The 44,653-nt window shown below is 73.1% G+C and carries 42 protein-coding genes; 10 read left to right on the forward strand and 32 right to left on the reverse strand.

The features are described 5' to 3' along the window. Window positions 1-96: 96 nt before the first annotated feature. The 6 genes from AWQ70_RS34940 to AWQ70_RS34965 form a co-directional block, all read right to left on the reverse strand. Window positions 97-834 (reverse strand): ABC transporter ATP-binding protein, encoded by a 738-nt coding sequence (locus AWQ70_RS34940; protein ID WP_218004766.1) that lies wholly within the window; start codon window positions 832-834, stop codon window positions 97-99. Further along, entirely contained in the window at window positions 831-2,717 is a 1,887-nt protein-coding gene (locus tag AWQ70_RS34945) for a branched-chain amino acid ABC transporter ATP-binding protein/permease (protein ID WP_157530837.1), read from the reverse strand. The genes AWQ70_RS34940 and AWQ70_RS34945 overlap by 4 nt, the downstream gene beginning before the upstream one ends. Further along, complete coding sequence (locus tag AWQ70_RS34950; RefSeq protein WP_067186106.1) at window positions 2,717-3,586, reverse strand: branched-chain amino acid ABC transporter permease; 870 nt, start codon at window positions 3,584-3,586, stop codon at window positions 2,717-2,719. Before AWQ70_RS34950 ends, AWQ70_RS34945 begins: the two co-directional genes overlap by 1 nt. A gap of 608 nt (window positions 3,587-4,194) precedes the next feature. Then, window positions 4,195-5,634, reverse strand: coding sequence for a dihydroorotase (locus AWQ70_RS34955; protein ID WP_067186108.1), 1,440 nt, complete (start codon window positions 5,632-5,634; stop codon window positions 4,195-4,197). A 28-nt stretch (window positions 5,635-5,662) separates the two neighbouring features. Further along, complete coding sequence (locus tag AWQ70_RS34960; protein WP_067186110.1) at window positions 5,663-6,490, reverse strand: IclR family transcriptional regulator; 828 nt, start codon at window positions 6,488-6,490, stop codon at window positions 5,663-5,665. A 29-nt stretch (window positions 6,491-6,519) separates the two neighbouring features. Then, the gene (locus tag AWQ70_RS34965; RefSeq protein ID WP_067186112.1) at window positions 6,520-6,870 is read right to left on the reverse strand and encodes a hypothetical protein; all 351 of its coding nucleotides are present in this window, start codon (window positions 6,868-6,870) and stop codon (window positions 6,520-6,522) included. Window positions 6,871-7,053: 183 nt separating this feature from the next. Between AWQ70_RS34965 and AWQ70_RS34970 the strand changes: the two genes are divergently transcribed. The 3 genes from AWQ70_RS34970 to AWQ70_RS34980 are packed head-to-tail and all read left to right on the forward strand — an operon-like array spanning window position 7,054 to window position 10,585. Then, entirely contained in the window at window positions 7,054-8,310 is a 1,257-nt protein-coding gene (locus AWQ70_RS34970) for a CaiB/BaiF CoA transferase family protein (RefSeq protein ID WP_245647302.1), read from the forward strand. Continuing rightward, window positions 8,310-9,113 (forward strand): cyclase family protein, encoded by an 804-nt coding sequence (locus tag AWQ70_RS34975; RefSeq protein ID WP_067186114.1) that lies wholly within the window; start codon window positions 8,310-8,312, stop codon window positions 9,111-9,113. Before AWQ70_RS34970 ends, AWQ70_RS34975 begins: the two co-directional genes overlap by 1 nt. Continuing rightward, entirely contained in the window at window positions 9,110-10,585 is a 1,476-nt protein-coding gene (locus tag AWQ70_RS34980) for an MmgE/PrpD family protein (protein ID WP_084518149.1), read from the forward strand. Before AWQ70_RS34975 ends, AWQ70_RS34980 begins: the two co-directional genes overlap by 4 nt. Window positions 10,586-10,832: 247 nt before the next feature. Here the strand turns inward: AWQ70_RS34980 and AWQ70_RS34985 are convergent, their stop codons facing one another. The 15 genes from AWQ70_RS34985 to AWQ70_RS35055 form a co-directional block, all read right to left on the reverse strand. Beyond that, the gene (locus AWQ70_RS34985) at window positions 10,833-12,407 is read right to left on the reverse strand and encodes an alpha/beta fold hydrolase (protein ID WP_067186118.1); all 1,575 of its coding nucleotides are present in this window, start codon (window positions 12,405-12,407) and stop codon (window positions 10,833-10,835) included. A gap of 29 nt (window positions 12,408-12,436) precedes the next feature. Continuing rightward, window positions 12,437-13,117, reverse strand: coding sequence for a cupin domain-containing protein (locus AWQ70_RS40235; protein WP_067186121.1), 681 nt, complete (start codon window positions 13,115-13,117; stop codon window positions 12,437-12,439). Next, window positions 13,117-13,575, reverse strand: coding sequence for a DUF3598 family protein (locus AWQ70_RS34995; protein ID WP_067186124.1), 459 nt, complete (start codon window positions 13,573-13,575; stop codon window positions 13,117-13,119). Before AWQ70_RS34995 ends, AWQ70_RS40235 begins: the two co-directional genes overlap by 1 nt. Continuing rightward, window positions 13,572-14,399, reverse strand: coding sequence for an HpcH/HpaI aldolase/citrate lyase family protein (locus AWQ70_RS35000; RefSeq protein WP_067186180.1), 828 nt, complete (start codon window positions 14,397-14,399; stop codon window positions 13,572-13,574). Before AWQ70_RS35000 ends, AWQ70_RS34995 begins: the two co-directional genes overlap by 4 nt. After that, complete coding sequence (locus tag AWQ70_RS35005; RefSeq protein WP_067186126.1) at window positions 14,399-15,565, reverse strand: acyl-CoA dehydrogenase family protein; 1,167 nt, start codon at window positions 15,563-15,565, stop codon at window positions 14,399-14,401. Before AWQ70_RS35005 ends, AWQ70_RS35000 begins: the two co-directional genes overlap by 1 nt. Window positions 15,566-15,568: 3 nt before the next feature. Beyond that, complete coding sequence (locus AWQ70_RS35010) at window positions 15,569-15,967, reverse strand: Zn-ribbon domain-containing OB-fold protein (RefSeq protein ID WP_067186128.1); 399 nt, start codon at window positions 15,965-15,967, stop codon at window positions 15,569-15,571. Further along, window positions 15,964-17,124 (reverse strand): acetyl-CoA acetyltransferase, encoded by a 1,161-nt coding sequence (locus tag AWQ70_RS35015; protein ID WP_067186130.1) that lies wholly within the window; start codon window positions 17,122-17,124, stop codon window positions 15,964-15,966. The genes AWQ70_RS35010 and AWQ70_RS35015 overlap by 4 nt, the downstream gene beginning before the upstream one ends. Window positions 17,125-17,150: 26 nt before the next feature. Further along, on the reverse strand, window positions 17,151-17,579 hold the full coding sequence (locus AWQ70_RS35020; protein WP_245647303.1) for a MaoC/PaaZ C-terminal domain-containing protein: 429 nt from the start codon (window positions 17,577-17,579) through the stop codon (window positions 17,151-17,153). Further along, the gene (locus tag AWQ70_RS35025; RefSeq protein ID WP_084518150.1) at window positions 17,576-18,130 is read right to left on the reverse strand and encodes an FAS1-like dehydratase domain-containing protein; all 555 of its coding nucleotides are present in this window, start codon (window positions 18,128-18,130) and stop codon (window positions 17,576-17,578) included. Before AWQ70_RS35025 ends, AWQ70_RS35020 begins: the two co-directional genes overlap by 4 nt. Then, complete coding sequence (locus tag AWQ70_RS35030) at window positions 18,127-19,290, reverse strand: RidA family protein (RefSeq protein WP_084518151.1); 1,164 nt, start codon at window positions 19,288-19,290, stop codon at window positions 18,127-18,129. The genes AWQ70_RS35025 and AWQ70_RS35030 overlap by 4 nt, the downstream gene beginning before the upstream one ends. Then, a complete protein-coding gene (locus tag AWQ70_RS35035) occupies window positions 19,287-20,699 on the reverse strand; it encodes an MmgE/PrpD family protein (RefSeq protein WP_067186132.1) in 1,413 nt (470 codons plus the stop codon). Before AWQ70_RS35035 ends, AWQ70_RS35030 begins: the two co-directional genes overlap by 4 nt. Beyond that, window positions 20,696-21,898: a CaiB/BaiF CoA transferase family protein gene (locus AWQ70_RS35040; protein ID WP_067186134.1), complete on the reverse strand. Its 1,203-nt coding sequence runs from the start codon at window positions 21,896-21,898 to the stop codon at window positions 20,696-20,698. The genes AWQ70_RS35035 and AWQ70_RS35040 overlap by 4 nt, the downstream gene beginning before the upstream one ends. Further along, the gene (locus tag AWQ70_RS35045; protein ID WP_067186136.1) at window positions 21,895-22,929 is read right to left on the reverse strand and encodes an LLM class flavin-dependent oxidoreductase; all 1,035 of its coding nucleotides are present in this window, start codon (window positions 22,927-22,929) and stop codon (window positions 21,895-21,897) included. The genes AWQ70_RS35040 and AWQ70_RS35045 overlap by 4 nt, the downstream gene beginning before the upstream one ends. After that, window positions 22,929-23,450: a MaoC family dehydratase gene (locus tag AWQ70_RS35050; protein ID WP_067186139.1), complete on the reverse strand. Its 522-nt coding sequence runs from the start codon at window positions 23,448-23,450 to the stop codon at window positions 22,929-22,931. Before AWQ70_RS35050 ends, AWQ70_RS35045 begins: the two co-directional genes overlap by 1 nt. Window positions 23,451-23,565: 115 nt before the next feature. Continuing rightward, window positions 23,566-24,276, reverse strand: coding sequence for a FadR/GntR family transcriptional regulator (locus AWQ70_RS35055; protein WP_174552454.1), 711 nt, complete (start codon window positions 24,274-24,276; stop codon window positions 23,566-23,568). Between the two features lie 153 nt (window positions 24,277-24,429). Here AWQ70_RS35055 and AWQ70_RS35060 point away from each other — a divergent pair, with 153 nt between their 5' ends. The 4 genes from AWQ70_RS35060 to AWQ70_RS35075 all read left to right on the forward strand — a co-directional run bounded on the left by AWQ70_RS35060 (window position 24,430) and on the right by AWQ70_RS35075 (window position 27,460). Further along, window positions 24,430-24,885: a DUF3598 family protein gene (locus AWQ70_RS35060; RefSeq protein ID WP_218004767.1), complete on the forward strand. Its 456-nt coding sequence runs from the start codon at window positions 24,430-24,432 to the stop codon at window positions 24,883-24,885. Next, the gene (locus tag AWQ70_RS35065) at window positions 24,882-25,901 is read left to right on the forward strand and encodes an MDR family NADP-dependent oxidoreductase (protein ID WP_169808790.1); all 1,020 of its coding nucleotides are present in this window, start codon (window positions 24,882-24,884) and stop codon (window positions 25,899-25,901) included. The genes AWQ70_RS35060 and AWQ70_RS35065 overlap by 4 nt, the downstream gene beginning before the upstream one ends. 174 nt (window positions 25,902-26,075) lie before the next feature. Beyond that, window positions 26,076-26,513 carry a YybH family protein gene (locus AWQ70_RS35070; RefSeq protein ID WP_067186144.1) on the forward strand — a complete coding sequence of 146 codons (438 nt, stop codon included), beginning with the start codon at window positions 26,076-26,078 and terminating at the stop codon, window positions 26,511-26,513. A 14-nt stretch (window positions 26,514-26,527) separates the two neighbouring features. Continuing rightward, entirely contained in the window at window positions 26,528-27,460 is a 933-nt protein-coding gene (locus AWQ70_RS35075; RefSeq protein WP_067186145.1) for a VOC family protein, read from the forward strand. 87 nt (window positions 27,461-27,547) lie between these two features. On the opposite strand, the gene AWQ70_RS35080 is transcribed toward AWQ70_RS35075, so the two are convergent. The 4 genes from AWQ70_RS35080 to AWQ70_RS35095 form a co-directional block, all read right to left on the reverse strand. After that, a complete protein-coding gene (locus AWQ70_RS35080) occupies window positions 27,548-28,777 on the reverse strand; it encodes an ABC transporter substrate-binding protein (protein WP_067186147.1) in 1,230 nt (409 codons plus the stop codon). Window positions 28,778-28,836: 59 nt separating this feature from the next. Further along, the gene (locus AWQ70_RS35085) at window positions 28,837-30,069 is read right to left on the reverse strand and encodes an ABC transporter substrate-binding protein (protein WP_067186149.1); all 1,233 of its coding nucleotides are present in this window, start codon (window positions 30,067-30,069) and stop codon (window positions 28,837-28,839) included. Between the two features lie 112 nt (window positions 30,070-30,181). Continuing rightward, window positions 30,182-31,693 (reverse strand): FAD-dependent oxidoreductase, encoded by a 1,512-nt coding sequence (locus AWQ70_RS35090; RefSeq protein WP_067186151.1) that lies wholly within the window; start codon window positions 31,691-31,693, stop codon window positions 30,182-30,184. Beyond that, on the reverse strand, window positions 31,690-32,529 hold the full coding sequence (locus AWQ70_RS35095; protein ID WP_169808791.1) for a VOC family protein: 840 nt from the start codon (window positions 32,527-32,529) through the stop codon (window positions 31,690-31,692). The genes AWQ70_RS35090 and AWQ70_RS35095 overlap by 4 nt, the downstream gene beginning before the upstream one ends. Before the next feature lie 176 nt (window positions 32,530-32,705). Here AWQ70_RS35095 and AWQ70_RS35100 point away from each other — a divergent pair, with 176 nt between their 5' ends. Genes AWQ70_RS35100 through AWQ70_RS35110 form a run of 3 tightly spaced genes read left to right on the forward strand, consistent with a single transcriptional unit; the run spans window position 32,706 to window position 36,678 of the window. Continuing rightward, window positions 32,706-33,752, forward strand: coding sequence for a nitrilase-related carbon-nitrogen hydrolase (locus tag AWQ70_RS35100; protein ID WP_067186155.1), 1,047 nt, complete (start codon window positions 32,706-32,708; stop codon window positions 33,750-33,752). Window positions 33,753-33,763: 11 nt separating this feature from the next. Then, a complete protein-coding gene (locus AWQ70_RS35105; protein WP_067186157.1) occupies window positions 33,764-35,200 on the forward strand; it encodes an aldehyde dehydrogenase family protein in 1,437 nt (478 codons plus the stop codon). Between the two features lie 50 nt (window positions 35,201-35,250). Then, window positions 35,251-36,678, forward strand: a complete 1,428-nt coding sequence (locus tag AWQ70_RS35110) for an FAD-dependent oxidoreductase (RefSeq protein ID WP_084518153.1) — start codon at window positions 35,251-35,253, stop codon at window positions 36,676-36,678. Between the two features lie 131 nt (window positions 36,679-36,809). On the opposite strand, the gene AWQ70_RS35115 is transcribed toward AWQ70_RS35110, so the two are convergent. The 7 genes from AWQ70_RS35115 to selB form a co-directional block, all read right to left on the reverse strand. Further along, window positions 36,810-37,703 carry a GlxA family transcriptional regulator gene (locus AWQ70_RS35115; protein WP_067186161.1) on the reverse strand — a complete coding sequence of 298 codons (894 nt, stop codon included), beginning with the start codon at window positions 37,701-37,703 and terminating at the stop codon, window positions 36,810-36,812. A gap of 11 nt (window positions 37,704-37,714) precedes the next feature. Beyond that, window positions 37,715-38,299, reverse strand: coding sequence for a cysteine hydrolase family protein (locus AWQ70_RS35120; RefSeq protein WP_067186163.1), 585 nt, complete (start codon window positions 38,297-38,299; stop codon window positions 37,715-37,717). Window positions 38,300-38,417: 118 nt separating this feature from the next. Continuing rightward, the gene (locus tag AWQ70_RS35125) at window positions 38,418-38,681 is read right to left on the reverse strand and encodes a hypothetical protein (RefSeq protein WP_067186165.1); all 264 of its coding nucleotides are present in this window, start codon (window positions 38,679-38,681) and stop codon (window positions 38,418-38,420) included. A gap of 12 nt (window positions 38,682-38,693) precedes the next feature. Beyond that, a complete protein-coding gene (locus AWQ70_RS35130; RefSeq protein ID WP_067186167.1) occupies window positions 38,694-39,341 on the reverse strand; it encodes a hypothetical protein in 648 nt (215 codons plus the stop codon). Window positions 39,342-39,432: 91 nt separating this feature from the next. Then, window positions 39,433-41,613 (reverse strand): MMPL family transporter, encoded by a 2,181-nt coding sequence (locus AWQ70_RS35135; protein ID WP_067186170.1) that lies wholly within the window; start codon window positions 41,611-41,613, stop codon window positions 39,433-39,435. A 199-nt stretch (window positions 41,614-41,812) separates the two neighbouring features. Next, a complete protein-coding gene (locus AWQ70_RS35140; RefSeq protein ID WP_067186172.1) occupies window positions 41,813-42,658 on the reverse strand; it encodes a metallophosphoesterase family protein in 846 nt (281 codons plus the stop codon). Window positions 42,659-42,703: 45 nt separating this feature from the next. Further along, complete coding sequence (gene selB / locus AWQ70_RS35145) at window positions 42,704-44,485, reverse strand: selenocysteine-specific translation elongation factor (RefSeq protein ID WP_067186175.1); 1,782 nt, start codon at window positions 44,483-44,485, stop codon at window positions 42,704-42,706. Window positions 44,486-44,653: the final 168 nt, after the last annotated feature.

Raw genomic sequence — 44,653 nt, forward strand, 5'->3', positions numbered from 1 at the left:
GTCCATCCAGTGGGGGGTGCCTGCTCGGGGGTGGGTTGAGCGGGGGTGCCTGGTCCGGACTGGCGAGCGGGGGCGGTTGCGGGAGGACGGGGTGGGTCAGGCGGTCTCCTGGTGGAGGCGGCCGAGATAGGCGGCCTGGACGCGGGGGTCGTCCCGCAACTCGGCGGCGGTGCCCTCGACGGCGACCCGGCCGCGTTCCAGCACGTATCCCCTGTCGGCGAGCCGCAGTGCGGTGCCGGCCTGCTGTTCCACGAGCAGGATGGTCAGGCCGCGCTCGTCGTGCAGGCGCTTGAGATAGCCGAACAGCTCGGCCACCTTGAGCGGGGCCAGGCCGAGGGACGGCTCGTCCAGCATGAGAAGCCGGGGCGCCGCCATCAGGGCCCTGGCGACGGCGAGCATCTGAGCCTCTCCCCCGGACAGCGTGCCGGCGAGCTGGGAGCGACGCTCGGCCAGGCGGGGGAAGATCTCCAGCATCTCGTCGCGCCTGCGCTCGGTCTCGGCACGGCGGCGGCGGGTCGGGAAACCGCCGAGGGCGAGGTTCTCCAGGACGGTGTGGTCGGGGAAGATCTGCCGCCCCTCGGGAACGTGGCCGAGGCCGAGCCCGGGACGGCGCCATCCCGGCACCTTCGCCAGGTCCTGGCCGGCGAACAGGATCCGTCCGGAGACCGGCTTGAGCAGGCCGGAGACGGTCTTCATCGTGGTGGTCTTGCCGGCCCCGTTGGGGCCGAGCAGGACCACGAACTCCCCCTCGTCCACGTGCAGGTCGAGCCCGTCGAGGGCGCGCACGCCACCGTAGGCCGCGGTCAGCCCGGACAGTTCGAGCAGTGTGCTCACGACGCCTCCTCCACGAGGTCGGGGCGGCCGAGGTACGCCTCGAGGACCGCCGCCGAGTTACGCACCTTCTCCGGGGTGCCGCGCTCGATCACCTTGCCGCTCTCCAGGACGGTGAGCTCGTCGCAGAGCCCCATCACGAAGTCGACGTTGTGCTCGATGAGCACGACGGCCAGCCCCCGCTCGCGCAGCACCCGGCACAGCCGGCCGAGGGCGTCGAGCTCGTCGGAGGTGAGGCCGGTGGCCGGTTCGTCCAGGATGAGCACCTTCGGACGGCTGGCCACCGCGCGCACCACCTCCAGCAGCCGCTTCTGGCCGTGCGAGAGCGAGGACGCGAGCCAGTCGGCGCGGGAGGCGAGCCCGGCGAAGGCGAGGAGTTCCCTGGCCTCCTCACGTTCCTTCCGGTCCTGGCGGCGGTAGGACGGCGACCGGAGGACGGCGCCGACCCATGAGTAGCTCTCCCGCATCCGCATGCCGGTGAGCACGTTGTCGAGGACGCTGACCCGCTCGAAGAGATGCGGCACCTGGAACACCCGCGTCACCCCGGCGTGCGCGACGCCGTGGGCGGCGTGCGGGGCGTCCTCCCCGAAGATCCGCACCTGTCCGGCGTCGATCTGGTGGTAGCGCGTGAGGCAGGAGACGAGCGTGGACTTCCCCGAACCGTTGGGCCCGATGATGCCGTGCACGGTGCCCGGCATGATCCGGACGTCGACGCCGTCGAGGGCGTGCACGCCGCCGAAGTGCTTCACGATGCCGCTGCCTTCGAGCGCGGCCACGCCGTCGGGGACGTCCCGCACCTCCGGCACCACGTCGGGGACGGTGTCGGGCAGCGTCTCGTCCTCGGGCTCGGACAGCCTGTCCCGGCCCACCCTGGACGCCTTCCACGTGCCCACGATGCCCTGCGGGATCACCATCATGGCGACCAGCAGCAGGACGCCGAGCACCAGCGTGGTGTAGCGCGCCTGGTCCTTGATGAGCTCGACGAGCGCGGCGATGAAGCCGACGCCGATGACCGGCCCGATCAGGGTGGAGATGCCGCCGAGGAACAACCCGACGAAGAAGATGATGCCGTTGTCGAGCAGGCCGACGTCGGGGTTGATGAAGCCGAGCTGCAACGCGTACAGCGCGCCGGACAGACCGGCCACGCCGCCGCAGACGGCGAAGAGCAGGAGCTTGGCCCGGGACGGCGAGATGCCCATGGCGGAGGCGGTGTCGGAGGACTCGCGCACCGCCATGGAGGCCCGGCCGACGCCGCTGCGCACGAGGTTGCGCTGCAGGACGTACGCCAGGGCGAGACAGGCCAGCACCACGTAGTAGAAGGCGCGCTTGGACATGATCTCGTCGCCGATCGAGGGGGCGATGCCGCTGACGCCGACGATGCCGCCGGTGACCGGCTCCCATTCGCGCCCGACCTCGATGACGATCAGGTTCGCGGCCAGGGTGATCATGCCGAAGTACAGGTAGGTCGCCCGCAGGCTGACGAGCAGGACCAGCATCGCGACGACGGTCCCGACGGCCACCGAGGCGGCGACGCCGAGCAGCCACGAGCCGCTCAGCTTGACCACCAGGTATCCGGTCGCGTAGCCCCCGGCCAGCTGGAGCCCGGAGTGCATCATCGAGAGCATCCCGCCGTACCCCATGGACAGGTTCAGGGAGATGGTCAGGATCGCGCTAATGGCGGCCGAGGCGACGATGCCGTCGTAGTACGACGCGTTGTAGCTGTAGTAGTCCGTGATGGCCGGCCAGGCGAGCAGCACGGCGACCGCGACGACCGCGAGGACGGCGAGGACGGCCTTCCGCGCCCGGTGGTAGCCGGTCGAGTCGAACACGGAGCCCCGGACCGCCGTGCCGCCGGCGCGCGCGGGGCGAGAGTCCACCGTTGCCATCAGTGCGCCTCCATGGGCTTGCCGAACAGTCCGGACGGGAAGACGACCAGGATCACCGCGAGCGCCGCGAACACCGCGAAGTTGCCGACGGAGCCGCCGACCAGGCTCCGGACGACGGTGTCGAGAACGCCGACGATCATGCCGCCGACGAGCGCTCCGCGCGGGGACCCGACTCCGCCGATCACCGCGGCCGTGAAGCCCTTGATGGTGAACATCAGGCCGGTCGCGGGAGCCACGAAGATCACCGGCGCGGCGAGCATGCCCGCGACCGCGGTGATGACGGCGCCGATCACGAACGAGAGCACCACGATGCGCTGGACGGGGATCCCCATGAGGACCGAGGTGTCGGAACTGTGCGCCGTGGCCCGGATGGCGCGCCCGTAGACGGAGCGCCGCAGGAACAGGTCGTAGCCGGCCATCACGACCAGTGCCACGACGATCGTCAGGGCCTCCTGCCACTCGACGGTGATCCCGGCGACCTGGAAGCCGCCCGCGATGACCGGGTTGGGACGGAGGGCGTCCACGTCGATGAACGCGAGGTTGAACAACGACTGGAAGATCAGCGCCGCCGCCAGGGTCGCGATGATCCACGCGTAGCGCGAACCGGACATGCGGACCGGTAGCATGATCATGCGTTCCATGAGCAGGCCCATCAGGGCGGCCAGCACGATGGTGACGCCGAGGGTCACGACCCAGCCCAGCTTCTCGAGCGCGACGATCTGGTACGCGGCGGCGGCACCGAGGATCACGGCCTCGCCCTGCGCGAAGTTCATGATCCGGGTCGGCTGGAAGACGATGGTCAGGGCGAGTGCGACCAGAGCGTAGACGGAACCGGCGAACAGTCCATCGATGATCGCCTCAGGGCTCATCTGCACTGCTCCTCAAAGTACAGAGATTTACTAACCCTGTTCCGGAGTACGGAACAAGGTTTTGGAAACATAGGCTCGCGCTCGTCCGCGTGTCAATAGGTCTGACGTTTCAAAATGGGACGTTTCGACTGCGACCGCCAAGTCCGGCACACGAGCCCGACATTCGGCCCGACATTCCGCCCGACATTCGACCGACCCACAAACCGGACATATTGCCCCAAACGCGTGGATCGACGTATAACTCAGACATTCAATCGGGACGCGCGGGCCGGACGTTCGGGCCGGACGTTCGGCTCGGAAATTCAGGCCGGACATTCTGGTCCGCAACGTTCGCGCGCGAGATTCCGGCCGCAGACCCAGACCGGACGTGCGGGCCGGACGTTCAGGCCGGACACCCAGACAGGACGTTCCGGCCGGACGTTCAGGCCGGACACCCAGGTGGAACGTTCCGGTCGAAGATCCAGGCCGGACATGCAGGCCCGGCGTGTCAGCTCGGGCCTGGCCGGACATGCAGGCCCGGTGTGTCAGCTCGGGCCTGACCGGACATGCAGGCCCGGCGTGTCAGCTCGGGCCTGCATGTCGCAGGAACGGAGCGCGAGCCCGTTCGGTCAGGCGCGGCGCGCGTACTGCCCGGTGGGCTCGCCGACGACGTCGCCGTCACGGAACCGCACGTGGCCGCCGACGACCGTGGTCACCGGCCAGCCGGTCAGGTCGACCCCGTCGAACGGACAGTGGTCCTGCCCGGACAGGCACACCTCGGGCGTCACCGTGCGGGTCAGCTCCGGATCCACCACGGTCAGGTCGGCGTCGAAGCCGACGGCGAGGCTGCCCTTGCGGCCCCACAGGTTGTACGCCTTGGCCGGGTTGGCCGAGGCCAGCTCCGCCACACGCGCGAGCGGGACGCCGCGCTTGAGGTGCCCCTCGGAGAACAGGGCGGGGTAGAGCAGGGCGGTGCCGCCGAAGCCGGGACGGGCCGGCCAGAGCTGGTCGCCCTTCTCCGCCTCCATGCAGCAGGCATGGTCGGAGGCGACCCAGTCGACGGTGCCGTCGGCGACCCGCCGCCACAGCGCCTCGTTGTCGGCCTTGGTGCGGATCGGCGGGTTGACCTTCCCGCCGAGCCCGCCCCGCGCGTCAAGGGTGTCGTGGTCGAGGCACAGGTGGTGCAGCGTGGTCTCGGCGCGCATGTCCACCGCGCCGAACGACCTGCGGGCCAGCGCCACGGCGTCGATCGCCTCGCGGCTGGACAGGTGCAGCAGGTTCACGTTCGTGCCGGTGTGGCTGGCCAGGGTGGTGGCCTCGCCGATGGCCACCCGCTCCGTCAGCGGCGGGCGCCCCTCGTGGTAGGCGCGCAGCGTCTGCGGGTCGCCGTTCGCGCGCACCCGGTCGATGAACACCCGCATCAGCTCGGACTGCTCGCAGTGCAGCGAGACCGACAGGCGCAGCCCGGGGTTGGCCTCCTGGGCCGCGGTCACCTGCTCCATGAGGAGGTAGAGGTGGCCCAGGTCGTACTCGTCGCCCATGGTGAACGAGCGCGCGTCCCGGCTGTTGGCGGCCAGGTCGAAGCCCTTGTAGAACATGTAGTACTTGAACGACGAGACCCCGTGTTCCTCGATCAGGTACGGGATCTCGGCGATCTGCTCCACCGTCATCGGGGCGAGGTGGAAGCCGTAGTCGGTCCAGGCGCGTCCCGCCACCGCGTCCAGAACCTCGGGGAAGATGTCCTTGTACGACCCGGTGCGGTCGAGGTAGTGCGATCCGGTGCGGAAGTACGACAGCACCGTCGTGGCGCCGCCGACCAGGGAGGAGCGGGTCTCCTCGAAGGCGTCGAGGGCCAGGTCGCGGTAGATGCCGAGATGGAAGTGGGCGTCGACGGCTCCGGGAAGGACGACCTTCCCCCTGGCGTCGACGACCTCGGCGGCCTCGGAGACGGCGATGTCGTCCGCGAGGGCCGCCACCTTCCCGCCGGAGACGGCCACGTCGGAGCGGATCTCGCCGTGGTACGGAAGGACGACGGTTCCGCCCTTGACAAGCAGGTCGTATCGGGACATGCGAGACGGCCGGCCGGCGGGCCGGCCGTCACCCCCTTTCCGGTTCGGTCCATCCCATCTGGATGGACAGTCGTCGAGTGGAATCAAGCAGTGCCTCGACGCACGCGTCGACCTCCTCGCGGAACCGCTCCAGCGGTCCGCAGACGCTGATGACGGCCACGGGCCGGCCGTGGTGGTCGAGAACGGGCGCGGCCACCGAGGCGGCGCCCGACATGCGCTCGGCGAAGGACTGCGCCCAGCCGCACTCGCGGATCGCCGCGAGCTCCTTGCGCAGCTTGCGGACGTCGGTGGTCGCCGTGCCGTTCTGGGCCGCCGGCATGGCCTCCGACAGATAGGCCTCGATCTCCTCGTCGGTGAGGAAGGCGAGGAACGCCTTGGACGAGCCTCCGACGTGCAGGGGATAGGGCACGCCGAGGGAGACGCTCATGATGACCTCGCGGGCAGGGGTCACCTGGTCCGCGTAGATCCTGGTCCAGCCGGTGCGTACGGACAGGGTCGCCGTCTCGTCGGTGCGCTGCGACAGCGTGACGAGCTCGGGTGCGGCGATCCGCCTGATGTCCAGCCGGTCCAGGTAGGCGAGTCCCAGCCGCATGGCGCCGACTCCCAGGGAGTAGCGCCGGCTGGCCGGGTCGAGCTCGATGAGGCGCCGAACCCGTAGCGACGCCAGTATCCGGTGGACGGCGGCCTTCGACATGCCCAGCGCCTCGGCGATCTCGGTCACTCCGAGGGTGGCCGAGGGCGTCTCGGCGAAGTGCATCAGCACATCCGCCGCACGTTCGACGGTGGCGATGGCCTGGCCGGCGCTCTCCCGAACGGGGGCGTCTCCGGACACGGTGCCGCGGCTCTTGGTCGGCATGATTCCTCCAGGAAATCGGTCAGTTTCGCTCAACCATCCTGGTGCCGAAATCCGACCTTCACCGGAAGATCCGTAACAATGCGCGTGTCCAGGAAGTCCCACCACTCGCCCTGGCTGACGCGCTGCGTCTCCCACGCCTCGTCGGCCTTGAGAGTCGCCAGGGCGGAGCGGTACTCCCCCCAACCGGCTTCGTCGTCGAACGCGGCCCAGTTCTCGACAACGTACACGTCTCCGACGACGCTGTAATACCAGCGGACTTCCCGCACCATCGGCAGGTCGCGGTAGAACCAGGACTCCCTGTCCTCCAGCCATTTCCAGAAGCCACGCATGTCTTCGCGGGCTCGCGGGCTGAGCTTCATCCGGTAGACGAGATAGATCATCGAGGGTCCTGCCCCCTCCTGGATGCGTATGTAAGGTGGACTTGTTCCGCAGACAGTAACGCTGTTTCAATAGCTTGGGAAGCCCCCGGCGAGCGCGAACGCCTGCCCCGGGGCCGCGCTTCCGGGCTCAGAGCAGCCGGAACACGCCAGAACAAGCCAGAACACACGTGAGGAGGCCGTTTCGTGGAGGCAGAGCAGATCGTTCCGGAGGAACGATCGGCGACGGCTGGACGACCGGAGAACCCGGCGGGACCGCTGACCGGTGTCGTGGTCGTCGACGCGGCCACCCTGTTCGCCGGACCCCTGGCGGCGACGATCCTCGGCGACTACGGCGCCGACGTCATCAAGATCGAGCACCCCGACCGGGGAGATCCCTCTCGCACCCACGGCGCGAGCAAGGACGGGATCGGCCTGTGGTGGAAGATGCTCGGCCGCAACAAGCGCGCGGTCACCGCCAACATCGGCAGGCCGGAGGGGGCCGAGCTGCTCAAACGGCTGGTCGCCCGCGCCGACGTGCTCATCGAGAACTTCCGCCCCGGCACGCTGGAACGGTGGGGCCTGTCCCCGCGGACGCTTCTGGAGATCAACCCGCGGCTGGTCGTCGCGAGGGTCACCGGCTTCGGCCAGTTCGGCCCGTACGCGAAGCGGCCCGGCTTCGGCACGCTCGCCGAGTCGATGAGCGGCTTCGCCGCCGTCACCGGCGAACCCGACGGACCGCCGACCCTGCCGCCGTTCGGGCTGGCGGACGGCGTGTCCGCGCTCACCTGCGTGAACGCCGTCATGATGGCGCTGCACCACCGCGACCGGCCGGGCGGCAGCGGCCGCGGGCAGGTGATCGACCTGGCCATCATCGAGCCCCTGGTCACGCTGCTCGGCCAGCAGCCGCTCGTCTGGGACCAGCTCGGCCAGGTCCAGCCGCGCACCGGAAACCGGTCGGTCAACAACGCGCCGCGCAACACCTATCGGACGCGGGACGGCCGCTGGGTGGCCATCTCCACCTCGGCGAACTCGATCGCGGAACGTGTCATGCGCCTCGTCGGACACCCCGAGGTGATCGACGAGCCGTGGTTCTCCTCCGGAGCGCGCCGCGCCGAGCACGCCGACCTGCTCGACGGGTACGTCGGGAAGTGGATCGGCGAACACGACCTCGCCGAGGTGGTCGAGGAGTTCGAACGCGCCGAGGCGGCGGTCGCCCCCATCTACGACATCCGCGACGTCTTCGCGGACCCGCAGTACCGGGCCCTCGACACGATCACCACGGTCGACGACGACGACCTCGGGCCGCTGCGCATGCAGAACGTGCTCTTCCGGCTCTCGGAGACGCCGGGCTCGATCAGATGGGCGGGCCGCGCGCGCGGCGCCGACAACGACGACGTGTGGGGCGGCCTCGGCGTGAGCGCCGACGAGCTGGCCGTCCTGCGAGAAAAGGGAGTTGTGTGATGTCCTTGTGGCGCCACCTCGACGACGCCAAGGTCGTCGACCTCGCGCAGCCCATGCGCACCGGCATGCCGCAGTCGCCGAACCATCCGCGGTTCCGGATGGTCATCGAGCGCCGGCACGGCGACATGGTCCGCGAGGACGGCGGCTCCGCCGCCAACGAGGTCATCCTCACCGGCGGGCACGTCGGCACCCACGTCGACGCCCTCGGGCACGTCTCCCAGGACGGGTACGTGTACGGCGAGGTCGAGGCCGCGGGCATCCAGTCGCACCAGGGCCTGTCCAAGTACGGCATCGAGACGTTCACCCCGTACGTCGGCCGCGGCGTGCTGCTCGACGTGGCCGCCGTGCACGGGGTCGAGGTGCTGCCGCCCGGCTACGAGGTGACGCCCGACGACCTGGAGGCCGCGCGGCGGCGGGCCGGCGTGGACATCCACCCCGGCGACGCCGTGCTCGTCGGCACGGGATGGTCCCGCCAGTGGGACAGGCCGAGCCTGTTCGTCGGCGACGAGGGCGGTGTGCCCGGGCCCGGCCCGGACGCGGCCCGCTGGCTGGTCGACCACGGGGTCGCGGTCGCCGGAGGCGAGACGATCGCGTTCGAGCGGATCGCGCCCGGGCGCGGCCACGCCACGCTCCCCGTGCACCGGATCCTGCTCGTGGAGGCGGGCGTGCACATCGTCGAGACGATGCGCCTGACCGAGCTGCTCGACCTCGGGCGCCCCGAGTTCCTGCTGGTGCTGAACCCGCTGCCCGTCGTCGGAGCCACCGGCGCGCCGGTGCGGCCGCTCGCGGTGCTGGCCGCATGACCTCCCGCGACACGACCTCCCGAGCCGCGACCTCCCCCGACACGACCTCCCACGCCATGACCGTCGTCGCGGCGCTGGCCGAGTTCGCCGCCGCGAGCCGGACGGGGCTCCCGGACGCCGTCGTCGCCGACGTCACGGGACGCGTGCTCGACACGTTCGGCAACTGCCTCGCCGCCCAGGAGCTCACCGGCCCGGCCGAGCCGCACGAGGCGACCGCCCGGATGGCCGCCCGGTGGGGCGGCGCCGGGGAGTCGTCCGTCATCGGCCGCGGGCTGTCCCTCCCCGCGCCGTCCGCCGCGCTGGTCAACGGCACGCTCGCGCACGCGCTCGACTTCGACGACACCCATCTGCCCTCCGTGCTCCACCCGTCGGCGTCGGTCGTCCCCGCCACCCTGGCCGTGGCGGAGGCGGTCGGCGCGTCGGGCGCGGAGCTGTGCCGGGCCGTGGCCGTCGGCGACGAGATCACCAACCGGCTCGGGATGGCGTCCTACATTCCCGAGCTGCGCAACTCCCTCTTCTTCGAGAAGGGCTGGCACGCGACGTCCATCTGCGGCACCGTCGGCGCCGCCGCCGGAGCGGCCCTGCTGATGGGCCTTTCCGCGGACGGCATCGCGGACGCCATGGGGATCGCGGCCAGCATGGGCGCGGGCGTCATCGAGGCCAACCGCACCGGTGGCACGGTGAAACGCGTCCACTGCGGCTGGGCCGCCCACGCCGCCGTCGTCGCCGCCACCATGGCGGCCGAGGGCGTCACCGGGCCGCCGACCGTCTTCGAGGGCCGGTTCGGCTTCTTCCAGGCGTTCCTCGACGGCCGCTACGACCGCGACGCGATCACGGACGGGCTCGGCGAGCGGTGGGAGCTGCTGCGCACCGTGTACAAGCCCTATCCGTCGAACCATTTCACCCACCCCGGCATCGACGCCGCGCTCGCCCTGCGCGCCCGGGGACTGCGCCCCGAGGACGTGGCGGAGATCGAGCTGGGCGTCGCCGCCGCCCCGCTGCGCACGATCGGCGAGCCGTACGAGGAGAAGGTGCGGCCGCGCACCCCCTACCACGCGAAGTTCTCCGGGCCGTACACGGTGGCCAGCGCGCTGGTCGGCGGCGGCGGGCTCGGCCTGCACCTCGACGACTTCACCGAGACGGCCTTCCGCGACGAGCGGCGGCTGGCGCTGGCCGCCAAGGTCAGGGTGGTGGCCGACGAGGAGTGTTCCGAGGAGTTCCCCCGGGCCTTCTCGGCGGTGCTGCGGGTCCGCACCGTGGACGGGAGCGTCCTCGAACACCGGGTCCACTCCTCGCGCGGCGGCCCGGAGCACCCGCTGACGTTCGACGAGCTGCGCACGAAGTACACGCTCAACGCCTCACGCGTGTTGTCGCCGGACGCGGCGTCGGCGCTGGCGGAGGAGGTACGCGGCCTCGCGGCGCGGGAGAAGGTGGAGGGCCTGCTCGACGCCGCGCTGATCGCGGGCGCCTGAGCGGCGGCACGGTCCCGGACGGCGGCACGGTCCCGGACGGTGGCATCCCGGACGGCGGCACGGCCCAACTGCCGGGGCCGGCCGCACCGCCGCCATGCCGCCGCCACTCCACCGGCCCGCCCGGGTCGTCCCGAAAGTCGCCCGGGTCGTCCTGAAAAGCGAAGCACCCGGCCGCGCTCTGCGGCCGGGTGCTTCGTGTGCGGCGTGTACGGGTGCGCGGTTCACCGGGTCCCGCCCACCCGGCGCCCTATCCGATGCCGTCCAGGTAGCGGGCCAGCGTGGCGGCGTTCGCCTCCGGCGAGCCCGGCGCGCCCAGAGGCGCGAACCCGGTCTCGGTCGCGTCGTCCAGCAGCCGCAGGGCCGCCGGGGTCATCGCGGCGAGCGGATCGGTGGGCGTGGTGCCGACGAGCGCGGGTCTCCGGACCATCGGCAGCCGTTCCGAGCCGGGCCACCGCCAGGCCGCGCGGTAGCAGCGGTGGTAGTGCGGGGCGGAGCGCAGCATGTCCAGCACGACCCGGTGCAGGAACTCCGGCCGGTACGCGTCGACGTCCCGGATGCCGGCCGGGGTGTGCTCGAACCAGGGCCACCACAGCGCCATGTCCGCGGAGGCCCCCCAGGCCCGGCGCAGGTGCGAGCCGTGCGGGTCGGGGGTCAGGTCCACGAAGTAGTTCGCCAGGACGGAGGCGACCAGGTCCGGCCGGTCGTCGAAGAGCGGCACGCCGTCGAGGACGAGCGCCCCGACCCGGTCGGGCGCCGCGATGGCCAGCTCGACGGCGAGCCCGGCTCCGGTGTGCGTGCCGTACACGTCGCACCGCTCGACGCCCAGCGCGTCCAGCACCTCCACCAGGAGCGGCGCGTAGGTCCCGGCGAGGGTGGGGGCACGCCCGGCATCGTCCGGCAGCGGGGTGGACCGGCCGTGTCCGGGGGTGTCCCACACGATGACCGGCCGGCTCTCGCCGAGCGCCCTGGCCAGAGGTTCGAGGCCCGACCCCGAGCCGGGGTTGGCGTGCAGCGCCAGCACCGGGCGGCGGGTGGACGACCGGTCGCCGAAGCGGCGCACGTGGACGTCGCCCGTGCTCACCCGGACGTATTCGCGTTCCCCGGGCTCGGCGTCCGCCGGCTCGCGGGCGGCGTCGCCCTCCGGGAGCGCCAGGATGTCGGCGGCCCACGCGTCACCCGCGGCGACCAGGCCCGATGCGGCGGCCTCCAGGTGCGGCCACGCCGTCGCCGCGCTTCGCGCGAGCCGCCGGTGCGCGTCGCCGTGCTCGGCGGTGTCGAGGAAGAGCTCGTGCAGGACCGCCGCGGGAGGCAGGCCGCGACGACGCCGGTTCGCCGCCGCGGGCCGCCACCAGGGGCTGAAGACCAGGCTGTCGCGGATCTCGTCGTACAGCCGCAGCAGGTGCCCGCCGCTGCCGTCGATCGGGGACGGGTCGGGCGGCTGCTCGGTGCCGTGGTAGGGGGCGTGGAGGACCAGGATGCCGCCGACCAGGCCCGGGTGGCGCCGCGCCAGCCGCGCGGCCACCGCCGCCCCGGCGCCTTCGGCCGCCACCGGGGTCCGCCGTACTCCGAGCGCGGCCAGGGCGGTGGCCAGCGCGTCGGCCTGGGCGTCCAGGTCGCCGGGGTCGCCGGTCGCGGTGGTGCCGCCGAAGCCGATCAGGTCGGGGGCGATGACGCGGCGGGCCCGCGCCACCTCGGCGAGCAGACCGGCGTCCCATACCGCGCCCGAGCCGGGCGCGTCGTGGAGCAGCAGCACGGGCGAACCGGCGCCCGCCTGCCGTACGTGCAGTTGCCCGGAGGGCAGGGTGAAGTATCCCGACCGCATGTCGTTCCTCTCGTCGGGGGGATCGGGGATCAGGCGCCCGAACGGGGCCAGCGTCGGACGAGGACCGGTCCGGGGAGGTCGGGGAAGGGTTCGCCGGCCGGGACGTACGCCCAGGTCCGCGCCTCGACGAAGACCGCGTCGAACCCCTCCGCGGCGAACTCCTCTCCGGCGTCCCCGTCGGCCGGGCCGCCGGGCAGGCGGTCCGGAAGCTCGGCGACGGAGCCGAGCAGCACGGAATCAGGCGGCACAGAACCAGGCGGCACAGAACCAGGCAGCACAGAACCAGGCAGCACGGAATCAGGCAGTACGGGGCCGGACGCGACTGGGCGGTCGGGGGCGCTGTGGGAGGCTGCTCCGTCCCGCCAGACAGGAGGGCCGGAGAACCAGGCGACGGCCAGGCACCCGTCGGGGCCCGCCGAGCTGTCCGACCTGGTCGCCAGCGCGGGCAGGTACTTGTGCGCGCCCGCGGGGAAGCCGGCTCCGCTGACGGAGATCCGGCCGTCGAGCGCCACGAACTCCTCGGCGCAGGTGTAGTGGCCGGTGCCCGGCCTGGCCCACCCGGCGGGGAAACGGACCAGCGACACCGACGCGCCGGTGGCCCGGTCGGCGTGCAGCCGTACGAGCCGCACGGGACCGGACGACGCGGGCATGGTCACCTCGACCCAGGTCAGGCCGGGGGCGTCGAGGTCGACGACGCGGACCGTCCCCATCAGTGCCACACCTCCGGGACGGCGCCGTGGACGCGGTGCTCCTCGACGACGGTGATCTGCTCCAGCCGGCCGTCGCGGAACGTCTTCCAGACGCGCGACTTGTGGTCGTCACCGGTGAAGGTGATCAGCTCGACCATCTCGAGGCCGGGCTCGGCCGTCCACCGGTAGGGGAACAGCAGGAAACGCCCGTCGACCAGCCGCGCGCGTCCCTCGAAGTCGGCCGAGTCGAAGACGAGGTCGTCGTCGCCGTCGAACCGCGCCCGGAAGTCGAGCGCCCGCGGCCCGGCCCCTTCGCGCCGGTGGACGATCCGCTCGTACCAGCGGTCGCCCTCGAGGCGGGTCTCCTGCCGCGACGCGTACGTCTCCAGCAGGACGCCGCCGGGAGTGCGGTGGGTGTAGGCGCCCTCCCAGACACCGGTGACGGACGACAGGCGTTGACGCAGGGTGGTGGCGTTCACCGTGCCCTCCCGAGGATCCTGCGTGCCTGGCGGACGACCGCCTCGTCGACCATGCGCCCGCCGGAGTCGAGGAGCACCCCCGATCCGGACGTCTCGAAGCGGTCCACCAGGTCGCGGGCCCAGGCAAGCTCCTCGGCCACCGGGGTGAAGACCTCGTTGACGACCGCGATCTGCGCCGGGTGGATGCAGGCCCGGCCGACGTAGCCCAGCCGGGCCAGCGCGGCCGTCGACTCCCGCAGCGCGCCGAGGTCGCGGAAGTCGGTGGAGACGGGGGCGACGGGGGGGTCGATGCCCGCGGCCGCCGAGGCGAGCACCACCTGGGACCGGACCCACAGCAGCTCGCGCTCGTCGGGGCCGGGGGTGATGCCCGCGTCGGCGCGCAGGTCGGCCTCGCCGACCTGGAGCCGGGCCACGCGGGGAGCCGCCGCGATGCGGGCGGCCCGCAGGACGGCGGCGGCCGACTCCAGCAGCGGGACGACCGGCAGCCGGTCCGCGCCGAGGGAGGTCAGCAGGGCGTCGATCTCGACGAGCTCGTCCTCGGTCTCGACCTTGGCCAGGACGAGGCCGGTCAGCGCGGGCGCGGCGGCGACGGCCCGCACGTCCGGCTCGCGCAGCGCGCCGGGGTTGACCCGGACCCAGATCTCCACCGGCCCGTGGTCGGCCGTCCGCAGCCACCCGGCCACCGCCTCCCTGGCCGCGTCCTTCCCTGCGGGCGGCACCGCGTCCTCCAGGTCGACGATGAGCGCGTCCGCGCCCCGGCCGAGCGCCTTGGCGAGCTTCTCCGGCGCGTCGCCCGGAACGTAGAGGTACGACCGGGCGCTCATCAGGCCCACCCGACCTTGGCGTCGCCGCGGGTGAGGGACTTGGCGACGACGGTGCGCAGCACGTCGTTGGTGCCCTCGCCGATGCTCATCAGGACGGCGTCGCGGTAGAGCCGCTCCACCTCGTACTCGGTGGAGTAGCCGTAGCCGCCGTGGACCTTCAGCGCGTCGATGGCGGCCTGCAGCGCGACCTCGGAGCAGAAGATCTTGGCCATGCCGGTCTGCGTGTCGGCCCGGCCGCGCCTGACCCGGTCCGCCGCCCAGTACGCCATGAGCCGGGCGGCCTGGAGCGTCGTGGCCAGCGAGGCGAGCTGGAGCTGGACCGCCTGGAAGTCGGCGATCGGCCGTCCGAACGCCCTGCGCTGGCGGGAGTAGGCGAGCGCCTCGTCGTAGGCGCGCTGCGCGATGCCGACCGAGCGGGACGCGATGTTGACCCGGCCCCATTCGAGCGCGGACAGCGCCTGCTGCATGCCCCGGCCCTCGACCCCGCCGAGCAGGTTGGCGGCGGGGACCCGGACCTCGTCGAGCACGATCTCGCAGGACTCGGTGCCCTTGTATCCCAGCTTCGGGATGTCCTTGGTGACCTGGTATCCGGGGGTGTCCGCGTCGACGAGCAGGATGCTCATGCCGCGGTGGGCGGGGCTGGCGGCCGGGTCGGTCTTGACCAGCACCGGCAGCGGGTCGGCGTACCTGGCGTTGGTGATCCAGGTCTTGGAGCCGGAGACCACGTAGTGGTCGCCCTCGCGGCGGGCGGTCGTGCGGATGCCCTGGAGGTCGGTGCCGGCGTCCGGCTCGGTGAGCCCGATGCCGGTGCGCCGCTCGCCGGTGGCCAGCTCCGGCAGGTAGCGCCGCTTCTGGTCCTCCGTGCCGTGCGTCGCGATCATGCGGCAGGCCAGCGAGTGGCTGCCGAGGATGCCGGCCACGCCCATCCAGCCGCGCGAGATCTCCTCGAAGACCAGCGCGAACGACACCGGGTCCAGGTCGTGCCCGCCGTACTCCTCGGGCACGGTGACGCCGAACAGGCCCATGTCCTTGAAACCCTGGACGATCTCGGTGGGGTACCGGCCCGAGTGCTCCCAGTCCCGCGCGACGGGCACGATCTCCTTGTCCACGAACGCGCGCAGCAGCGCGCGGAACTCACGCTGGTCCTCGTTCAGCTCGAAGTCCACGATCTACTCCTCGGAGGGGATGAAAACCGGCAGTGCGCGCCCGTCGGGCAGCGGGCGCCAGTCCAGGCGGAGCGGGACGCCGACGCCCACGCGGTACGGGTCGGCGGCGCCGACGTTGCTGAGCAGCAGCACACCCTCCGCCAGCCGGACCCGCGCCACCACGTACGGCGGGTCGAAGCCGGGCATCGCCCGCTCGACCACGGTGCAGGCGTCGACCTCGGCGGCGCCCGACGCCTCCGTCCAGCCGAGGTCGCGGCCGGAGCCGCACCCGACGCAGAGGGCGCGCGGCGGATGCTGCGCGTGCCCGCAGGCGCCGCAACTCTGGACGAGCAGGACGCGCCGCCGGGTCGCGTCCCACCACGGCCCGGTCACCTCGTCGGGCTCGGGCGCTTCCGTGCTCATCGGTCCACCCCCAGCAGGACGGTCGCGTGCGTGGACAGGATCCCTCCGGTGCCGTGCGCGAGCGCGATCTCCGCGCCCGGCACCTGCCGCGCGCCGCACTCGCCGCGGAGCTGCCGTACGGCCTCGACCAGCAGCAGCACGCCGTACTGGCCGGGGTGGCAGTAGGACAGGCCGCCGCCCGAGGTGTCGAGCGGGAAGTCGCCGCCGGGCCGGATCCGGCCTCCGGCGATCCAGTCGAGCGCCTCGCCCCGGCCGCAGAAGCCGAGCGCCTCCAGAGTGAGCACGACGGTGATCGTGAAGGAGTCGTACACCTCGGCCACGTCCACGTCGGCCGGGGTGAGCCCGGCCATCGCGAACGCGGCCCGGCCGGACTCGACGGCGCCGGTGACGGTGAGGTCGTCGACGGCGGTCATGGACGTGTTGGTGGTGCGCTCGCCGTAGCCGAGCACCCGTACCGGGGGCTTGGGCAGGTCGCGGGCGCGCTCCAGGGAGGTGAGCACGACCGCCCCTCCCCCGTCGGTGACCAGGCAGCAGTCCGCCGTGGTCAGCGGAGTGGACACCATGGGGGCGGCGAGCACGTCGGCGGCGGTCAGCGGGCCGGCGCCGTGCCGGAAGGCCGCCGGGTTGAGCAGCGCCCACTCGCGGGCGGCCACCGCGACCTCGGCCAGCGCCTCGCGGCTCCCGCTGTACCGGTGCAGGTACCGCTGGGCCGCCATGGCGTAGTACGAGATGGGGTAGAGCGGCCCGTACGGCGTCTCGAACTGCGCCTCCGGGGTGTGCGCCTCGACCACCCCGGCGAGGGAGCGGGAGCGGGCGGACCGCTGGTTGGACGCGTAGGAGATGACGACCGTCGAGCACTGGCCGGCCTCGATGGCCTGGGCGGCGCGGGCGACGTACATCTCGAACGCGGATCCGCCGGCGAAGGTCGAGTCGGTCCAGGCCGGGCGCAGGCCGAGGTAGTCGGCCACCTGCGTCGCGGAGAACCGGGACACGCCGGTGGTCGCCAGGCCGTCGACATCGGCGAGGGTCAGACCGGCGTCCTCCAGCGCGCGGGAGATCGCCTGGGCCTGCAGGCCGAGGATCGATCTCCCCGTGACACCGAGGTCGCTCTCGGCCGCTCCGGCGATCGCCACACCGGCGCGCGCTGTGCCGGTCATCCCTGCGCCGGTCATCCCTGCGCCGGTCACGGCTCCTCCCCCGCGCGCAGGACGACCACGGCCCCGGCGGGCTCGACCGCCACCCGTTCCGGCTCGTCGCCGTCGATCAGCACGATGCGCTGCTCGACCGTGATCGTGTCGCCGTCCACCGCGACGACCCGCCCGGTGCAGCGGACGGTCTCGCCTGCGAACACCAGGTTCTTGAACCGGAAGTGCAGGCGGCGCACGACCGCGCGCGGTCCCAGCCAGTCCTGGAGCTGCTCGGCGAGCAACGCGCCGAAGACCTGCCCGTCCACGACCGGCGCGGGCAGCCCCCGCTTGGCCAGGTACTCGGCGTCGTAGTGGAGCCGGTGCCAGTCCCAGGTGGCCCCGGCGTAGGCGACCATGTCGCGCAGCCCGATCGTCCGCTCAAGGGGCGGGACCTCGGAGCCGGCCGTCACGTCGGGCCCGGTCACCGTGCCTCCTCCGATCCGTCCGTCTTCCCGGGCGCGGCCTCGGGCCCGGTGTTCGGCCCGGCCGCGGGGGCGACGAAGATGATGGTCTCCTCGTTCGTGACGAGGAGCGTGCCGTGCTGGTTGGTGTAGGCGGCGACCGACGAGACGACGAGCATCTCCTGGCCGGAGGAGGTCCGGCGCTCGGTGACGCCGTCGAGCCGCCACGTCGCGGTGATCACGTCGTCCGGGCGCACCGGTTCGTGGAAGGTGTACGCGTTGCCGCCGCGCACCTTCCGGCTGCCGGGGATGTCGATGTGCCAGTCGTGCCCGGCGTAGCCGTCGGCGTCCGGCGGCAGGTCGGCGTACTGGTTGGTCTCGCAGATGAGCGTGGGCGGCGCGATGACGCCGTCGTAGCCGTGCTCGCGCGCGTACGCGTCGTCCGTGTAGAGCGGGTTGTCGTCGCCGACGGCGCGGGCGAAGTACCGGATCGCGGCCCGGCCCAGCGGCTCGGGGGCGGTGTAGGACACCTCGGTGCCGACGAGCGCGCGGATCTCCTCGGTCAGCAGGCTCACGGCAGCACCGCCGCGGGGAAGACCTCCAGCAGGAACTCCGGCCGGAGCAGTCCGGCGCAGATCGCTCCGGTGGACGCGGGCCACGGGTCGCGCAGCCGCTCCTTGCGCACGCCGGCGACGCCGCGGTAGTCGGCCAGGCCCTCGGGGCAGACGAACTCGATCGTCGAGATCAGGTGCTCGGGCCCGGCCCCGGCGGCCTCCAGCACCTGGAGGATCGCGTCGTACGTCACCTCGGCCTGGGCCACCACGTCGCCGGGGTGCAGGGCCCGCTGGGTCTCCATGTCCAGCGCGGCGAACCCGCTCATCCACAACATGCCGCCGGCCTTGACGCCGGGAGTGTACGTGAGGGTGTCGTAGCGGGACCAGCCCGGGTTGACCGCTTCGAGCGGATGCCGGGACGCGGTGACGTCGAGCGCGACGAGCACGCCGGGCCGGTGCAGCCGGCTCATCAGGATGCCGCCCGCGCCCGGGAAGACGCCCGCGCCGCCGAGCCGCTCCTTGCGCACCCCATGCGTACGCCGGTAGACGTCGCGGGTGGCCGGGGTCGTGTAGTCGTAGGTCGTGACGGCGGCGTCCAGTGACAGCCCGGCCCCGCGCAGCAGCCGGTCGGCCGTGTCCAGGCAGTGGGCGTACTGGCCGGCCAGGTCGCCCTCGTGGACCACGTCGCCGTGCTCGTCGAGGGGCAGCAGCGTCGGCAGGAAGACGGTGCCGTCGCGCGCCTCGGCCACGCCGCCGGGCAGCGCGGCCGGGCCGCCCTTGCCCGCGTGCACCTCGACCTCGATGAGGGCGGCCGGGCGCAGCAGGCGGTCGACGATCACGGTGCCGACGGCCGGGCGGTGCTCGCCGAAGATCTCGGCCCGTACGGCGGCCGCCTCCTCGTAGCGCTCCAGGCCCGCGACCGTGACGTTCTCGGTGATGTGGGTGACGTCGGCGAACGACAGCCCGGCGGCCTCCAGGATCGCGGCGATCTTCGCGTACGCGGTGCGGGTCTGCTCGGTCATGCCGCCCCGCACGACCATGCGCCCGGACTCCGGGTCGTGCTCGCTGGCGGAGTGGCCGGACAGCCAGGCGTCCTCTCCGTGCGTCAGCCCGAGTGAGAAGGAGTAGCCGTCGTAGCGGAACCACGGGAAGCGGTCCGGGCGGATCGCGTTCAGCGTCATGCGTGTACCTCCGGCGCCGGCCGGGCGAGCCGGTCGGCGAGTGCGACGATGGTGGTCAGGTCGGGTTCGGCGGCGAGGCCGCGCACCCTGCGCGCCAGCTCGGCGGCCTCCGGCGCGGGGCCTCCGGCGTTGGCGGTGAACTTGGCGTCCAGGGCGGCGTCGCCGAGCGGGCGGTCGGGGCCGCCGACGCTGCGGGGGACGCGCCCCTCGATCTCGCGCCCGTCCGCGAGCCGCAGGAGCACGCGTCCGGGCGCGTCGGCGGCCACGCCTTCGGCCTCCGCGCCGCCACTGGTGACGACCGTGCGCACCCGGGCGGCCAGGTCCGCGACCTCGGGCCGCGCCAGAGAGCCGGGCGCGTAGGTCGCGAGCGTGACCGCGCCGTCGAGCAGCAGCGCCGCGGCGCTCCACGGCAGGGAGAACTTGGCGTCGTACGGCGTGCGCGGGGCGACCTTGCGCGCGGCGGGCTCGCACACGATGGAGGCGCTGTCCGGGTGAACGTCGGCGACCACCTCGACCACGTCGGCGGCGTCCACCCGCCGGAGGCCCGCGACGCGCATCGCCTCGGCGACCGCGTCGAGGGTCGCGTGCATGAGCTGGCAGGCGGGGTACGGCTTGACGGTGACGCGGGTGGTCTCCCACGCCTCCCCCAGGCCGCGGGTGACGTCCGCGGCGTCCACGGTCCGGCCGGCCAGCGCCGCGTACAGGCCGTGCGGGCCTTCGAGCACGCTGTCCGGCCCGCTCGCCCCGGCCGCCGCGAGCCGGGCGGCGAGGATGCCGGAGGCCGAGGCGAAGCCGGGGTGGAGCTGCTTGGTGGACGCGCCGGTGGACAGGAACTCCAGCAGGCCGCCGGCCTGGCTGCCCGCGACGCCGAGCGCGTTCACCGCGGTGTCCGCGTCGAGCCCCAGCAGCCGGGACGCCACGACGGCGGCGGACAGCACGCCACAGGCCATGGTCGCGTGCAGCCCCCGGCCGTGGAACGCGTGCGGCGCGGCCGCCGCGACCCGGCACACCGTCTCGTAGCCGGCGACCGCGGCGGTGAGGACCTCCGCTCCGGACGCGCCGACCTGCTCGCCGACGGCGAGGGCCGCGGGCAGCACGACGGCGGTGGCGTGGACGAGCCCCCCGGCGTGGGTGTCGTCGAAGTCGAGCGCGTGCACGAGCGTGCCGGTGGCGAGGGCGGCCGCGACGGCGGAGCCCCGTTCGCCGGTGCCGAGCAGCGCCGACTCGGGCGCGCCGCCGAGACCGCGGGCGACCGTGAGCGCGGGACCCGCCGCTCCGGCGCGGCCGGCGGCGAGCGCGGCGCCGAACCCGTCGAGCAGGTGGCGGCAGGCCGCCTCGCGCACCTCCTCCGGCAGGTCGCCGGGACGCAGTCCGGTCGCCCATTCGGCCAGGACGCGGGCGGCGGTCACGCGGGCGCTCCGAACGCACCCGCCTCGGTCAGCGCCGCCACCTTGTCGTCGTCGTAGCCCAGCAGGTCGCGGGTGACGTGCCCGAGGTCCTCGTTGCGATGGGGCGCGCGCCGGTAGGCCGGGCGCAATCCGCCGACGCGGACCGGTGAGGCCACCTGGCGCACCGTCCCCCAGACCGGGTGCTCGGTCTCCACGATCAGGTCCCTGGCGAGGGTGTGCTCCTCGGTGAGCGCGGCCGCGACGTCGTTGATCGGGCCGCACGGGATCGAGGCGGCGTACAGCGGGGGCAGCCACTCGGCGACGGAGCGCTTGCGGAAGATCTCCTCGAGGAGGGGCAGCAGGACGTCCTGGTTGTCCCTGCGGGCGGCGAAGGTGGCGAACCGGGGGTCGTCGGCCCACTCGGGGTGCCCGATGACCTCGGTGAGCCGCCGCCAGAACTTCTCCTTGGCGCAGCCGACGACGAGCCAGCCGTCCTCCGCCTCGAACGCCTGGAAGGGCACCAGCGACGGGTGGGCGGAGTGCCGGGTGCGCGCGGGGACGAAGTCCGCGTTGAGGTGCCAGGCGGCGGGATAGGTGAGCAGCCCGATCGCGGTGTCGTACAGGCTGACGTCGCAGTCCATGCCGACGCCGTCCCTGCGGGCCGCGTGCAGCCCGGCGAGCAGCGAGATCGCCGCGACGAAGCCGCCGGAGTAGTCGACCATCGACAGCCCGGACTTCGTCGGCGGGCCCTCGGGCTCGCCGGTGACGTGCATCCACCCGGCCAGGCCCTGCAGGACGTAGTCGTACCCGGGCTCCTTCTTCCTGGGGCCGGTCATGCCGAAGCCGGTGAGCGAGCAGCAGACGATCGCGGGGTTGAGGTGCTTGAGGTCGTCGTAGGTGATGCGCATCTTGGCCGGCACGTCGCCGCGCAGGTTGCTGTAGACGGCGTCGCTGACGCGGACCAGGTCCTCGAAGACGGCCCGGCCCTCCGCCGTGCCGAGGTCGAGCGAGAGGCTGCGCTTGCCCCGGTTGAACGCCTCGAAGAACAGGGAGTCCTCCCCCTGCGCGTACGGCGGCACGTACCGGCCGACGTCGCCGCCGACCCGCGGGTCCTCGATCTTGATGACCTCGGCGCCGAGGTCGGCCAGGTGCACGCTGCCGAACGGACCGGCGCCGTACTGCTCGACGGCGATGATCCTGACGTCTTCGAGCGGCCTCACGCGCGCCCTCCTGTGATGTCGGCGATCAGCTTGATGATCGATTCCTGGGCCGCCCTGGTCTCGGCCGCGGGCAGGCCGTGCGTGGGCGGGGTCAGCTTGACGGTGTCGGCGAGGCCCTCGTAGGCGGCGAGCCGGGCGCGCACCTCGTCCGGGCTCCCGGAGAGGGTGACCGCGTCGGCCATGCGGTCCGGCACCACGCCGCCGAGGTGGTCGGCGCCGCGGCCGGACCGGAACGCCTCGACGACGGCGGCCTGCTCCTCGGCCAGCCCGTGGAAGGCGAAGAAGTCGGCGTAGCTGCGCACGCTGGCGTAGAACCCGACCAGCCCGGCCGCGCGGCGGCGGGCGACCGAGGCGTCCGCGTCCACCGAGCAGCAGGCGGAGACCACGAGGTCGAGGTCGCCGCGGCCGCGGCCGGGGGCCTTCGCCAGGCCCGCCTCCACCTCGGGGAGGATGCGTTCCCGCAGGTAGGCGGGTGAGCACAGCTCGTGCGAGATCCAGCCGTCGCCGATCTCGGCGGCGAGCCTGGTCATGGCCGGTCCCACCGCCGCGAGGTAGATCGGGATCCGGGTGCGCGTGACCGGGAAGGGCCGCCGGTAGCCGCGGATGCTCATCGGCGCGTGCTCGCCGGTCAGGACCATCGGCTCGCCCGTGGTGCAGTTGGCCCAGAAGTGCCGGATGGCCCGGACGGTCTCGCGCAGCCGGCCGACCGGCTTGCCCCAGGCGACGTTGTGCCAGTCCTCGTTGAGCCGCTGCACGCCGGTGCCCAGCCCCAGGATGAACCGGCCTCCGGTCAGCTCGTCGAGGTCGAGGGCCTCCAGCGCGGTCACCATCGGGCTGCGCGTGAACGCGAGCGCGATGGCGGTGCCGACCTGGGCGGTCTCCGTCACCCGGGCCAGCGCGGCGGCGGAGCCGACGGCGCTGCGGTGCATCTCCGGCACCCAGACGACCTCGGCCCCGGCCCGCTCGGCCGCGCGCGCGGCGTCCGCCATCTCGTCCAGGGTCTCGCCCCATGGACCGTACGTGATGCGCATCAGCCCTCCAGGGTGAGCGGCCGCTCGGCCGTGGGGAACACGCCCTCGACCTGCTCGGCTCCGCGCCGGTACACGTAGAAGGTCCGCCTGAAGGAGCAGACCTCCTTGCCGTCCTGGTTGATGGTGCGGGTGCGAACGGTGACGATGCCGGCGTGCGGGCGGCTGGCCGACTCGCGCTTCTCCAGGACGATCGACTCGCTCCAGAGCGTGTCCCCCGCGAACACGGGGTGGGTCATCCGGATGTCGTCCCAGCCGAGGTTGGCGAACGCGTTCTGGGTGAGGTCGGTGACGCTCTGGCCGACCGCGATCGCCACGGTGAACGTGGAGACCACGAGCGGCCGGCCGAACTCCGAGCGCGCCGCGTACTCGGCGTTGAAGTGCATCTGGTTCGTGTTCATCGTCAGCAGCGTGAACCAGGTGTTGTCCGCCTCGGAGACGGTTCTGCCGAGCGGATGCTGGTAGACGTCGCCGACCTCGAAGTCTTCGAAGAACCGTCCCTGCCATCCCGGCTTGACACCCATTGGCGCCCCTTAACCCCAGACCTGTGCGTACGCGGCCGAGCCTAAAGGTCAGACTATTAAGAAATCAAGGGGTTGTTCCGCTGACGTTAACAGCGTTTCAATTCGCCGGGTCCGTTCAGGCGGGACGCTCCCGGTCGATCCGGGTGTAGGTGTCGCGCAGGTGCTCCAGGTGCTCCCGCTGGGCCCGCTCGGCCCCCTGGGCGTCGCCCGCCTCGACGCAGGCGAAGATCTTCCGATGGTCGTCGTCCACCCGGTCCCAGAAGCCGTCGGACGCCTCGTCCCGGGCGAACCTGCCCTCGATCACGCCGAACACGGGGGCGGTCACCGCGTCGAGCAGCGGGTTGCCCGCCGCCTCGAGCAGCGCCTTGTGGAACCCCCGGTTGGCCGTGTACGCCTTGCCCCGCTCGGCCGGGCGCGGCTCGAACAGCGTGCGCCGCAGCGTGTCGAGCTGCTCGGGCGACCGGCGGGCCGCGGCCAGCCCCGCCGCCGGCACCTCCAGCAGGATGCGCACCTCCAGCAGGTGGGCGACCGAACCCGAGTCGGTGAAGAGCATCAGGCTGGAACGGAGGTAGCCGCTGATGTCCTCGGGCTCGGGGCGGACCACGAAGCTTCCCCCGGCCACCCCCCGCCGGGTGACGAGCAGGCGCTCACTGGACAGGACCCGCAGCGCCTCGCGCACGGTGCTCCGGCTCACGCCGTACAGGGTGCACAGCTCGGGCTCGACCGGGAGGCGGTCGCCCGGCTTGAGCTCTCCGGCGAGGATCTGCGCGCGGATCCGATCCGCCAGATCCTGGTATGCGGGCGCTAAGACACGATCGGTGGACACGCGCACAGCCTAGCCACAGACGGCGGCGATGTCCCCCGAATGTTCCCTCTAGCGAAACGTTGTTTCAACATGTCACTCTGATGGCTCGCATCCCCACCAGACACGGCGGAGGCCCGCCCACGGCCGGCCTCCGCGGAGAGCAAGGAGCGACGCGTGAACATTCGCGAAGGCATGCCTCTGCTGGCCAGGCACGAGGGCGAATGGGAGGGCACCTACACCTACGTGGACCGCGAGGGGAACATCGTCGACCGGCACGCCTCCCACCTGAGCTGCACGTTCCCGCCCGAGCACCCCGACCGGTACGTGCAGGTCAACCGGTACCGCTGGGAGGACGGCCGGACGGAGGAGCACACCTTCCCCGGCGTCTTCGACGGCCGCGACCGCCTGTACTTCGACACCGAGCGCATCAAGGGCGTGACCTGGTGCCTCGACGAGAACACCGCGTACCTGACCTGGCGGTACAAGGCCGCCGCCGCAGAGCTGGACCAGCGGCTGTTCGAGTTGATCGTCCTCAGCGACGACGGCACCGAGCGGAGCCGCGTCTGGCAGTGGCTGGAGAACGGCGTCTGCGTGCGGCGCACCCTGATCAACGAGAAGCGCATCGGGTGACCGGGCACCTGACCGGGCGCACGGCGGTCCCCGCGGCGCAGCGCAGGATCGTGCTCGCCCGCCGCCCGGACGGCGTGCCCGCCGAAGCCGACTTCCGCGTGGAGACGGCCGCGGTCGCGCCGCCCGGGCCGGGCGAGGCGCTGGTGCGCACGGTCCACCTCTCCCTCGACCCGTACGTCCGGGGCACGCTGACCGGCCGCGATCTCGGCCATCCGCCGGTGCGGCCCGGCGACCTCGTCCCCGGCCGGGCGGTCGCCCGGGTCGTGGATACCGGCGAGTGGGTCCTGGCCGAGACGGGCTGGCAGGAGTACGCCGCCGTCCCCTCGACGTCCCTGCGCCCGCTCTCCCTGCCGCCGGGTGTGCCCCGCACCGCGGCGCTCGGCGCGCTCGGGACACCCGGGCTCACCGCGTACGCCGCGGTCACGCGGCTGCTGCGCCCCGCCGTCGGCGACACCGTCGTGGTGTCCTCCGCGACCGGGGCCGTCGGCGGCGTCGCCGGACAGCTCGCCGCGCTCGCCGGGGCCCGTACGGTCGCCGTCGCCGGCGGGCCGGAGAAGTGCCGGATCGCGGTCGAGCACTTCGGCTACACGGCGGCCGTGGACCGGCACGACCCCTCGTGGACCGAGGCGCTCGCCGCGGCCTGCCCGGACGGGGTCGACGGCTACCTCCACATGGCCGGCGGCGCGGTGCTGGAGGGCGTGCTGAACCGGCTCGCCGTCGGCGGCCGGGTCGTCCTGTGCGGGCTGCCCGAGAACGCCAACGAGGTGGGCACGCCCGCCGCCCTGCCCGCCGGGCTCCTGATGCGCACCCGGGCGGTCGTGCGCGGGCTCGTCGTCTTCGACCACGAGGACCTGGCGCCGCGGTTCGCCCGGAGGGTCGGCGCGCTCGTGGCGGAGGGGCGGCTGCGCCTGCTGGAGGACGTCCACGAGGGCCTCGAATCGGCGCCCGCCGCGTTCCGCCGGCTCATGTCCGGCGGCAACGCCGGCAAGACGATCGTACGCGTGGCACAGGGCTGACCGGAAAGCACACCTGACCGTTGAACACGCCCGGCCGGAGAGCGCCCCCGGCCGGGACGGGCCGCCTCCGCCGGGCCTTGACCCCCGATACCTCAGACAATTAAGGTCATCGACCGAAACAGTGTTCCGTGTAACGGAATCGCGGAGCGGCGGGTAGCAGGGGAAGGCGCACTTATGAGGACACCTCTCGGCACGGCCGAGGCGATGCTCACGGCCGTCATCGACAAGGACCTGGACGGCGTGCTGGCGACCTTCTCGCCCGAGAGCGACGCGTACGTCTTCGTCGAGGGGCCGCGCTGGACCACCCACGGCGGCGACCGGATCGCCGAGGGGTGGCGGGCCTACTTCAAGGCGCCGGTCGGCATCACCGCGTTCCGCTGGGTCGAGGGCCCGTTCACGTACGAGAGCGACACCCTCGCCCAGGTGTGCGGCGTGATCGACTACGACGTCGTGGGCGACGGCGAGGCCGGGCGGCTGCGGATGCGGATGACGTGGCTGGTCCGCCGGGAGAACGGCGAGTGGCGCATCGTCCACGAGCACGGCTCCCAGCCGCTGGCCGACCCGTACGGCGCCGGGGACTGGTGGCCCGAGGGCGCCACCCCCCTGACCTGACCGGGGGCGAGCCGATGATCAGCGAGCTGCGCGTGACGACGGTGGCCGTCGCGGACCTGGAGCGTTCGTGCTCCTTCTACGCGGAGACGTTCGCCTACCGCCGGCTCGCCGAGGCGGCGGTCGCCGGGCGCGAGGTGGAGCTCCTGTGGCGGATGCCGGCCGGCCTCACCGGCCGCGCCGCCGTGATGGGACCGGAGGGGGCCGCCACCGGCCTGCTGCGCCTGGTCGAGTTCGACGCGCCGGGCGAGCCGTACTGGGGCGACTACTCGCGGGCCCACGACTACGGGCACTACGCGCTCAACATCCGGGTGGACGAGATCCACTCCGCCGTCGCCCGGCTCCGTGCCGCCGGAGGCCGCACCAAGTCGGAGCCCGCCCACTGGACCGTGACGTCCGACCTGTCCGCCTGGGACTCGTTGTCGTACGACCCGGACGGCAACGTGCTCGACGTCTTCCAGCTCGAAGCGGCCGAGGGGTCGGCCCTGGCGGACTACGACGGGCGGCCGAGCGAGCTGCAGACGGTCGCGATCCACGTCTCCGACGCCCGCGCGTCCGCGGACTTCTACGCCGCGCTCGGCTACGTCGAGCTCTACGACAAGCTGATCGAGGGCATGGAGTCCTTCTTCCGGCTCCCTCCGGGAACCGGCCTGCGCAACATCAACATGTACGCCCCCGGCAGCCCGCTGAGCGGCCGGGTGGAGATCGCCCAGTACGTCGGGTTCCCCGGCGCGCCGCAGCGCGACCGCGCCGTCCCGCCCAACCTCGGGATCCTCTCCGTCTCCCCCGCCACCGCCGATCTCGCGGCCACCGCCGCCCTGGTCACCCGGCTGGGCGGCGAGCCGGCGAGCCCGCCGGTCGAGCTGGACCTCCCGCCGTACGGCCCGGCCCTCGCCCAGTCGTTCTTCGGCCTCGACGGCGAGGTCCTGGAGTTCCACCAGCCCCTCTGACCCGCCGCGCCCACCGGCCGAAGGGCCCGCTTCGTCACCTCGGGGACGAAGCGGGCCCGGACGGAACGGGAGCTCACGCGCCGCGGGTCAGTGGGTGATCTCGACGGTGTGCCAGCCCTGGTCGGACTTCTTCCACTGGTAGACGTGGATGTCGTCCAGGCCGAAGAACTCGTGCTTGTCGGTCTTGACGGAGTTTCCCGACGGGGTCTCCTGGTCGGAGATGTCGATCTTCTCGAGGGCGGCCGCGACGGCGTCGGGGTCGAGGGACCGGGCCTGCTCGGCGGCGCGCGTGTAGGCGAACACGCAGTCCGCGGCGATCTCGGCGGCCTTGGGCGACTCGGCGCCGGTCTTAGGGCCGACGTTCTTGCCGAACCGCTTCTCGGTCTCCTCGATGTGCCGCCGGTACCCCGGCTTCCAGGTGTCCCTGCTCTCGGCGCCGGGATAGGGGTAGTAGGTGGCGCTGAAGAGCGCGCCGTCGGCGGCGTCGCCGGCCGCCTCGACGAACGAGATGTTGCGCGCGCCCGACCCGCCCACGATGAGCCCCTTGTAGCCGGCCTCGCTCGCGGCGGCCATGGTCTTGGCGCCGCTGGAGGAGTTGGAGATCCAGATCGCGCCGGCGTCCTTCAGCTTGTCGACGTACGGCCGGTGCGACTGGTCGTCCGGCCTGGTGGCCTCGAACCCCTTCCAGGTCAGGCCCGCCGCCTCCGCCTGCGCCTTCACCTCGTCCGCCGTGTTCTTGCCCGCGTCGTCCCCCTCGTAGACGACGCCGATCGAGGTGACGCCCTCGGCCTTCACGTGGGCGATCATCTTCGCGACGTCGAGGCTGACCGGGTCCTGCGCGCGGAAGCCGTACTTGAGGGACGCGAAGTCCCCCGTGGCGACCATCGGCTGGCAGTTGATCTTCTTGTTGCTCTCGAAGGCGCCCTTGGCGGCGTTGTAGAAGGCGGTCAGCGCGGGCCCGACCACCAGGCCGACGCTCTGGTCGCCGGCGAACTCGTTCGCGGCCTGCACGGCCTTGGCCGGGTCGAGCCCGGAGTCGCGGACCACCAGCTCCAGCCTGGCCCCGCCGAGGCCGCCCGCGGCGTTGAGCCGGTCGATCTCGACCTTCAGCGAGTTCTCCAGCGAGATGCCCGCGACGGCGAACGGGCCCGTCATCGGGCCGATCAGCCCGACCTTCACCGCCGGGCGGCCCGCGCTCCACCCGTCGCCGGAGGACCCCTGCGTCACTCCGGCTCGTTCTTCCTTGCTCGCGCAGGCGGTGAGCAGCAGGGCGGCGCCGAGGAGCGCCGTGATCTTCCGACCGGCGTTGACGGTCATGGGGGTATTCCTCTCAGGCGATTGGGCGGGGCGCGCCCGGGTCACCGGACGCCGCCCGGTCAGGACTTCGGCGTGACGTCGGTGATGAACCAGCCCTGGGCGTCCTTGTCCCAGCGGTAGATGTGGAGATCGTCGACGTGGAAGAACTCGTGGTCGGCGGGCTTGATCCGGTTGCCGGACGGGGTCTCGGTGTCGGGGATGTCGAGCGCCGTCATCGCCGCGGCGAGCTTGTCGGGGTCGAGGGACTTCGCGTTCTCCGCGGCGGCGGCGAAGGCGGTGACGCAGTCGGCCGCGATCGCGGTGCCCTTCGGCATCTTCGCGCCGGACTTCGCGCCCTCGACGACGCCGTACTTCTGCACGATCGTGTCGACGTGCGCCTTGTAGCCGGGCTTCCAGGACGCGACGTCGCGGATGTTGAACTGGACGTTGACCGCCGAGAAGACCGCGCCCTTCGCGAGGTCGCCCGCCGCGTCGAGGAAGGAGACGTTCTGCAGGCCGGAGGTGCCGGCCATGATGCCCTTGTATCCCGCCTCGCCGGCCGCCGCCATCGTCTTGGCCCCGCTGGCGTTGCTGGAGACCACGATGGCGCCCGCGTCCTTGAGCTTGTCGACGTACGGCCGGTGCGACTGGTCGTCGGGCCGGGTCTGCTGGAAGCCCAGGTACGTGATCCCGTACTTCGGGGCCAGTTCCTTGATGAAGCCGTCGTTCGCCCGGCCGGCGTCGTCCGCCTCGTAGACGAGCCCGACGGACGTGACGCCCTGGCTCTTGAAGTACTGCATCAGCTTTTCCATGCCGATGTCGTTCGGGTCCTGCGAGCGGAAGCCGTACTTCAGCACGCCGAAGTCGCCGGTGCCGACGCCCGGCTGGCAGTTGAGCTTCCTGTTCTGCTCGTACGTGCCCTTGGCCGCGTTGTAGAACGCGGAGAGCGAGGGGCCGACGACCATGCGGACCTGGCCGTCGCCGGCCAGCTCGTTGGCCGCCTGCACGGCCTTGCCGGGGTCGAGGGCGGAGTCGCGGACGACCAGCTCCAGCTTGGCCCCGCCGACGCCTCCGGCCTGGTTGATCCGGTCCATCTCGACCTGGATCGAGTTCTGCTGGAGGATCCCGAGGACGGCGTACGGGCCGGTCATCGGCGAGATGAGCCCGATCTTCACCGTGCCGGATCCCGCGTTCCAGCCGGTGCCTCCGGCCGCGGCCGTCTCGGCCGCGCGCTCCTCCTTGCTCGCGCAGCCCGCGAGCACCAGCGCACTCACGGCCGCCGCCGACGCCCAGCGAATCGTGGACCTGCGCACGTGCCACCTCCTGGTTTTGAACCCCGAAACAAAGTGAGAATTCCGATATGCGGAACAGCGTTACGAGGAGCCTAGGAACGGCTCACCCCGGCGTCAAGGATTGGTCTGATGTTTATTCCGGCAGTCGGCGGACTGTAAGACCGCCTGCCAGAGCCGCGCCGCGACCGGTCCGCCGCGCGGCGAGCGCGCGCCCGAGTTCGCGCCCGAGCGTCATCGCGGGCGTCACGCTCATGCCCCCGACGTAGTTGTCGCCGGCGAAGACGTTGTTGCCGAGCACCTCGCCCACCGCGTACAGGCCGGGGATCGGCGCGCCCGCGCGGTCGAGCACCGCGAGATCGCCGTCCACGCGCAGGCCGTCCCGGCTGAGCAGGGACGCGGCGACCGAGGTCAGTCCGTAGAACGGGGGCGCGGCGATCGGCGCGGGCAGGACCGTCCGCCCGTGCTCGGGATCGTGCCCGGCGGCCACCGCCTCGTTGTACCGCCGCACGGTCGCGGCGAGCCCTCCGGGGTCGACCCCGAGCCTGCCCGCGAGCTCCTCGATCGAGCCGGCGGCGACGATCCAGCGGCCGCTCTCGCACTCGGACAGCATTCGCTCGCGCGTCCAGTCGCCCGTGCCGTTCCTGATCAGCGGTTCGGCCGCCTCGGCGATGGCGCGGTCCCAGACGACGTGCATCGCGAGTCCGGGCTGCCGCAGCAGCCGGCGTTCCCGGTGCTCGGGGCTCGTGGTGTCCTCCGCGACGAAACGTTCGCCGTCGCGGTTGACCCAGATCTCGTGCGGGGTCCGGTACGCGGGGGCGACCTCCACGAACGCCTCGCGGTAGTCCACCGCGAAGCCCGGCCGCCCGGGATCGGGGATCAGCCCCATCACGGGGATGAAGTGCCCGTCGCCGCTCACGTCCGCGCCCAGTTCCTCGGCCAGCGTCAGGCCGTCGCCGGTCGCGTGGTCGAGGCAGGCGATCAGCGCGTCCTCGCACCCGGGCGGGAGGAACCGGTTCCGCAGGTGGAGGTTCGCGTCGTATCCGCCGCTGGCCAGGACGACGGCGTCGCCGTACGCGACGACCTCGCCGCCGTCGGCGCGTGCTCCGGTCACGCCGGCCACCCGCCCGCCCTCGAGGACGGCGCCGTCGACCCGGACGCCCAGGGCCACGGTCACCGCTCCGGCGCGGACGAGCTCGTCGAGCCGCCGCCGCAACACGGCCAGGACCGACCGGCCGAGCTCCACGCCCCAGTACGTGCGGGGCGTCGAATAGACCTCGTGCCCGTGCACCAGTCCCGGCGTCGCGGGGTCGAAGTCGAAGCCGAGGCTCTCCAGCCAGTCGACCGTCTCCCCCTGCGCGCGCACGCTCCGCCAGGCGAGCCGCTCGTCCGCCTTGCCGTGCGACAGCCGCATCACGTCGGCGAAGTGCTCCTCGGGGGTGTCGGCGATGCCGTGCGCGGCCTGCCGGCGGGTCCCGGCGCCGCTGACCTCGCCGTTGGCGACGTGCAGCATGCCGCCGATCTCCGGCCGCTTGTCGAGCACGAGCACGCGGGCGCCTCCGGCGGCGGCCTCGATCGCGACGCACAGACCCCCGGCGCCGGCGCCGACGATCACGGCGTCGAACCGGCCCAGCTCGTCGGCGGTCACGACGCCGCCCCTCCGGCCCGGCGCAGCTCCACCTCGACGCCCCCGGGCCCGCGTACGGCGTGCTCGGCGAGGCGGACGCCGCCGGCCGCCTCCAGTGTGGCGGCCAGCGCGTCCGGGTCGGCGGCGGCGAACACCAGCCGGCGCAGCCCGAGGGGCCGGTCGGACAGGTCGCGCGCGTCGACGCCGGTGAACGACATGATCTCCAGCCGGGCGGGAGCCTGGTCGGCGGACACGAGGAAGGACAGCCGCAGGCTCGCGCCGGCCGGCATGCCGATCATCCGCTCGAACGGCTCGCCCTTCATCTCTCCGTCGAACGCGACCGTGAGACCGCCCGCCTCGGCGAAGAAGCGCAGCGCCGCGTCGTGGTCGGCGGGGACGATGACGGCGGTGTGCAGCTCGCCGTGCAGGCGTTCGCCGTCCCCCTCCAGGGCCGGGCTCGGCCGGTGGCCGGGGCCCGCCTGGGGCAGGGTCCACCACACGCCGTCGCGGCCGAGGGCCACGGCCTCGCTCAGCGAGGCGGAGCCGTACGGATAGGTCACCGGCTCCCTGGACCTGCCGCCCGCCGCGTCGATCGCCCGTACGGACCGGGCGAGGTCGCGCGAGTACAGGCCGAGCAGCCGGGGGCCGACGTCCCAGACCCTCGGGTCGGCGGCGTCATCCCCGGACGGGGCGGGCACGAGCCGTAGGCGGCCCGTTCCGACGCCCCGCACGCCGACGAGCGCCTCGGCGCCGTTCCGCTCGATCAGGTCGAAGCCGAACACGCGGGCGTGGAAATCGACCGACGCCTCGACATCCCGGCAGGCGACGACCGCCTCGACGATCGCTCCAAGCGACACGGTCACTCCTCCATCTCACTTCTGTTCCGATTTGCGGAACGGTGTTTCACGCTAGGAGTGGAGGGTCTCCCGTGTCAATGAGCCGTCCGGGACTCACGAAGGCTTCCCAAACCGGGACACGCTTCCCTATAGTCCGTCCAGAAACAGCGTTTCGATACGCGGAACAGAGGAGGCGCATGAGTCACGACGATGCCGGCGAGCCGGTGACCGCCTTCCGCGCGGTCGCGCTGCAGAGCGCGTGTCACGCGGTGAACCGGGCCACGAGCCGCGCGGCCGCCCGCGACATGATCCGGGCCGCGATCGACCGGGTGCACGACCAGCTCTCCGCCACCCGGCGGTTCGCCGGAGGGCTCAGGCTCGCGGTTCTGCCCGAGTACCTCCTCACCGGGCACCCGATCGGCGAGCCGCTCCCCGAGTGGTGCGAGCGGGCGGCCCTCGACCCGGACGGCGAGGAGTACGCGCGGCTCGCCGACGTCAGCCGGGACACCGGCATGTTCGTGTGCGTCAACGCGTACGAGCTGGACGAGCACTTCCCCGGCCTCTACTTCCAGGCGTCGGTCGTCCTCGACCCGCGCGGGACGACCGTCCTGCGCTACCGGCGGCTCAACTCGATGTACGCCGTGACGCCGCACGACGTGCTCGACCGCTACCTGTCGGTCTACGGCGAGGAGGCGCTCTTCCCGGTCGCGCGGACCGAGATCGGCAACCTCGCCGCCATCGCGTCCGAGGAGATCCTGTTCCCGGAGGTCGCCCGCTGCCTCGCCATGCGCGGCGCCGAGGTGTTCCTGCACGGCACCTCCGAGGTGTGCAGCGCGCTCCTGTCGCCGAAGAACGTCGCAAAGCTGGCCCGGGCCGTCGAGAACGGCGCGTACGTCGTGTCCGCCAACACGGCCGGCGTGCACGGCATGGGCCTGCCCGCGGAGTCCGCGGACGGCGGCAGCCAGATCGTCGACCACCGCGGTCTCGTCCTCGCCAAGGCCGGCCAGGGCGAGTCGATGGCGGCGAACGCGGAGATCGACCTGGCCGCCCTGCGCCGGGCGCGCAGGACGCCGGAGATGACGAACCTCCTTCCCCGCCAGCGGTTCGAGCTCTACGCGCCGAGCTACGCGGGCACGTCGTTCTACCCGCCGAACACGGTGCGGCCGGGCGAGACCACACGCGCGCACTTCGCGACGACCCAGCGTGCCGTGATCGACCGGCTGGCCGCCGACGGCCTGATCTGAGGAGCCCCGAGATGACCTCCCGAACGACACGGACGATTTCCGTGCGCAACCCCCGTACCGGGGCGACGGACCACGAGATCACCGCGCTGGACGCGGACGGCGTGGCCGAGGTCGTGACCCGGCTGCGGGCCGGCCAGGACGCGTGGGCGCGGCGGCCGGTCGAGCACCGGATCGCCGTGCTGCGCGAGTTCCGCGACGCCGTCGCGCGGCGCCGGGACGAGATCGTCCGGCTGCTCGAAGCCGACACCGGCCGCCACCAGGTCTCGGTGATCGAGGTGGACGCCGTACTCGCCGGGATCGACCGCGCCTCCCGCTTCGCCGAGGAGGTCTTCGCGCCCGCGGACCTCGCCGCCACGGCGGACCCGGCCGTCCGCACCGGCGGCGACCTGGTCGCCCACCCGGTCGTCGCCGCGATCTCCCCGTGGAACTTCCCGTTCCAGCTCGCGCTCATCGACGCGGTCCCCGCGCTCCTCGCCGGGTCGGCCGTGATCCTGAAGCCGAGCGAGATGACGCCCCGCTTCATCCCCGCGCTGCGCGCGTGCGTCGACGAGACCGCAGGTCTCGGTGACGTCTTCGCGGTCGTGGAGGGGGACGGCGAGACCGGCGCCGCGATGATCGGCGCGGCCGACGCGGTGTGCTTCACCGGCAGTGTGCGCACCGGCCGCGCCGTCGCCCGCGCGGCGGCCGAGCGGTTCATCCCGGCGTTCCTCGAACTCGGCGGCAAGGACCCTGCGGTGGTCACGGCGACCGCCGACCTGGACGCCGCCGCGTCCGCCATCCTGTGGGGCTCGACCGTCAACTCCGGGCACGCCTGCATGTCGATCGAGCGGGTGTACGTGGACCGGCGGGTCGCCGACGCGTTCGCCGAGACCCTGGCCGGCAAGGCCGAACGGGTACGGCTGGCCCACCCCCGACCGGCCGACGGCGACATCGGCCCGATCATCACGAGCGCCCAGATCGACATCATCCGGGAGCATCTGGAGGAGGCCGTCACGCTGGGCGCCCGGGTCCGGACCGGCGGCCGGATCGAGGTCATCGACGGCGGATCCTACCTGCGGCCGACCGTGCTGACCGACGTCGACCACTCGATGCGCGTCATGCGCGAGGAGACGTTCGGCCCGATCATTCCCGTGATGGCCTACGACGGCGAGGACGAGGCGGTCGCGCTCGCCAACGACACCGAGTTCGGGCTCAGCGCCGCCGTGTTCGCCGGTACGGCGGAGGAGGCGCTGTCGATCGCGCACCGGATCGACGCGGGCGGCATCAGCGTCAACGACGTGTGCCTCACCGGCATGGTCCCCGAGGCCGAGAAGAACTCCTTCAAGATGTCCGGGCTCGGCGCCTCGCGGATGGGTCCGCCCTCCGTCCGGAGGTTCCTGCGCCGGCGGGCCCTGCTCGTCCGCGAAACCGCGGGTCCCCGGCCCTGGTACTACGACACCGCCCGGTGACCCGGCACAACCGGGAGGAACCGATCGAAATCACGACAGGAGATCCGTCGGTGGAACTCAGTTATGACCTCGTGGTCGTCGGCGCGGGCACGGCGGGCATCCCCTGCGCGGCCGAGGCCGCGCTCGGCGGCGCCCGGGTCCTGCTGGTCGAGAAGGACCAGCGGATCGGCGGCACCCTGCACATCTCCGGCGGCCACATGGCGGCGGCCGGGACGCGGCGGCAGGCCGAGCGCGGGATCGCCGACTCCGCCGAGGCGCACCTGGCCGACATCCGCCGGATCAGCTCCGGCACCGCCCGCGAGGATCTGATCGCCCTCGTGGCCGAGAACGCCGCCGAGACCGTCGACTGGCTGGACGAGCGCGGCTTCGCGTTCGCGCCGGAGACGCCGCGCATCGTCTACGGGCACGAGCCGTACGGCACCGCGCGCACCTACTACGGGGTGGACGAGGCGCTGTCGATCCTCGCGGTGTACGAGCGCCTGCTCGACGAGGCGGTCGCGACCGGCCGCCTCGACGTGTGGAAGAACTGCCCCGTCGTCGACCTGACCGTGGACGACCGGGGGGCCGTCACCGGGGTGACCGTACTGCGCGGCGGCCAGGACGTGGAGGTCCGGGCCCGCGACGTGGTGCTGGCCACGGGAGGCTTCGCCGCGGACCCGGAGCTGTTCCTCGAACTGGAGGGCGCGCCGCTCGTCTCCGCGGCGTACCCGACCTCGACCGGCGACGGCATCATCCTCGCCCGGGAGCTGGGGGCGGCGGTGACCGGCACCGGCTCCTTCCTGCCCACGTTCGGCGGGCTGCCCGACCCCACCACCCCGGGGAAGGCGAACTGGTCGGACCGGCAGCTCCTCATCGCGGCCGAACGCCCCCCGGTGGAGATCTACGTCGACAGGTCCGGGCGGCGCTGGGTCGCCGAGGACGAGCCGTCGATCGACGAGAAGGAGCGCGCGCTCACCCGCATCGAGGACATGACGTTCTGGACCGTCTTCGACGACGCGATGCTGGAGTCGACGCGGTCGGGCCGCCCGCTGGTGGTGGGCTGGACGCCCGAGGACCTGCGCGCCCGGGCCGGCTCGCGCGAGGGCGTGCACTCGGCCGGGACGCTGGAGGAGCTGGCGGCGGTCGCGGGCATCGACCCGGACGGGCTGGTCGCGACGGCCGCCCGCTACAACGAGGCCGTCGCCGCCGGCTCCGACCCGGACTTCGGGCGCGCCCACCTGCCGCTGCCGCTGGAGCGGGCGCCGTTCTACGCGATCCGCAACCACGCCATCTCGCTCGTGACGTTCGCCGGGCTCGACGTCGGCTCCGATCTGCGGGTGCTGCGTGTCGACGGCTCGCCGATCCCCCACCTGTACGCGATCGGCGAGGTGATCGGGGCGGCGGCGACCTGCGGGCAGAGCTTCTGCTCCGGCATGCTGGTCACCCCCGCGATCACGTTCGGGCGGCTGCTCGGCCGCCGCCTCGCCGCCACGGCCTGACCTCCCCCGGGCCCGGGCCCGTGGGCCGCCTCCGGCCGCCACGGCGGCGGAAGCGGCTCCGAACGGGCTCCGAACGACGTGGAACGACTCCGAACCGGGAACGGGCCGCCGCGGCGGAACCCGCGCCGGACCTACATCCGGGCGCGTAGGCGACGCAGCATGCGCGGGTCGCCGAAGCCGGCCTCGCGGGCGGCCGTCTCGGCCGTCGCGCCCTGCCCGAGGAGGTGTTCGGCCCGTTCCAGCCGCAGTGCGGTCTGGTAGGCCAGAGGCGTAAGACCCGTCGCCTGCCGGAAGAGCCGGGTGACGGTCCGTTCGCTGCATCCGACCGCGTCGGCCAGCGTCGAGAGCGTGAGCCGCTGGGTGAAACGCGCGTCGATCAGATCCTGAATGTGGTGCACGGTCTCGTCGTGGTGACCGCGGTGCCGGAGCATCGCGCTCATCTGCGGCGATGCTCCCTGACGGCGGGCGTACACCACCATTGCGCGGGCCACCCGGCTGGCGGCGTGCGGCCCGCGCCTGGTGCTCAGCAAGTGGAGCGCCACGTCGATGCCGCTGGCCACGCCCGCCGAGGTCACCACCCGCTCGTCCTCGACGTAGAGCACGTCGCGCACCACGTCGGACGCCGGATAGAGGCGGGCGAGCTCGTCCTGGGCCGCATGGTGGGTGGTGCAGCGGCGGCCGTCGAGCAGGCCGACCCGGCCGAGCGCGTCGGCGCCCGCGCAGATGCCCGCCACGGTGCCGCCGGCCGCGTGATGCTCACGCAGCCGGCGCAAGGTGTCGGCGCCGGCCATGCGTTCCGGGCCGCGCCAGCCCGGCACGATGATGAGATCGTCCGGTTCCAGGCGGGGCCATGTCCGTTCGGCCTGCAGCGTCAGTCCCTGCACGGTGGCGACGTGCGTGTCCTCGGACACGTACGACAGGTCGTGCTCGTAGCCGAGGTCGGCCGCCGTGGAGAAGACCTGGGCCGGCCCGGCCACGTCGAGCAGGTGCACTCGTGGAATGAGCAGGAAGACGACCCGGGGCACAGCCGCCGAGCCTATGCCCCGGTCAGTTCGTCGACAGTGCGGATGTCGGCGAACCGGCCCGCGAGCGCGTACTCGGTGCGCGCGACGATGTCGGCGACGCCCAGCGTCCGCGGGTCGTTCACCAGCCGCGAGAACGGCAGATTTTGCGGCGCGTCGCGGTGCGGGATGGGGGTGGTCGCGGTGGCGTCGGTGGCGAAGACGACGTCGAAGCCGAGGTCGGAGGCGATCCGGGTGGTGGTTTCGCAGCACTGCTCGGTGCGGATGCCGCACACGGTCAACCGACGGATGCCGCGACCGGTGAGGATCTGGTGCAGGTTCGTGGTGGTGAAGGCGTTGTGCGCGGTCTTGGTGATGAGCGGCTCGCCCACGTGCGGTTCGAGCCCGTCCATCAGGCGGACGTGCCCCCGTGCCGGATCGAAGACGGTGCCGGCTCCCGGCCGGGAGCCGAGCACCCACACCACCAGGTGGCCCTGGGCGCGGGCCGCGGTGACCAGACGGTTGACCTGGCCGACGATGTCCGGCCGCGATACGAACTCCCAGTCCGGCAGTTGGCGGAAGGACTCCTGGACGTCGATGACGACGAGTGCGTTGTTCACCCCCCAAGGGTGCAGCGGCGAGGGGCGGGCGCTGAAGGCGTTAACCGGTCAGCCTGCGGAACGATCCGGTCACCGGCCTTACGAGACGACGGAAGCGCCCGCCGCCCCCCGGCCCCCCTCACCGGCACGGAACGGCTCGCCCCGTGGCCGTGTCGCTCATGACGGGTGGCGATGACGCGGCCGCGGCCGCCCCGCCGGGCGACGAGCCGCGCGAGCCGCGTCCAGGAGTACGGCGCGTGGTCCCGACCACCACGGCCAGGCCGACGTCGGTCGCCGCGAGCAGCGCGACGAGCCAGGGCGGCACGCCGCGTGACCGTCGGCCGGAGGCGGCCGCCAGGCCCGCTCCGTTGGCGTACGACCGGAAGACGCCGACCTGGACCATGGACGGCCGCCGCTAACCCACCGCGATGAACGAGACGGTGCCCGAGCCCGTGACGCTGCCGATGCCCTTGGTGGAGCACTGGCTGATGTCGGAGGTGGGGGTGGCCTTGCCCATCGTGCGTGTGCCCTTGAGCTTCCCGCTGGTGATCTCGCCGAACAGCAGCATGTCACCCGGGTTGTACGAGTTCACCTGGTCGACGTTCGGGACGATGGTGGACGTTCCCACCTCCTTGCCCTGGGCGTCGCTCCAGGTGATGGTGCCGGTGCCGGTGACCTTCTCGACGCCGGTGCAGGACACCTGCCCGCTGCCCTGGATGGTGACCTTCGCCGACCGCAGGTTCGGGAAGCTGTTGTCCGGCGAGGTGCAGCCGGTCAGTTTCAGGGTGCCGGTGGCCTTCACCGTGGCCGTCTGCTGGCCGACCGGCGGGGTGAAGGTGATGGGCTTGGCGTCCGCCGTGGCGGCGGCGCAGGTCAGCACCGTCCGGACGCTCGGCCCGCCGGGCGAGGGGCTCGCGTTCGGCGCGGCGGCCCGGGCGCCGTTGCCGGACGCTCCCACAGCCACGGCCGGAGCCGCGACCAGGGCCAGGCCGAGGACGGCCGCCCCCGCGACGGCGAGGCCGGGGACCATGCCCGCGCGCGGGTTCTGCGAAGGAATCGTCATGGCATCTCCTGAGTAGATCTCAGTGGGTGATGGTTCGGTCACAATAAGTAACACGCTTGGGCGGGGTTCGGCAGGGGACACGCAGATCCGGTCACGATCTCGCGGGGGCACCAGCCGGGAGGTCGCCCGAGGGGACGCGTGGCAGCAGCCGGGCCAGCGGGCCGGGCAACCACCAGTTGCGGTGTCCGAGCAGCCGCATGAGCGCGGGAACGAGGATCATGCGGATGAGGGTGGCGTCGACGGCGACCGCCACGGCCACGGCGAACCCGGTCTGCTGGAGATCGCCTCTGTGGGTGAACAGCAGGCCGGCGAAGGTCGCGGTCATCACGGCCGCCGCCAGCGTGATGGGGCGGGCGGTGTGCCGGAGCCCGTGGAGGACCGCCGCGGTGTTGTCGCCGGTACGCCGGTAGTGCTCGGCGATGCGGTGGACGAGGAACACCTCGTAGTCCATGGACAGGCCGAAGACCACGGTGAAGGTCAGCAGCGGCACGAGAAGGTTGACGTCGCCGGCCTGGCCCGCGTTCTGGAAGCAGAGTGCGAGCAGGCCGAAGGTGGCCGCGATGGACAGCACGTTCATGCCGACGGCCTTCGCCGCGATGAGCGGGCTGCGGAAGGTGACCAGGAGCAGCACGAACGACGAGAGCAGCACGACCGCGACCACCTGCCCCAGGCCGGCGCGCACCTGTTCGCCGAGGTCGGCCAGCAGCGCCGTCGGGCCGGCGGCGTACATCGGCTGGCCGGGAGGCAGTAATCGGGTCCCCAACTCGTGGACGCGCCGCAGCAGTGCGGCGGAGGCGTCGCTGTCCGGAGCGTTCCGCTCGGCGACCAGGACGAGCGTCAGGTCCCTGCCGTTGTCGAGGGCGGCGACCGGACCCACCCTCGGGTCGGCCTCCAGGGCGTCGGTCAGCGCGGCGGTGCCGACCGGGCCGCTCCCGGCCGGGTGGGGCAGGGCCAGCCCGGTCAGGCCGGCCATCCGGTCGGCCTCCATCCGGGCCAGGCCGCCGCCGCTGTCGGTGCCCGCCAGGGAACCGCGGTCGTAGTGCAGGCCGAGGCGCAGGTCCAGCACGGGCAGCGCCGCCACCAGGAGCAGGGCCGCCACGGCGAGCGCGTACCGGACGGGGTGGTCCATCAGGTGTCCGGCCAGGCGCAGCCAGGGCGGCCCCGAGGCGGCACTGCCGGAGCGCCGCCAAAGCGATCCCGAGGCGGCACTGCCGGAGCGCCGCCAGGGCAGCCTCCCCCACTCCAGCCACGGGTCCAGCCAGCGGAGCAGGACCGGGGTCAGGCTGAGCGCGGCCGCCGCCGTGACGAAGACGGCCAGCATCGCCGCCAGCGCGACGTGCCTGATCCACGACACGGGGATGACGAACAGCGCGGCGGCGGTGAGCATGATGGCCGTGGCGCACCAGGCGACGGTGCCGCCCGCCGTCACCCTCGCCCGGACGGCCGCCGCCGCGGGCGGAAGGTTCCCCTCCCGGCGGGCCTGGCGGTAGCGCAGCAGGATGAGCAGCGCGTAGTCCAGCCCCACCCCCAGGCACACGGTGACCGCGACCGTCAGCAGCGTCGGGTCCACCTGGCCGAACACGCTGGCCAGGGACAGCACCCCCGCGCTCACCAGCATCGCCGCCCCGGCCACGAGCAGCGGCACGACGGCGGCGCCGGCCGATCCCAGCCCGAGGACGAGCAGCAGGACCACCGCGGGGACGGTGAAGGTCTCGATCCGCCGCAGGTCGTCCAGGTCGCTGCGGATCAGGTCGGCGAACACCGCGGTCACCCCGACGACCGTGACGGTGACCGCGCCTCCCGACGCCGTCCGTACGGCGTCGCGTGCGGCCGCGATCTGGGTCGGGAGCCGCCGATGGCGGGCCGCCTCGTCGCCGGTGACGCCGAAGGCGACGTACGCGCGACGCGGGTCCTGGCCCTCGACGACGGGCAGCGGCAACATCGCGTCGATCTCCGGGCGGGCGGCCAGGCCGCGCATCGTCGCGCCCACCGCCCGCTGGTAGGCCGGGTCCGCGGCGCGCAGCGACGCCGAGTCGAAGACGAGGATCATCTGCTCGGTGCCGAACTGCGGGAAACCCCGGGCGATCAGGGCCGAGGCCGTCTCCGACCTCGACCCGGGCACCTGCAGCGACGGCGGGCTGAGCCGGGCCATCAGCCCCGGCAGCGACAGCGCGGAGACCACCGCCGCCAGGAGCCACGCCGCGATCACCGCCCGGCCGCGCCCGGTCAGGGCCGTACCCCGTCGTCCGGCCGCGCCGACAGACATGGTCATGAGCCCCCCTTGTCACTGTTGGAGAAAGACCAAACACTCTCAGTGACACTCATGGGAGGTCAACGAACCGGGCCGTCCACGCCCGCGAAAGATTCACATGTGCGGATCCGCCGCGCCATGCGCCGGCGACCGATCCCGTCGGGCGGCCGTGCCCGTCGTGACGCCCGCCGTCACCCCGGACGGCCCGCCCGGCCCGCGATCAGGCGTTCGCCCGGCCCGGCAGGATCGTACGGAGCCGGTCGGGGCGGTCCGGCCGCGCGCGCCACTCCCTGGGGTAGCCGACCGACACCTCCTCGAAGCGCACCCCGTCGTACTCGGTGGTCCGCGGGATGTGGAGGTGCCCGTAGACGACCGCGACCGCGTTGAACCGCACGTGCCAGTCCGCCGTCAGCTCGGTGCCGCACCACTGCGCGAACTCCGGGTGGCGCAGGACGCGGGTCGGCTCCCGTACCAGCGGCCAGTGGTTCACCAGCACGGTCGCCGCCCCGTCCAGCTCGCCGAGCCGCTCCCCGGTGTACGCCACCCGCTCCCGGCACCACGCGTCCCGGCTGACGTGGGGGTCGGGGTGGAGGAGATACTCGTCGGTGCACACCACGCCGGCCTCGTACGCCGCGTCGAGCGCCTGCTCCTTGGTGTACGTGCCGGCGGGACGGAAGGTGTAGTCGTACAGCAGGAACATCGGCGCCACGGTCACCGGCCCGCCCGGCGAGGGCCAGACGGGATAGGGGTCCTCCGGGGTGAGGACGCCGAGCGAACGGCACAGGCGCACCAGGTGCCGGTAGCGCTCCAGCCCGCGTAGCTGCACCGGGTCCCCGGGGGGCGTCCACAGCTCATGGTTGCCCGGCGTCCAGATCACCGTCTCGAACCGGCGCGCCAGCTCGCCGAGCGCCCACTCGATGTCGGACATCGTCTCGGCCACGTCACCGGCGACGATCAGCCAGTCACCGTCGCGAGCCGGCTCCAGCCCCTTGAGGATCTCCCGGTTCTCCGGATGGGCGACATGCAGGTCGCTGATCGCAAGCAGCCTCGGCCCCTCGGCGCACATCCGGCGAGTCTACAAGCGCCCGCCGCCGAGCCGCAGGTGCACGCGCTAACCCCTGCCGTTCACGGAGCGCAGTCGCGCGTCCACCCGGCGGGTGTGCCCTCGCCGGTCGAGCTCTTCGAACAGGGGCAGCGCGACACGGCGCGTCGTCGCGAGGGCCTGCCGGGCCTCGCTGGCGGTGAACGGCTGGGGAAGCGCGCTCAGGCGGCGGACGGCCTCGTCGATCGCGTCCGGGCGCAGGTAGACGCCGCCCGCCAGCCGGACCAGGTCACCACGTTTCACGGCGACGCCGAGATGGCCCTCGGTGAGCCCGGCCTCCGCCAGTTCGCCCGCCTCCGGAGCGGCGAAGGGGCGGGCGGCGAGACGGCCGAGCAGGTCGTCGAGGGCGCGCTGGGCCCCGGGAGGCAACGTGACCGTCATCCGCCGCCGGTGCACACCGTCGCGGTCGGCCACCAGGCCGGGCTCCTGCCGTACGAGGGCGTCGAGCAGCGCGCCGTCCGGCAGGCCCAGCTCCCGTACGGCGGCGGCCGGGGGAAGGCCCGGCCGCATCGGATGCGCCGCGGCCCACCGGTCGACCGCCTCGGCGAGGCCGTCCCGCCAGCGGCTCCACATCTCGCCGTCGACGATCCAGCCGCCGGTTTCCACGGCCCTGGCGGGCAGGGCGTCGCCGCCGCCGATCGCCCCGGCCCTGACCAGTTGCGCGCGGCGCACCGCGCCCCGTACGCGCACCTCGGCCGCCGGGTCGGGGGCGCCGGTCATCGCCGCCAGTTCCTCGCTCCTGCGGCGCGCGGCCCCGCGACGGCCCAGCGGCGGCGGGAACGGGTCGAGCACGACCACTCCGGCCGCCACGCCGACCCGTCCCGGGTCGCGCAGCAGGGCCCGCTCCCCGATGCGCACCGGAACCGGTCCGGCGAGGGTGAGGCGGGCGGTGTCCGCACCGAGCGGCCGGACGCGCACGGGCACCGAGGCCGACCCGATGTGCAGCAGCGCCTGCGCGGGCGGCCGTTCGGTCCGTACGGCGAGCCGGACGTCCATCGACGCGGTCACGGCCCACTGGTCGGGCACGACCAGCGCCGAGCCGCGCGCGATGTCGTCCGGCCTGACGGCGCGAAGGTTCAGCGCGACGCGCGCCACGGCGCGCACCTCCCCCACCGGTGTCCTGAGCGTCTCGATGCCGCGGATCCGCACGCGGCCTCCGGACGGCACGACCTCGAGCTCGTCGCCGACGCGGAGGGATCCGGTGGCCAGCGTGCCGGTCACCACCGTTCCCGCACCGTGGACGCTGAAGGCGCGGTCGACCCACAGGCGGGCCGGCCGGTCCGGAGGCGGGGGCAGCGCCTCGGTCAGCCGGGCCAGCGCGGCCCGCAGCTCGCCGAGCCCCGTGCCCGCGACCGGGCTGACCGGCACCGCTTCGATGCCGGCCAGGCTCGTGCCGGCCAGGTGGTCGCGCGCCTCCTCCTCGGCGGACTCCGGGTAGCCGAGATCCGCCCGGCTGATCGCGAGCACGCCGTGCCCGACGCCGAGCGCGTCGAGGGCGTCGACGTGCTCCGAGGTCTGCCGGCACCAGCCCTCGTCGGCGGCGACGACCAGGAGCACCGCCGGCACGGGTCCGACGCCGGCGAGGGTGTTGGAGATGAACCTCCGGTGGCCGGGCACGTCGACGAAGGCGACCCGCGCGCCGTTGTCCAGCGTCGTCCAGGCGTAGCCCAGGTCGATGGTCATGCCGCGGCGGCGCTCCTCCGCCCACCGGTCGGGCTCCATACCGGTGAGCGCCCTGACGAGGGTGGACTTCCCGTGGTCGACGTGCCCGGCGGTGGCGATCACGTACATGGTCCGGCGCCTCCGTTCGCGGCGGGCGCCGCGGCCAGGACGGCGGCGGCGAGCCGGCCGTCCGCGTCCGGTGGGACGCAGCGCGGGTCGAGCAGGCAGCGGCCGTCGTCCACGCGCGCGACGACGGCGGGATCGCCCCGGCGCAGCGCGGCCGCGAAGGCCCGGGGC

Source organism: Microtetraspora niveoalba, assembly GCF_001570405.1.
Taxonomy (GTDB): Bacteria; Actinomycetota; Actinomycetes; order Streptosporangiales; family Streptosporangiaceae; genus Microtetraspora; species Microtetraspora niveoalba.

Excerpts from the sequence above, each read along its gene's own strand:
- AWQ70_RS35080 (WP_067186147.1), bottom strand. The coding sequence starts at position 28,777 with ATGACCGTCAACGCCGGTCGGAAGATCACGGCGCTCCTCGGCGCCGCC.
- AWQ70_RS35075 (WP_067186145.1), top strand. The coding sequence starts at position 26,528 with ATGATCAGCGAGCTGCGCGTGACGACGGTGGCCGTCGCGGACCTGGAG.
- AWQ70_RS40235 (WP_067186121.1), bottom strand. The coding sequence starts at position 13,117 with ATGGGGACGGTCCGCGTCGTCGACCTCGACGCCCCCGGCCTGACCTGG.
- AWQ70_RS35135 (WP_067186170.1), bottom strand. The coding sequence starts at position 41,613 with ATGACCATGTCTGTCGGCGCGGCCGGACGACGGGGTACGGCCCTGACC.
- AWQ70_RS34945 (WP_157530837.1), bottom strand. The coding sequence starts at position 2,717 with ATGGCAACGGTGGACTCTCGCCCCGCGCGCGCCGGCGGCACGGCGGTC.
- AWQ70_RS34980 (WP_084518149.1), top strand. The coding sequence starts at position 9,110 with ATGACCTCCCGCGACACGACCTCCCGAGCCGCGACCTCCCCCGACACG.
- AWQ70_RS35015 (WP_067186130.1), bottom strand. The coding sequence starts at position 17,124 with ATGACCGGCACAGCGCGCGCCGGTGTGGCGATCGCCGGAGCGGCCGAG.
- AWQ70_RS35100 (WP_067186155.1), top strand. The coding sequence starts at position 32,706 with ATGAGTCACGACGATGCCGGCGAGCCGGTGACCGCCTTCCGCGCGGTC.
- AWQ70_RS35030 (WP_084518151.1), bottom strand. The coding sequence starts at position 19,290 with ATGACGCTGAACGCGATCCGCCCGGACCGCTTCCCGTGGTTCCGCTAC.
- AWQ70_RS34960 (WP_067186110.1), bottom strand. The coding sequence starts at position 6,490 with ATGCCGACCAAGAGCCGCGGCACCGTGTCCGGAGACGCCCCCGTTCGG.
- AWQ70_RS35130 (WP_067186167.1), bottom strand. The coding sequence starts at position 39,341 with ATGACGATTCCTTCGCAGAACCCGCGCGCGGGCATGGTCCCCGGCCTC.
- AWQ70_RS35070 (WP_067186144.1), top strand. The coding sequence starts at position 26,076 with ATGAGGACACCTCTCGGCACGGCCGAGGCGATGCTCACGGCCGTCATC.
- AWQ70_RS34950 (WP_067186106.1), bottom strand. The coding sequence starts at position 3,586 with ATGAGCCCTGAGGCGATCATCGATGGACTGTTCGCCGGTTCCGTCTAC.
- AWQ70_RS34975 (WP_067186114.1), top strand. The coding sequence starts at position 8,310 with ATGTCCTTGTGGCGCCACCTCGACGACGCCAAGGTCGTCGACCTCGCG.
- AWQ70_RS35000 (WP_067186180.1), bottom strand. The coding sequence starts at position 14,399 with ATGAGCGCCCGGTCGTACCTCTACGTTCCGGGCGACGCGCCGGAGAAG.
- AWQ70_RS35050 (WP_067186139.1), bottom strand. The coding sequence starts at position 23,450 with ATGGGTGTCAAGCCGGGATGGCAGGGACGGTTCTTCGAAGACTTCGAG.
- AWQ70_RS35010 (WP_067186128.1), bottom strand. The coding sequence starts at position 15,967 with ATGAGCACGGAAGCGCCCGAGCCCGACGAGGTGACCGGGCCGTGGTGG.
- AWQ70_RS35045 (WP_067186136.1), bottom strand. The coding sequence starts at position 22,929 with ATGCGCATCACGTACGGTCCATGGGGCGAGACCCTGGACGAGATGGCG.
- selB (WP_067186175.1), bottom strand. The coding sequence starts at position 44,485 with ATGTACGTGATCGCCACCGCCGGGCACGTCGACCACGGGAAGTCCACC.
- AWQ70_RS35125 (WP_067186165.1), bottom strand. The coding sequence starts at position 38,681 with ATGGTCCAGGTCGGCGTCTTCCGGTCGTACGCCAACGGAGCGGGCCTG.
- AWQ70_RS34965 (WP_067186112.1), bottom strand. The coding sequence starts at position 6,870 with ATGATCTATCTCGTCTACCGGATGAAGCTCAGCCCGCGAGCCCGCGAA.
- AWQ70_RS34985 (WP_067186118.1), bottom strand. The coding sequence starts at position 12,407 with ATGCGGTCGGGATACTTCACCCTGCCCTCCGGGCAACTGCACGTACGG.
- AWQ70_RS34955 (WP_067186108.1), bottom strand. The coding sequence starts at position 5,634 with ATGTCCCGATACGACCTGCTTGTCAAGGGCGGAACCGTCGTCCTTCCG.
- AWQ70_RS35140 (WP_067186172.1), bottom strand. The coding sequence starts at position 42,658 with ATGTGCGCCGAGGGGCCGAGGCTGCTTGCGATCAGCGACCTGCATGTC.
- AWQ70_RS35105 (WP_067186157.1), top strand. The coding sequence starts at position 33,764 with ATGACCTCCCGAACGACACGGACGATTTCCGTGCGCAACCCCCGTACC.